This is a genomic window from Microbacterium sp. Y832 (assembly GCF_057669765.1).
Genome location: NZ_JBYHFM010000002.1, coordinates 568,045 through 614,261 on the forward strand (window position 1 = coordinate 568,045; position 46,217 = coordinate 614,261).

The window sequence follows — 46,217 nt, forward strand, 5'->3', positions numbered from 1 at the left end:
CTGATCGCCGTACACCTCGGGGTCGGTCAGTGGGTTCTCGACGCCGATCACCTCACCCGGGCGCGTGGGCGACGGCACGCGTCGCCGGACGACGTCGCGGAACCCGGTCTCGGCCGGCAGCCACGGCTCGTGTACGCCGCATCCGGTATCGAAGAACGCGATGACGGGGCGTCGCCCGCCCCGGGCGAGCGACGCGGTGCGCACAGGACCCGGGCCGATGTAGTCGACGACCTCGAGGCCGCCCGAACCCGGGTAGGCGTACCCGTCGGTGCCCGACGGGTTCGTCTTGCCATGCGGATTGGTCTTGCCGTGCGGGTTCGTCTTGCCGTGCGGATTCGTCTTGCCGTGCGGATTGAGCCCGATCGGAGCGACCGACAGCACGTGGTCCAAGCCCGTGCGTCGCAGTGCCTCGTCGCCCGCGATGGCGTCGCGCTCGGACTCCGCGGTCCGATCGCGCACCGGCCGGTCGAGGGACCGCGATGCCGCGAGCGAGATACGGCGCCTCGCGTCGGCCAGCTTCTCTCCCTCGCGGCGCCCTCTCTTCTTGGCGCGCGGCTCGAGCGAGCGCCGACGCGCATGCTGCAACAGCCGCCATGCGTCGACCGGCGGCACGGGCTCGTCGTCACGCTGAGGCCTCGGCGCCTCGACGATGCGCGCGCGGGTGAGTTGCTCACCGCTCGTGCGGATCGGCTCGAGCTCGACGTCCCAGCCGAGCTCGGCGCCCGCATCGCGCAGCGTCGCGTACGCGTCGTCGGGTTCGCCCGAGATGATCAGGTGGCCTGCTGCGTACACCGTGCCGAACGCCGGAATCCCGGGAACCGGGTCGCGCCGTGGATCCAGCGCGACGCCGCGAGCCAGTGCGGCCGCTTCGCGCTCCCGCCAGGACCGGAAGCCGGAGTCGTCCGCCATGAACACGCCTTTCGTCGGGGTCAGACCTCGAACTGCGGGGTCTGGAAGTCGCGGAACTCGCCTGCGGCGTCTTTCACCGCGAGCCGCAGCCGCCAGAGACCGGCGGCGACGTCGGCGAAGGCGAACCGTCCGTGCTCGGTCGCCTGCGTCGTCTGCACGTGTCCATCCTGGACCAGACTCACCGCCAGCGCAGGGGCATCGACCCACCCATCGACGCGACGGCTGTCCCTGGCCGCTCTCGTCACGTGCAGCAGCACGGTCGTCGTGCCGTCGCTGAATTGCAGCGTCGATGTGTCGCTCTCGGTGCGCACGGCCGAGCGCTCGGACGATTCGACGAGGGTCAGCAAGGAGTACTCGCGCGAGAGGTCAGCGACGGCGACCGCCGCGACCATCCGGTCGACGAGGTCAGCCGGTGCGGGATCCACGGCATCCCACACACCACGCAGTCGTGCGAACAATGCCGCGTCCGCAGCGAAATCCTCAGTTGCCATGAGCACCCTCATCCCATCCGTCACTCTCAAGCTTCTTGCGGAGCTTGCCGAGGCACCGCTGCCGGGTCGGACCGATCGATCCGACCGGCATCGCGAGGTCTTCGGCGATGCGGGCGTAGTCGGGGCGTTCCTCGAATGCCACGACCCGCAGCAGTCGACGGCAACGCTCGTCGAGCGAGCGCACGCCTGCCCAGAGCCGGCGGGTCTCGTCGTCGCGCACGGCCGTCCGCTCAGCGGATTCGCCCGTCGGCAGATGCGGTTCGAGCGCGTCGGCGTCGGTGGCGTCCACGCGCCTGTGCAGTTTGCTGACCTTCCACGCTTCACGGCGGGCGCACATCGTGAGCCACCCGGCCACCGCGCGTGGCTGCGAGATCGACGCGTGCGCCCGCACGAGGGTCAGCCAGGTCGTCTGCACGACGTCTTCGGCGAGCGTGCGTTCGAGTCCGTAGCCGCGCACGACGTGCCACAGCACGGGTGTCATGAGACGCACGAGTTCGTCCATGGCGCGGCTGTCGCCGTCTCGCCAGTGCTCGAAGAGGTCGGCGGCTCGTTCCCAGCGGCTCGGCTCGGTCGCAGGGGCGGATGCCTCAGACCCGGTGTGCGTCATGACGCCCATTGTGTCCACACGGATACAGAGCACGGAAGACCTGCTCCGATACATCGGATATCCCGTCGACGTGACCGTCTCGCGACTGCGAGCGGCTCGACCTAGACTCGCGCCATGACGAACGCCCCGTTGCTCTATCTCTGCGTACGACCGCAGCGCGAGACCGCCGAGGCCGAATACGAGTCGTTTCGGGCGGGCATGCGACTTGACGTCGACGGCATCTCGCAGCACGACCTCGTCGAGGCGCCCCTGCCCGAAGACGCCCTCGACCGCTACAGCGGATTCGTCGTCGGCGGCAGCCCTTTCAGCGTGACCGACCCCGAGTCGACCAAGCCCGACACCCAGCTACGCGTCGAGCGCGAACTCGCCGAGCTCGCCCAGGCCACGCTCGAAGGCCGCACGGCGGCACTGTTCACGTGCTACGGGATCGGCATCGTGACGCGACTCCTCGGCGGTGAGGTCAGCCGCGCACACCCCGAAGGAACCGGCCCAACGGTCATCGAGCTCACCGACGCCGGCACGAGCGATCCCCTCTTCGGAGGGCTCGCGCACCGGTTCACCGCGCTGACAGCGCACAAGGAAGGCGCCGCGGTCGCTCCTCCCGGCGCGGTCCTGCTTGCGACGAACGAGGCCTGTCCCGTGCAGGCGTACCGCGTCGGCGACAACCTCTATGCGACGCAGTTCCACCCCGAGCTCACGCCGCGCGCACTGGTCGATCGGATGGCCGTGTACCGCGACGACGGCTACTTCGACACCGACGACTACGACATCGTCGCGGGGCGCGTGCTGGCGGCCTCCGTCACCGAGCCGCCGCGCCTCTTGCGTGCGTTCGCGAAGCGGTTCGGCCCCGCCTGACTCACGCCGAGGCGTTGCGAGCGCCGCTGAGGCGGCTCGCGAGCATCGCGAGCACCGGCACAAGGATGACGAGGACGCCCACGATGATCGCCGTCACACCGATCGCGGTGTCGCGCGGTTCGAGCGCCAGCCGGTTGTATGCGAGCCAGCCCAAGCCCCACGCGAGGGCGAGGCCGGGGGACACGTGCCAGCCCGATCGCCATGCGACGGCGAGCCCGATCACTCCGACGGCGATGACGACGGCGACGCCGAGCGGCGTCCCGTAATCAGCCCACTCGGCGGGCCCCTCTTCGGTGAGCCAGGAGGACACGTTGGCCGCCGTCGCCAGCGAGACCCACCCCAGGTGCAGCCCCACGCCCAGATCGGTCACGAACGAATCGAGGAAGGTCTCGGCGGGGTAGGCGACCGTGCGCTGGAAGGCGACGCACAGCACGATGAGCAGCGCGACGATGCCGATGACGCTCACGAGCAGCGTCGCGTATAGGGCGAGGAGGATCCAGACTCCGTTGAGCACGGCCGACAGCGCGATCCACCAGCCGACGGCGCGCTGGCGCTCACGCGTCCGCTGCGACGGCAGCGCCTGCCAAATGGCGTACCAGATCATCAGCGCATAGATGGCGCTCCAGATCGCGAACGCCGTCGAGGCGGGGGTGAGCAGGGTCGCCTCTGATCCGAGCGCACCGCCCTGCGCGTCAGCAACCGCGGTGCCGCCGATCAGTCCCTGGCCCACGAGCGAGGCGATGACCATGAAGACGGTGGCCGAGATCACGGCGATCTGGCGGGTGAGGTCCTTCGATGACGCGGCCATTCTGCGAGCGTACGGAAACCCTCGCGCCCCGTCAGGGGCTTGACACGTGGGCGGACTCAGGCTTCAGGTGTGCCCTCGAGCAGCAGTGCGACGCGGTCATCGAGGTATCCCTGCAGCGGCGCATAGCCGCCCGAGGCGCTCCATTTCACGCTCGGCACACCGTCGATGAGCGTGAGGGGGCCGGATGCCGCCCCGGCATCGACGGCGTCGGGATCCAGCATCCGCCATCCGAGGTGCACGGTCGCCCCCTCGGCGAATCCTCCGCGGCGGGCGGCCGCGGCCAGGGCCGCCCGGCGTCGCTGCGCCTCGGCCGTGAAACCGCGGCGCACCTCTTGGCGTGACCGAAGGATGTCGCCCACGGCATATACCGCGTCCTCGGACAGCAGCAGCACGCCCACGCGCCATGCCGACCCGCGCGGCACGATCCGCGGCGCCCGAGCGACCCCGAGGATGCGGCGCGGCTGGACCAGTTCGCCGAGCCCTTCGCGCGGAACCCCCGCGAGCCGTCGACGCGCGTCGCCGAGGATCGCCGCGACGCTCACGCTGGCGCCTCGACTGTAGCGACCGCCGCCACGGACGGCGCGCGACGCAGCGCCATGGCAACGAGGGGGAAGACGAGCACCGAGAGCATGCCCGCGCCGACGAGCACCGAGGCAGCGGCTGACGTGAGCACACCCTCGGCGACCCCGATCGCCGTGACCGCCACGATGATCGGCAGGCCCGTCGCCCCGAGGAGCCCGACGGCGACGCGGTCGCGCCGAGACGACCCGCGGGGAGCGGCGAACATCGATGGGATGCCGCGGACCACCAGGAGCACGAGCGCGGTGGCCGGCACGGCGGCCATGAGCAGGGGCTGGGCGAGCAGGGCGTCGAGGTCGAAAGTGACGCCGGTGTAGATGAAGAAGATCGGGATGAGGAATCCGAAGGCGACGCCCTCGACCTTGCTCTCGACCGCCTCGCGGTCGGCGGGCTCGGCATCGCGCATCATGAGGCGCCACACGATGCCCGCGGCGAAGGCGCCGAGGAGCATGTCGAGGTCGAGCGCGATGCTCAGAACCACGAGGGCTGCGAGCACGAGGAAGACGAGGCGGATCGCGAACTGCCCCGAGGTGTGCAGGGTGGCGTTGACGGCACGGTGCATCGCGCCGACGGGCACACGGAATGCGAGCCAGATCGCCGCGCCGGCCACGACGGCGAAAAGCGCGAGGATCACGGTGGAAAGCCCCGGGTCGCGTCCTCCGAGGAAGATCGAGATGGCGATGAGGGGCCCGAACTCGCCGACCGCTCCGACGGCTCCGACGGCGCGGCCGAACGGCGTCCGCAGCTCGCCAGCGTCGCGCAGGATCGGCAGGATCGTGCCGAGGGCGGTGGAGCACAGGGCCACTCCGATAATGACGGCGGCTTCACCCGGGGCGATGAGCCAGCCGAGCGCGACCCCGGCCGTGAGGCTCACGAGCCAGCCGACACCGGCGGTGCGGCCTCCGCGGCCCCGGAACGAGGCGACATCGATCTCGGTCCCCGCGACGAAGAACAGCATCGCGACACCGAACTGCGCGAGGGTGTCGACGAGCTCCGAAGGCTGGGCCCAGCCGAGCAGGCTCGGACCGACCGCGATGCCGAGGAGAAGCTCGAACACGACGATCGGGATACTCACCCAGCGGTGCAGGCCCCGCGCGAGGATCGGCGCCAGCACCGCGAGTAGGGGGATAACCAGCAGCGTCGCCTCGAGGTCGTTCACGGCATCACATTAGCGATGCCCCGGGCGCTCCGACGAGGGGAAGCGATCGCGGCGACGAAGCTGCGCGTACGCGTCACGCCGGCGGGGCCTGCGGGCAGGGGCCACGGAGCGTCAGTCCGGGTCGAGTCCATCGTGCGCAGCGGCGGCATTCTTCGCCGCCGCGCGGGCCCGTTCGGCAGCGGCGGCGTGCTCGGCGTCGCGCTGGCGCAGCTGTTCGCCGGCGGCCTCGGCGTCGGCTTCGAGCCGTTGCAGATCGGTGCGCAGATCCTCGATGCGCTCGGCCAGGTGGCCCACGCGCTCCTGTGCTTTCTCGCGCTGCGCGTCGGCGCGGCGGAGCTCTCGCTCGGCCTCACTCGCGAGCCGATCGGCCTCGCGCGCGGCCTTCGCCGCGGCCTTGCGGGCTCGGCGCTCGGCGAGGTCGTCGCGGGGCGCCGGTTGCGGGATGCCCGCGAGGGAGCCGCCGACGGCTTCGGCGAGGTCGTCGATCGCCCCGGCCTCGAGCGGCTTCACGAGTCGTCCGGTCAGAACAGCCGAGGCGGCGCCCGCATCCATGATCGCGGCGTTGATGGTCTTCTGGACGTCCTCGCGCGCGGCGGCGCTGATGTCGGCCCCGGTCTGCTCGGCGAGCCGGGCGGCTTCATCGGTGAGGGCGGCCACGAGCGCGCGGCGCTGACGGCCGAGTTTCGCGAGCTCCGCAGCGTCGAGGTCCTCCTGCGCGTCGCGCAGCGCCGTGGACAGCTCGACGGCCTCGGCGAGTCGGCCGTCGCGTACGAGCAGATTGACCGCCCATGCGGCAACGGTGGGTTTGCGCAGTGCTTTGACCGCGCCCGCGTGCGGCCCGGTCGCGCGCGCGTTGCGCGCCGCCGTGAACTCCCCCGGTGGCAGCACGTACAGCTCCGCCGCGATGTCGTCGACGCCGTCGGATGCCACGATGCCATTGTGCCGCCCGTTCACTGAAGCGGCGACGTGGTTCACGGACCGGGTGGCCGAGGCACGGACGACAGCACGGAGGCCGCCTGCCGTGCGGCTCCCAGGGCGACATACTCGCCCGGCGGGGGCACCTCGACGGGCAGCCCGAACACGAGCGGCGCGATGCGGCGCACGGCCTCTGACTGCGCCCCTCCCCCCGTGAGCAGGGCGCGCTCGAGCGGAACGCCCAGCCCGCGCAGTGCATCCAGTCCCGCGGCGAGTCCGCCGAGCATGCCCTCGACGCCCGCACGAGCGAGGTTCTCGCGCGTCGTCGAGGCGAGCGTCATCCCGGTCAGCGACGCCGTCGCATCGGGCAGGTTCGGGGTTCGCTCGCCCTCGAAGTACGGTGCGAGGGCGAGCCCGCCCGCACCGGCCGGGGCCGCCAGAGCAAGCCGTGACAGTTCGGCGTGGTCGACACCGAGGAGTCGGCCGATCACGTCGAGCACCCGCGCGGCGTTGAGGGTCGCCACGAGCGGCAGGAACCGCCCCGTCGCATCCGCGAACCCTGCCACCGTGCCCGTCGGATCGACCGTGCGCCGATCACTCACGGCGAAGACAGTCCCCGACGTGCCGATCGAAACGACGACGTCGCCGGGGCCGGCCCCGAGGCCGAGGGCCGCACCGGCGTTGTCTCCCGCGCCGGGGCCGACACGGCGTCCGGCCTCGTCGAGGACCCATTCGTCAGGGCCGAGGATGCGGGGCAGCACGGCATCGTGGCCGAGCGCCGCGACGAGCAGTTCGCGGTCGTAGTCGCCCGTCTCGGGGTTCCAGTAGCCCGTGCCCGAGGCGTCGGAGCGGTCGGTCACGAGCTCGCCGAAGTCGGGGTCGTGCGGGCCGAACCCGCGCAGGCGCCAGGTGAGCCAGTCGTGCGGAAGCGCAACGGCGGCGACCCGCGCCGCGTGGGCGGGCTCGTGGTCCCGCAACCATCGGAGCTTCGTGATCGTGAAGGATGCCACCGGCACGAGTCCCGTCCGCCGGGCGAGGGCCTCGGCGCCGAACTCGGCGATGAGCTCGGCGGCGGCACCCGCCGACCGGGTGTCGTTCCACAGCAGCGCGTCGCGGATCACCCGACCGTCAGCGTCTAGCGCCACCATGCCGTGCTGCTGCCCGCCGATCGCCCACGCCGCGACCTCGTCCATCCCTCCCGCCTCGGCGATCGCCGCCTGCAGGGCGGTCCACCATGCCTCGGGATCGACCGACGTGCCGTCCGGATGCGCCGCACGGCCCTGCGCCGCCGGCTGCCGGGTCGCGGCATCCATCATCGTGACCTTGCACGACTGCGTCGACGAGTCGACGCCCATCACGACCGCCATCGGCGGGTCAGGGGCGAGCGCCCAGAAGGTGCTCGGTCGCCAGCTGCTGCAGCCGCACGAACCCGAAGCCCCGCCCGCCGAAATAGGCAGCCGTGTCGAACTCCTCATAGGCCGAGCGATCGGCGAGGAGGTCGTCGTAGGTCTCGCCCTCGCCGAGCGTCGGCACCGCGAGCTCGGGCACGCGCGAGGCTGCGAGCGCCTCTTGCACGTCGGGGTCGGCGCGGAACGCGGCGGCGCGCTCTTTCAGCAGAAGGTACGTGCGCATGTTCGCCGCGGCCGACTCCCACACACCGGTCTCATCTTCGGTGCGTGAGGGCTTGTAGTCGAAGTGGCGCGGGCCGTCGTAGGCGGGCCCGCCGCCGGGACCGCCGTTCTCGAGCAGGTCCACGAGGGCGAACGCGTTGTGCAGGTCGCCGTGGCCGAAGACGAGGTCCTGGTCGTACTTGATGCCGCGCTGGCCGTTCAGATCGATGTGGAAGAGCTTGCCGTGGTACAGCGCCTGGGCGATGCCCGCGGCGAAGTTGAGCCCCGCCATCTGCTCGTGGCCCACTTCGGGATTGACGCCGAACAGCTCGGGGCGATCGAGCGAATCGATGAACGCCAGGGCGTGCCCCAGCGTGGGCAGCAGAATGTCACCGCGCGGCTCGTTCGGCTTCGGTTCGATCGCGAAGCGGATGTCGTATCCCTTGTCGACGACGTACTGGCCGAGCAGGTTGACGGCCTCGCGATAGCGCTCGAGCGCGGCGCGGACGTCCTTCGACGAGTCGTACTCGGCGCCCTCGCGCCCGCCCCACATGACGAACGTCTTCGCGCCCAGCTCGGCGCCGAGGTCGAGCTGGCGCAGGACCTTGCGCAGGGCATACCGCCGCACGCCCCGATCGTTCGAGGTGAACCCGCCGTCCTTGAACACCGGCGGCGAGAAGAGATTCGTCGTCACCATCGGCACGATCAGGCCCGTGTCGGCCAGAGCGCGGGCGAGACGGTCGATCTGCACCTGACGCTCGGCATCGGTCGAGCCGAAGGCGAAGAGGTCGTCGTCGTGGAAGGTCAGCCCGTAGGCGCCGAGTTCGGCGAGCTTCTCGACGACGTGCACGACGTCGAGGGCGGGGCGGGTCGGTCCGCCGAAGGGATCGGAGCCGTTGTATCCCACGGTCCACAGGCCGAAGGAGAACTTGTCATCGCGAGTAGGGGTGGTCATGGTTCTCCTGCGTCGGTGAAGGAATTGTTGCCCCTGGCAACCTATAGCACCTCGGATGCCGCGTCCAGGGGTCGGAGGCAGGTTTTCTCGACCGCGCTTCCGAGAGTTTCGACGCTACGATCGACGCATGTCCAGCACCCGCCGCGTGACGCTCGCCGCGATCGCCGCCGAGGCCGGCGTCTCTCTCGCGACGATGTCAAAGGTGCTCAACGGGCGGTCCGATGTGGCTCCAGAGACGCGCGCCCGTCTCGAGGATCACCTCGCGCGGCACGGCTACACCCGACGGGGCACGCGCCGGCACAACGACGTCGTCGAACTCGTCTTCCACGAGCTCGAGCCGAGCTGGTCCATGGAGGTCATCGAGGGCGTCGAGGGCGTCGCGCACGCCGCGGGACTGTCCGTCGTCCTCACCGTCAGCGGCGACCGACACACGCCCGGCGCGGCCTGGATCGACGGAGTGCTGCGCCGGCGCCCGGTCGGGGTCGTTCTGGTGTTCTCGGACATCCAGCCCGAGCATCGCGACAAGCTGCGCTCGCGTGGCATCCCGTTCGTCATCGTCGACCCCGCCGGCGATCCCTCACCCGACGTGCCGTCGGTGGGCTCGGCGAACTGGTCGGGCGGGCTCATGGCGACGCGCCACCTCATCGAGCTCGGACATCGACGTATCGCCGCGATCACCGGGCCCGAAGACATGATGTGCTCACTCGCGCGCGTGGACGGCTACCGTTCGGCGATGAACGCCGCCGGGCTGCCCATCGACCCGGGACTCATCCGCTACGGCGACTTCCACCCCGCGGGCGGCGAACGCCGCGCGCGGGAGCTCCTCGCCCTGCCCGATCCCCCGACGGCGATCTTCGCCGGCAGCGACCTGCAGGCGCTGGGGGCAATCGCCGCCGGCTCGGCCGCCGGACTGCGGGTGCCCGAGGATCTCTCGGTCGTCGGCTACGATGACATCGCGCTCGCGCGGTGGATGAGCCCCCAGCTGACGACCGTGCATCAGCCTCTCAAGCGCATGGGCGAGGAGGCCACGCGACTCGCGCTGCGCCTGGCCGACGGCGCGACGCCCGAGACGCTGCGCATGGACCTCGCGACCCACCTCGTCGTGCGCGGCAGCACGGCTCCGCCGCGCTGACTCAGGCGGACGCCACCGAGACCGCCGCGTGCAGGGCGCGCGTGTGGTCCACGACCCTCGACTCGCCCGTGATGCGCGCCGTTCGCGTCGCGACGATGTCGGCGCTCGATCGCCCGAACCCGAGCACGATCTCTCCCGGCTCGACGATCCGACGCCCGTCGACGCCCGTGAACGAGGCGAGGTCTGCGGGCACATCGAATGTCACGCGCGCGTGCTCACCCGGCCCGAGCTCGACGCGCGCGTACGAGATGAGCCGCTGCACGGGTCGCACGACCGAGGCGACGGGATCATGCAGGTACAGCTGCACGACGTCCGCCGCGGTGCACTCGCCGTCGTTGGACACCTCGATCTCGGCTCGAACCGTTCCGTCCGCGCGGATCTCGGTGGGCGGCGCCTCGAGCGCCGTCCAGGTGAGCTGCGAGAAGCCCAGCCCGTGTCCGAATGCGTATGCCGGCGAGGGGTCGATGTTCGACACCTCGGTGGCGCGGGCGAGCGTCGAGGCGAGGTAGGTCGAGGGCTGCGCACCCGGATTCTTCGGCACACTCACCGGCAAGCGCCCGGACGGGTTCACCCGGCCACTGAGCACTCCGGCCACCGCGCCGGTCCCCTCCTCCCCCGCGAAGAACGTCTGCACGATCGCCGCCGCCCGTTCGGGCGCCGAGCCCAGGGCATACGGACGCCCCGCGAGGAGCACGACGACCGTCGGCACGCCCGTGTCGAGCACGGCCTCCAGCAACTGTGCCTGGGCCCCCGGCAGATTGAGGTCGGCCGCGTCGCACCCCTCGCCGCTCGTGCCGCGGCCGAACAGGCCCGCACGGTCGCCCAGGGCGACCACGACGACGTCCGCGCCGGCGGCCGCTTCGAGGGCGGCGGCGAACCCGTCGGTCTCGCCCCCGTCGATCGTCGTCGCCGCGACGTGCGTGATCTCCGCGTCGGCGAACTCCGAGCCGAGCGATTCGCGCAGCGTCGGCAGCGTGATGCCGACGGGGTGCTCCGGATGCCGCACCCCGACGTGCGCCGGGAACGAATAGCAGCCGAGCACGGCGTAGGGGTCGTCGGCGACGGGACCCACCACCGCGATCCGTCGCGGCGCGGCAAGCGGCAGCGCCCCGTCGTTGCGCAGCAGCACGACGGCCCGTTCGGCGATCCGGCGCGCCAGGTCACGGTTGGCGGGCGGGTCGAGGTCGATACTTCCGCGCACTCGCGCGACGGCCTCGGTATCGGCGGATGCGGCGGCGTCGAGCTCGCTGGCGAGCGCCGGCGGCACGGGCGACCAGTCGGGATCCAGCAGGCCGAGCTCGATCTTCTGGCGCAGCACGCGGCGCAATGCGCGGTCAATGAGCTCCTGCGCGACCGCGCCCGACTCGACGGCGCGCACGAGATCGGCTCCGAAGGTCTTCACGGTGGGCAGCTCGACATCGATCCCCGCGGCGAGCGCGAGGGCCGCGGCATCCGTCCAGGTCTCAGCGACGCCGTGCAGCTGGCGCAGGAACGCGATCGAGAAGTAGTCGGCGACGAGCGTGCCCTCGAATCCCCAGGTGTCGCGCAGGAGTCCCGTGAGCAGGCCCGCATCGGCCGCCGTGGCGACGCCGTCGAGGTCGGTGTAGGAGTTCATGACCGAGCGCACGCCCGATTCGCGCAGCGCCATCTCGAACGGCGGCAGCAGCACGTCGCAGAGCTCACGCGCGCCGACGGACACCGGCGCGAGATTGCGACCGCCCTTGGAGGCGGAGTACCCCACGAAGTGCTTGAGGGTCGCGACGACACCGGCCGACTCCACCCCCTGCACGTACGCGGTCGCGATCGTCCCGACGAGGTACGGGTCTTCGCCGATCGTCTCTTCGACGCGACCCCAGCGCGCGTCGCGCACGACATCGAGCACGGGGGCGAGGCCCTGGTGCACGCCGACCGAGCGCATGTCCCGGCCGATGCGCTGCCCCATCTCGCGCACGAGGTCGGGATCGAAGGTCGCACCCCAGCTGAGCGGCACGGGGTACGCCGTCGCCCCCCACGTCGCGAAGCCGGCGAGGCACTCCTCGTGGGCGAGGGCGGGAAGACCGAACCTGTTGGCCGCCGCAATGCGCTGCTGCGCGCGGGCCAGCGACAGCGCGCCGGTCGCGGCGTCCACCGGCGCGGTCCCGAACGGCCGCGTGAGCTGACCGAGGCCCGACGGCAGCAAGTCATCGAGATCGACACGGTCGTCCATGTCGTGCTGGTGGGGTGCCACGTCTTCGCCATCGGCAGAGGCCCCCACCCACACGCCGTACAGCTGGGCGACCTTCTCGGCGACGGTCATGCGCTCGACGAGGGACTCGACGCGCTTGTGGGTCGAGAGTGTCGCGTCGCGCCAGGGCGCGGTATCGGTCATCTGCTGATCGGACACGGTCATCCCTTCACGGCTCCCGTCAGGCCGCCCACGATGCGCTTCTGCGCGAGGAGGAAGAACACCAGAGCGGGCACCATGGCGAGCGACGTGTAGGCCAGCACGGCACCGGTGTCGGTCGAGTACTGCGTCGAGAACTGCGTGAGGCCCAGCGGCAGGGGCCACAGTTCTTGCGGCAGGCTCCCCGTCGAGATGACCAGAAGAGGCAGCAGATAGCCGTTCCAGCTCGCGACGAAGGCGAGGATGCCCACCGTGATGAGACCCGGCTTGGCCAGCGGCAGCAGGATGCGCCAGAAGAACCCCAGCCGGGATGCCCCGTCGATCATGGCGGCCTCTTCGAGCTCATCCGGAATCGCGCGCAGGAACGGCACGAGGATGATGATCGTCGTCGGCAACGCGAACGCGATCCCCGGGATGATGACGCCGAGGTACGTTCCGTGCAGGCCGAGCGTGCGCAGCAGCAGGGTGAGCGGCAGGGCGGCGACGGTCAGGGGGAACATCAGTCCTGCGGCGAAGAACGTGTACAGCCCCTGACGGCCGCGGAAGTCGTAGCGCGCGATCACGAAGGCCGCCATGATGCCGGCGATCACGACGCCCACCGTCGTCGCGACGGCGAGCACCGTGCTGGCGAAGACGTTTCCCCAGAATCGGCCCGAGCCGAGCACCGCGATCCAGTTCTGCAGTGTGAACGGGTCGGGCAGTCCCGCCGGATCCGCGTTGAGGTCGGCGGTCGTGCGGAAGCCGCCGATGAAGACGTAGAGGACAGGGCCGATCGCGATCGCCGCGACGACGAGGGCGACGAGATAGACGAACGGCTGCCCGAAATCGAACTTGCGGCCCGCGGGGGCGGACGGCGCTGCGTCACCCGTGACGATCGTGCTCGTGGCGGTCATCCGCGCACTCCTCTTGTGACGGCGCCGGCGAGGTCACGACGCAACGCGAACCGCTGATAGACGAGGGCGATGACCAGCGAGATGACGAACAGGATCACCGCGATGGCGCTTCCGTAACCGGGCTGGCCGCCGAACTGGCCCTGCTGCACCATGTAGGTCGCCATCGTCTCGGTCGCAATGCGACGCACGGCGGGGGCGACGGTGACCCACACCATGTCGAAGACCTGTAGCGAGCCGATGATCGACAGGAACGCCCAGATCCGGATGGTGGGGCCCAGCAGCGGCAGCGTGATGTGCCGTTGGATCTGCCACCAGCTCGCTCCGTCGATCTGGGCGGCTTCGGCGAGCTCGTCGGGGATGCCCTGGAGCCCGGCGAGGAAGAGCAGGATCGCGAACCCGATGTACTTCCAGGTGAGGATGAGGAAGATCGTCCACAGCGCGATCTCGGGGTCGGCCAGCCAGTTGCGAGAGAGGTCGCCGAGGCCCATCGACTCGAGTGAGGCGTTGACGGCGCCACTGGGCTGCAGCAGCAGCTTGAACGAGAGCCCCGCGATGACCTCGGCCAGGACATAGGGCACGAAGATCAGCAGGCGGAAGACCGTGCGCCCGCGCAGCCGACGATTGAGCAGCAGAGCGATGCCGATCGCGAGGGGCCCCTGCACGAGGAGTGACATCGCGACGATGAAGAACGTGTTGCCGATGGCCCGCTGGAACTCGGGCGTCGTGAGCGCACGGATGTAGTTGTCCAGGCCGATGAAACGGTCCGGGTCCGCCAGATGCTCCCAGCGGAATGCGGCCGGCAGGTTGTACAGGCTGTAGACCGCCGCGAGGACGACGGGAAGGATGACGAAGCCCACGAACAGCACGAGCGCGGGGGCCACGAAGAGCATGACCTCGAGGCGCGTGCGCCCCGAGCGGCGGCGACGAACGGGTCGCACCGGTGCGGGGCCCGGGCCCGCGGTGACCACGGGCCCGGGTGTCGTGAGTGTCGCCATGGTCTAGCGGGTCGCCGCGGCGTCCTGCATGCGGGTGACGATGTCCTCCGCCGACCCGGCGCCGGCGAAGAGATTGACGATCCCCTCGTTCATGGCATTGCCGACGGTTGTGCCCATCGCCGTGTCGAGCCAGATCTGCACGAAGGATGCATCGGCGAGGCCGGCCGCGACACGCGTGAGGTTCTCGTCTTCGAGCGAGGCCTGGGCCGCGGAGATCGTCGGGATGCCCGAGCCGCTCTCGGCGAAGCGCTGCTGCACGTCTTCGCTCATGATGTAGGCCAGCAGGTCGGCGCACTCCGGCGGAGCATCTTTCGAGCAGCCGAAGCCGTCGCCGCCGCCGAGTGCGGCCGTGGGGTCGCCCGGCGCGCCGGCGATGCCGGGAACGGGGAACCACCCCAGGAACGCCGGCACCTGCTTGTCGGGGGTGAGCCCGCCGATCTCGCCCGAGTTCCAGTGACCCATGAGCTCCATCGCGGCTTGACCGTTCGCCACGAGACCGGCGGAACTGCCCGCGCCCTGCTGGGCGGGCGTGCCGAGGAAGCCGTCCTGGAACGGCTCGATCGCGATGAAGTCCTGCAGCTGCTCGCCCGCCTCGACCCAGCACGGGTCGCTGAAGTCGAACTCCTCGACGCCGGCGTTCAGCGTCTCGGGCGAGCAGGACTTCAGCGCGAACTGGTACCACCAGTGCGCTGCCGGCCAGCCGTCGCCCGCGCCGACGGCGATCGGCGTGACGCCCGATTCGCGCAGGTCCGCCACGGCGTCGACGAGGTCATCGAACGTCTCGGGAACCTCGACACCCGCCTCGTCGAACATGTCCGTGTTGTACCAGAAGCCTTCGATGCCGAAGGTGAACGGAAGCCCGTAGGTCGTGCCGCCCACCTGCCAGGGGTTCGCGGTCGCTCCGACCGCGGTGATCGTTTCGGGGATGAGGTCGTCGAGCGGCATGAGGTATCCGTTCTCGACCTGGTCCCGCAGCTCACCGCCGGGCCACACCTGAAAGAGGTCGGGCGGGTCGCCCGCTGCGAGGGCGTTGGGGATCAGCGTGCGCTGCAGCTCTTCGTTCTGGTATCCGGTCTGCTCGACCTTCACGCCGGGGTTTGCGTCCTCGAACTCCGCCGCGACGGCCTCCCACACCGCTGGCAGAGGACCGGAGGTCGCGTTGTGCCACCACGTGATGGTGACATCTTCTGCGTCGCCGCCGTCCGCTTCGCCGCCGTCGCCGCCGCCGCATCCCGCGAGCGCGGCTGCGAGGCCGACGGCGGTCATTCCGGCGAGAACGCGCATTGACCTGCGTGTGTTCATCATCGAACCTCTCGAAAGTTTCGACAGCTATGTCGAAAGTGATCTTGTGAGGCCAGATTACGACCGGAGGGATTTGAGGTCAAGAGCAACAAATAGAACTTCCTCCCCTCCCGCGGCCCCTACAGTGAGGGAGTGAGCGATCCCTCCTCGGCCGGTGAAGGTGTGCGCCAGCGCAATCTCGCGCGCGTGCTGCGCCTCGTGCACATCGAGGGCCCGCTCTCGCGCGCGGCGCTCACCGAGGCCACGGGCCTGAACCGATCCACCATCGCCGACCTCGTGGGCGAATTGACGCGTGGTGCCCTCGTCGACGAGCGGGCACCCGACCCGTCACGTCGTGTAGGGCGCCCGTCGCCGGTCGTCGCCGCCGACCCCCGGGTCGTCGCGATCGCCGTCAACCCCGAGGTCGACGCCCTCACGATCGGCGTCGTGGGCCTGGACCGAGGCATGCGGCTGCGCGAGCGCATCGAGATCGACCATCTACTCACCCCCGCCGAGACGGCCCGGCTCGTGGCCGAACGGATCACCGGCTGGCGCGGGACCGCGCTCTCGCAGGCACGAATCGCGGGCATCGGTCTCGCCGTGCCGGGGCTCGTCCGCGCCGCCGACGGGCTCGTGCGCAACGCCCCCCACCTGGGCTGGACCGATGAACCCCTCGGCAGCATCGTCGCCGAGGCGACGGGACTGCCGACCGTCGTCGGCAACGACGCCAGCCTCGGCGTGCTCGCCGAGCACCTGTTCGGCGCCGCGCGCGGTGTGGACGACGTCGTCTATCTCAACGGCGGGGCGAGCGGAATCGGCGGCGGCCTCATCATCGGCGGGATGCCGGTGCCCGGCGCAGGCGGCTACGCCGGCGAGTTCGGGCAGAACCGCCCCGGGATCGGTGCCGACGCCGACCGCAGAGCACGAGACGGCGTGCTCGAAGACGAAGTCAGCCAGACCCTGCTGCGCGAAGCGCTCGGCCTCGCGTCGGCCGACGACACGACGCTGGCGGCCGCACTCGCGGCATCGGTCGCTCCCGCCGTGGCGACCGAGGCTGCACGGCAGCGACGCATCCTCGCGACGGCCCTGGCGAACGCCGTGAACGTGCTAAATCCCTCGGTCGTGGTGCTCGGCGGCTTCCTCGCGGCCCTCGCCGAGCTCGATCTCGACGGGCTCCGCGACGCCGTCGCCGCCCAGGCACTGCCGGCGACGATGGAAGATCTCGACCTGCGCGTCGCCGCCCTGGCGGAAGACCGCCTGCTGACCGGCGCGGCCGAGCTCGCCTTCGCCGATCTGCTGCGCGCCCCCGTCTCGCGCTGACCCGCCCCTCCCGCAAGACGGCCCCGGCGGCAGACACACCGGCGGACGACACGCGGGAACCGGACGGATCGACGCTGACCTGCCGAAGGCGCGGGAGTATCGTCGGAGCCACCCGACGGAAGGCCCGCTCATGTCGACGACGACCGAACGCCACGCCCGCACCGAAGCAGAACTGCAGCAGATGGCCAAGGACCACCTGTGGATGCACTTCGCCCGACAGTCCGTCATGACGGATGGCCCGGGCGTGCCCATCATCGTCAAGGGCGAGGGCCACCACATCTGGGATTCCCGGGGCAAGCGGTACATCGACGGGCTCGCGGGCCTGTTCGTCGTCAACGCCGGGCATGGTCGCAAGCGCATCGCGGCCGCCGCAGCGAAGCAGGCCGAAGAGCTCGCCTTCTTCCCCCTCTGGTCCTACGCCCATCCCGCCGCGATCGAGCTCGCCGACCGCATCGCCGATCACGCTCCCGGAGACCTGAACCACGTCTTCTTCTCGACGGGCGGCGGCGAGGCCGTCGAGACGGCCTTCAAGCTCGCGAAGTACTACTGGAAGATCCAGGGCAAGCCCGCCAAGCACAAGGTCATCTCACGCTCGGTCGCCTATCACGGCACGCCGCAGGGCGCCCTCGCGATCACCGGCATCCCCGCCATGAAAGAGATGTTCGAACCGGTCACCCCCGGCGGCTTCCGCGTGCCGAACACGAACTTCTACCGCGCCGCCGACATGGGCGCCCCGACCGGCAGCCTCGAGGAGTTCGGCGTCTGGGCTGCCGACCGGATCGAGGAGATGATCCAGTTCGAAGGGCCCGACACCGTGGCGGCGGTCTTCCTCGAGCCGGTGCAGAACTCGGGCGGATGCTTCCCCCCGCCGCCCGGCTACTTCCAGCGGGTCCGCGAGATCTGCGATCGCTACGACGTCCTGCTCGTCTCAGACGAGGTCATCTGCGCCTTCGGCCGCATCGGCCACATGTTCGCGTGCGACGCCTACGGGTACCAGCCCGACATGATCACCTTCGCGAAGGGGGTCACGAGCGGATACTCGCCGCTCGGCGGCACCGTCGTGAGCGACCGCATCTACGAGCCGTTCGCGCACGGCGACCGCGCGTTCTACCACGGGTACACGTTCGGCGGGCACCCTGTCTCCGCCGCCGTCGCGCTCGAGAACCTCGACGTGTTCGACGAGGAAGGACTCCTCGAGCGCGTGCGGGAGTACTCCCCCGTGTTCCGCTCGACCCTCGAGAAGCTCACCGATCTGCCGATCGTGGGCGACGTGCGCGGGGACGGATACTTCTTCGGCATCGAACTCGTGAAGGACAAGCAGACGAAGCAGACCTTCGACGAAGACGAGTCCGAGCGGCTGCTGCGCGGATTCCTGTCGAAGGCCCTCTTCGATGCCGGGCTCTATTGCCGCGCCGACGACCGCGGCGACCCCGTCATCCAGCTCGCCCCGCCGCTCACGGTCGGGCCACCCGAGTTCGACGAGATCGAGCAGATCCTGCGCAGTGTGCTCTCCGAGGCGTGGACGCGCCTGTGACGTGACGGCGTCGACCGCGTCGGATCAGACCAGGTCTAGCGCCCCATCGAGATCGGCGATCAGGTCGTCGATCGACTCGATGCCCACCGACAGGCGCACGAGGTCCTCCGGCACGGCGAGCTCGGTGCCGCGCACCGAGGCGTGAGTCATGGCGTCGGGGTAGTTCATGAGCGACTCGACGCCGCCGAGCGATTCGGCGAGCGTGAACAGGCGCGTCGACTCGGCGAAGCGGCGAGCGGTCGCCGCTTCGCCGAGCTGCAGCGACACGATGCCGCCGAAACCGGACATCTGACGCGCGGCGATGTCGTGCCCGGGGTGCGAAGCGAGGCCGGGGTAGTGCACACGGGCGACCTTGGGGTGCGCGGCGAGGTGCTCGGCGATCGCCTGGGCGTTCTCGCCGTGGCGCTGCATCCGGACGGCGAGGGTCTTGATGCCGCGCGTCGTGAGCCAGGCATCCATCGGCCCCGACACCGCACCGGCGGCGAACTGCACGAACTGCACCTCGTCGGCGACGGCCTGATCAGCGAAGACGAGTGCCCCGCCGACGACGTCGGAGTGCCCGCCGATGTACTTCGTCGTCGAGTGCACGACGACATCGGCACCGAGGTACAGGGGCTGCTGCAGCGCGGGCGAAGCGAAGGTGTTGTCGACCACGACGAGGGCGCCCGCCGCGTGCCCGAGCCGAGCCAGCTCGCTGACGTCGCTGATCTTCAGCAGCGGGTTGCTCGGCGTCTCGACCCACAGGATGCGCGCGGGCCGCTCGGCGAGCGCCGCTTCGACGGCAGCCAGGTCACTCATCTCGACGACGCGCACGCCGACGCCCCATGCGCCGAAGATACGGGCGATCAGGCGGTAGGTGCCGCCGTAGACGTCGTTACCGAGGAGCACCTCGTCGCCGGGCTTGAGGATGGCGCGCAGCAGGGCGTCTTCGGCGGCGAGACCCGACGCGAACGACAGAGCGCGCGGCCCGCCCTCGAGCGCAGCGAGCTGCGTCTCGAGCGCCGTGCGGGTGGGATTGGCGGCGCGACCGTATTCGTAGCCGCCGCGCAGCCCGCCGATGCCGTCCTGGGCGTACGTCGTCGAGAAGTGCAGCGGGGGGATGACCGCGCCCGTGGCCTCGTCGAACGCCTGACCGGCGTGCACGGCACGCGTCGCGAACCCGGGGTTGTCGGTGTGGTCGGTCATGCGGATTCTCCTTCGGAGGGTGAAGCGTCGGTGGGGGTCGAGGCGGTCACAACGAAACCGCGCTCGCGCATCCAGTCGTCGTCGAAGACCTTGCTGAGGTAGCCGCGCCCATGGTCGGGAAGCAGCACCACCACGACGGCGTCGGCGGGCAGGTCGCGCGCGACGCGCAGCGCGCCGACGACCGCCATGCCGCTTGAGCCGCCGACGAACAGGCCTTCTTCGCGCACGAGGCGGCGGGTCATCGCGAACGCCTCGGCGTCGTCGACGCGCTCGATCTCGTGCGCGACGGTCGTGTCGTAGGTTTCCGGCCAGAAGTCCTCGCCGACGCCCTCGATGAGGTAGCCGTGCAGCGGTCCACCCGAGTAGATCGACCCCGCGGGGTCGACTCCGACGATGCGCACGGCGTCATCGGAGACATCGCGCAGGTAACGCCCCGTGCCCGAGATCGTGCCGCCTGTTCCGATGCCGGCGACGAAATGCGTCACCCGCCGTTCGGTGTCGCGCCAGATCTCGGGACCCGTCGTCTCGTAGTGGCCGCGCGGGCCGTTCTGGTTGGCGAACTGGTTGGGCTTGAAGGCGCCGGGGATCTCACGCGCGAGCCGGTCCGAGACGCTGTAGTACGAGCGGGGGTCCTCGGGCGGCACGTTCGTCTCGGTCACGACGACTTCGGCCCCGTATGCGCGAAGCACGGCGACCTTCTCACCGTCGAACTTGTCGGGCACGACGAAGACCATGCGGTACCCGCGTTCGAGGGCGACGAGTGCGAGACCGACGCCGGTGTTGCCGCTCGTCGGCTCGACGATGGTTCCGCCGGGGCGAAGGTGCCCGTCTCGCTCGGCCGCGTCGATGATGTTGCGGGCGATGCGGTCTTTGGCCGAACCGCCGGGGTTGAAGTACTCGACCTTGGCGAGCACGGTCGCGGCGATCCCGTCGGTGACACGGGAGAGCTGAACGAGGGGGGTGTTGCCGACGAGGTCGGCGACGCTGCGGGCGTATCGCACGGGTGTGTTCCTCGGTTGAGCGCGGGATGCGCGGCTGATGGGGTCGACTGAGGCGAGCGCGAAGCGCTCAGCGACAACAGCGACAGGTCAGCACGCCACCCACGGTACCCCACTCCGAGGCTCGGGTGCCGAGTATGTCGGACAAGCACGGCGCGGCTCGTTTCGGAATGGGCTTGCCAGCGGCATCCGCCTCGCGATAGTCACGAAGGACGCGTAAAGAAGGAGAAGGATGCCTCACATCGATCACCTCTCGACCCTCGCCCACGAGAAGGGGCTCACGATCGCTGTCGCCGAATCGCTCACAAGCGGCAAGCTCGCGAGCACGGTCGGGGCGGGCGAGAACGCCTCGGAGTGGTTCACGGGAGGGGTCGTGGCGTACTTCACCTCGGTCAAAGAGTCCGTGCTCGGCCTCGAACCGGGCACCGATCCGTGCTCGGACGCGTGCGCCGAGCAGCTGGCGCGCGGGGTGCGCGATCTCATGGATGCCGACATCGGCGTGTCGACGACGGGGGTGGGTGGTCCCGACCCCGACGGGGGGCATCCTCCCGGAACCGTGCACATCGGCTGGGCCACGCGCGAGAGCGTCGGCAGCATCGAGCTGCGGTTCGAGGGCGACCCGCCCGCCGTGCTCGCGGCGACGGTCGACCGCGCGGTCGAGGCGCTCACACGGCTCGCCGCCGGTGAGCGCCCCTGACCGTCACAGCGGTTTGCCGCCCGTCACGGGCAGGACGGCGCCCGAGACGAACGACGCCTCCTCGGATGCGAGATACACGTACGCGCCCGCGAGTTCGGCGGGCTGACCCGCGCGCCCGAGGGGCGTGTCCTGCCCGAACGACGCGAGCCGGTCGGCATCCCACCCGGTCGCCGGGATGAGCGGCGTCCAGATCGGTCCCGGCGCGACGGCGTTGACCCGCACGCCCTTCGGCCCGAGTTCCTCGGCGAGCGCTTTGACGAAGGCCACCTGCGCCGCCTTCGTCATGGCGTAGTCGATGAGCGACGGCGACGGCGAGAACGCCTGAATCGACGACGTCACGATGATCGAGGCTCCCGGCGCGAGGTGCGGCACCGCCGCGCGGGCGGTGAACATCATGCCGTAGAGGTTGGTTCGGAAGACCCGGTCGAGCTCTGCCGTCTCCAGCGACGCGAGGCTCTCGCGGTCCTTCTGGTACCCCGCGTTGAGCACAAGGATGTCGAGGCCTCCGAGGGCGCCGATCGTGTCGTCGACGAGGGATGTCGCGAACGCCTCGTCGCGGATATCGCCGGCGAGGCTCGTGCCGGTCCGCCCCTCGGCGGTGATCAGCCGGACGGTCTCGTCGCCGTCCTTCTGCTCTTCCGGAAGGTGCGACACCGCGACGTCGGCCCCTTCACGGGCGAACGCGATCGCGACGGCGCGGCCGATTCCGGAGTCACCACCGGTGATGAGCGCACGCCGCCCCTGCAGGCGACCCGATCCGCGGTAGGACCTCTCACCGTGGTCCGGCTCGGGGGTCGTCTCGTCGGTCAGACCCGGCTGCTCTTGCTCTTGATCGGGAAAGCCGTCGGCGCGGTGCTTGTCGCGGGGGTCGTTCATGGATGCCATGGGATCTCCTTTCGCGGAGTCCTCAGGCTAGATGCGGCCTTCAGGGGACAGCATCCCCTTGACAGGCCTACTCCTCTGTGGCGAGGGGCTCTTCTTCGGCGGGTTCGGGCATGATGCTCAGCCCGTTGGGACCGCTCGCCGACTTCATCAGCTCCTCGACCCAGTGCCGGTTGATGCGCGGCTGGCGCGTTCCGTAGAACTGGATCTGCAGCGGGACCGACGGATGGATCCAGAAGCTGCGTCGACCGGTGCCGTCGTTGAGTTCGACATCGAACATGAACGGCTCCGACCGGCGGAGCTTGTTCATGATGACGATCCGGAGATGCGCAAGCGTGCGGTCCTCGAGTTCGATCGAGTTGCCCGCTGTATCGTAAATGAACCTGCCCACGTCGGACAGCCTACCCCGCGTGGGGTCAGCGGTAGTCCGACAGGCGCCGCTCGATATCGGCGACCGCTTCAGCGACCCCGTCGAGCCCCGCAGGCATCACATCCGGGGCGTCGATCACGACGAGATGCGTGCTCGGCCCGAGGACCACGGCAGCCGTCGCTGCGCGCCCTTCGACGAGGGCGGGAAAGCGGACGGTGTCGGAACGGTGGAATTCATTCAGCACCGTCATGTATTCCAGGGCGGCATCGGCGACTGCATCCGTCGTCAAGAAGCGCGTGCCGTTGATCAGCAGGTCTTTCATGCGCGCTCACCTCGGTGGTCTCACATTGCGGATCCGTGTGACCCGGAATCGGTCAGAACAGCGTGACATCGCAGCAGGTGTGGCGCACCCCGTTGACGCAATCCAGGGGGTTTGGTACTTGAGGCGAGCCCCGCGTGCGCCCGCCCGGTACGCTGAAGTCGTGGGCACGATCTATTACGGCGGTTCTGAGCCGATTGACATCGAAGACCGTGCGCTGTCGCACTTGAAAATCGTCATCGCGACGAAGCTGCGGCGCGGCGAGAGCTTCACCCTGTCGTGGAAGCATCCCGACGACCAGCCCGGTGGGCGTTCGACTCTCTGGCTGCACCCGTCGATCCCGTTGCGATTCACGTTCGACGAAGCCGAGGCGCCTGAACTCAGCCGCGAGTGGCTCGAAGAGCTCGCCAGCTCGGCCCACTCGTCGGGCGGCATCATGCTCGTTGCGGAGCACTTCGACACCGCCGCCGTCGAGATCCCCGAGACGGCGCAGTAGGCGCCAGAGCCCCAGCAGCTGCACCGTCGCGGCGACGGCGATCTCGGCGTCCGCTCCCGCCGGGACGGTCGGCTAGTGTGGCTCCGGCCGCCGTCCCCTGGAGTCCCCCGTGCCTGATCGCCCCTCGATGTCGGCCGTCGTCTATGACGCCACCGCCACGCTCCCCCGCGTCGCGACCGTCGCCCGACCCACCTGTCCACCCGACGGCGTGCTCGTGCGGGTCGGTGCCACCGGAGTGTGCCGATCGGACTGGCATGCCTGGCAAGGTCACGACCCGGTGGCGCTGCCGCACATCCCCGGTCACGAGTTCGCGGGCACGCTCGCCGAAGTGGGAGCGGACGTACGCCATTGGCGCGTCGGAGACCGGGTCACCGCGCCGTTCGTGTGCGGATGCGGGGAGTGCGAAACCTGCCGCAGCGGTGACGCGCACGTCTGCCCCGCACAGACTCAGCCAGGGTTCACCCACGCGGGGTCCCACGCCGAGTACGTGGTGGTCCACGCCGCCGACACGAATCTCGTCGGCCTGCCCGACTCGGTCGATTTCGCCACGGCGGCCGCTCTCGGCTGCCGCTTCGCGACGGCGTTCCGTGCCGCGACGACACACGGCCAGGTCGCTGCGGGCGACGAAGTGGTGATCTTCGGCTGCGGCGGAGTCGGGCTCTCTGCGGTCATGATCTGCGCGGCGCTCGGGGCTCGTGTCACCGCGGTCGATGTGTCCGAGGCCGCTCTCACGCACGCTGCCGAACTCGGCGCGACGACGACGATCCGCTCCTCGGACCCGGTCGAGCAGGTGCTCCAGGCCACGCGCGGGGGCGCGCACGTCACGATCGACGCGCTCGGGTCGCCCGCGACCTCGACGGCGGCCGTTCTGTCATTGCGGCGTCGCGGACGACACGTGCAGATCGGCCTCATGCTGGGCGACGACGCGCGGGCATCTCTGCCCTGGGACCGCGTCATCGCCTGGGAGCTCTCGGTCTTCGGCTCGCACGGCATGCCCGCGGCGGACTATCCGGCGATGATCGAGATGGTCGCCGATGGGCGACTGCGGCCCGACCTGCTGATCGGCACCCGCACCGACCTCGCGGGAGCGGGCGCGGCGCTCGTCGCGATGAACGGCCCCGGCACCGGCTCGGGCATCGTCGTCGCCATCCCGTGACACCGGCGGGGCCGGACGTCCCCTGCGCGAGGCGTCGACCTCAGCTCTCGGGCCGCAGCGTCACCACGGCACGCGCCGGGTAGACGAGGTCGGCTGTGCCGTCTTCACCGACGGTGAGCGTGTAGTCACCGATGCGCACGACGCCGTGGCGACGCGCCTCCGGATTCGGCTCGAGCAGACTCTCGCCGCCGAAGAGGTCGCGCAGTTCGATCGTCGTCTGGGGGTTGCGCCGCCGCGGCACCTGCGAGCGCTTGCCCACGAGGTAGTGCAGGCGCGGATCGTCGCGCATGTCGAAGCGGGACCGATTGACGCGTCTCGACTTGCCCTCGCGCGCGGTCAGAGTGCTCTCGCTGCCCGTGACCCGCCATGCGCCGACGATCGTGTCGACGGCGACCGAGACGAGCACGCGTACTCGATCGGCCTTCGCGCGCTCCATCGCCCACGCGGTGCCGGCGGCATCCAGCCGCCAGACCTCCTCGGGCTGCGGCTGCTGCTCGCTGTGCGCCCGAGACGGCCAGACGAACAACACGAGGTCGGTCGGGTGGAAGAAGTCCTGCTTGAACATGTGGATGCTCCTCGCACGGCGGCACGATCGCCTCGCACACGCATTTCGGTCGCGAAGGACACGTCCGGCTCCGATCCGCCGGGCGGGAGATCGATTGTGTCGGTCGCGTCGGTGGATCGGACGGCGAAGACCACGGTCGGTGGCACGGCGCGAGTCACGATGTCGGCGATGATGCCCCACCTGCGGTGATCGCGCAACGGTTCGCGGGCGCGGCGTGCGCGTGCGGTATCTCCGCACCGCGCCCGGGGACCGCGACGGACGGCTCCGCCCGGGGCGCGGGCATCGTCGCCGCCGTGCCGTGACGTGCGCGCGGGCGGGATCACCGCGACGTGCGTCAGACGACGAGGAAGTACACCGCGACGACACCGATCACGATGATGAGAGTGCGCAACAGCCAGGCGGGCAGGCGACGACCGATCGCGGCGCCGATGGCGGCGCCGGCCAGCGAGCCGACCGCGAGCGTCGCGATCGCCACCCAGGGCAGCGGCGCGGCGAAGACGAAGACGACCGTCGCGACGCCACCGGCGAGTGTCTGAAGCACGTTCTTGATCGCGTTGATGCGCTGGATGTCCAGCGTCATCGTCATCTCGAGCACGCCCACGATCAGCACGCCCTGGGCAGCTCCGAAGTACCCGCCGTAGATGCCCGTCCCCGCGGTGAGCGGAAAACGCAGCCAGGCCGGCGCCGAGCTGCGCCCGGGCGCGCGTGACGTGCGCCGGCGCAGCAGCGGCTGGATGCCGACGAGCACGCAGCCGATGATGACGAGCACGGGGGCGATGATGCGGAAGACGTCGGGCGGCAGCACGAGAAGGGCGAACGCCCCGATGAGTGCGCCGATCGCCGTGAGAACCGCAAGCGGCAGGATCGCCGCGAACAGGCCCTTGAGCTCACGGCGGTAGCCGATCACCCCGCCGATGTTGCCGATCGCGAGACCGACCGTGTTGGCCATGTTCGCCGTGACGGGTGGCACCCCCAGGGCGAGCAGCGCGGGAAACGTGATGAGCGTCCCCGAACCGACGACGGTGTTGATGATGCCGGCCCCGATGGCGGCGAGCGCGAGGAGGCCGAGGCCCAGGGGGCTCATGAGGTCCATGCCTGCTCGCTCTCAACGTGTATGAATGGCCGAAATACGGACTGGTTTGGTGGTCGGACCAATTCTGTTACTGTACAACGCATGTCGACCGATGGATGGGCCTCGCTCGGCGCCGTACCGCGCCGGGCCACGTCGAGCGCGATCGCCGCTCGCATCCTCGATCTCGCCGAACGCGGCGAGATCGGACCGGGCACGGCCCTCCCCCCCGAGCGCGATCTCGCGACGCAGCTCGGCGTCTCGCGCACCACGATCCGCGAGGCCATCCACGAGCTGACGCTCAAGGGCGTCGTGCGGCGCCGCCAGGGGTCGGGCACCGTGCTTCTAGAGACCTCGAGCGCTGCGGTGTCCCTACTTCGCGACATGTCGGCGTCCGAGCGGGATGCCACCGAAGTCATCGACTTCCGCACGACCTTCGAACCGCAGATCGCGGGTCTCGCCGCGGGACGGCGCACCGAGAGCGACCTGCTCTTGCTCGCGAGTCACTGCGACTTCGACCCCGCCACGGTGTCCGCCGAGGAATCGTTCGACCACGATCAGCGCTTCCACGAGGCCATCGCGGCCGCAACGCAGAACCACCTCATCGTCTCCCTCAGCAGGGCGACGTCGGAATGGGTCAGCGACTTCCGTCGCATCTCCCACGCGAGTCCCACCGGACGAGCCACTTCGCTGACCGGTCACCGCGCCATCCTCGCGGCGATCGACAACGGCGATTCCGACGAAGCCGCTCGCCACATGCGCGAGCACGTGACCATCGTCGGCCGCATCTGACGCGGCCGGCTCACCCTTCAGAAAGCACTCACATGAAATCTCTTCGCCCCCTGCTCGCCGTCGGCATCCTCACCGCGGCGACGGTCGCTCTCACCGCGTGCGGCGGCGGATCGACAAACACCGATGGCGACAGCGCGCCCAGCAACACGGCCGATGTCAACTATCACGTCGCCTCGGGCGAGCCGATCGCCGACCTCGTCGCGCAGCTTCCGGACTCGATCGTCGAAAGCGGCAAGCTCGTCATCGCCACGGATGCCACGATCGGCGAGCCGTTCGGATCGTACGACGCCGACGGCGCCACCATGGTGGGCATCGCGCCCGATCTGGCCTTCGCGTTCGGCGACGCGCTCGGCCTCGACGTCGAGCTGCGCCAGGTCGTCTTCGCGAACCTGATCCCGGGCCTGGCGGCAGACCGCTACGACTTCTCGCTCGCCCCGATGCTCGACACCGAGGAGCGTCAGCAGCAGGTCGACTTCATCGACTTCCTGCGCGGCGGCTCGCAGTTCATCGTCGCGCGCGACAACGCGAACGCCCCCGAGAACCTGTCGCCCGAGACGGCGTGCGGCCTCGCGATCGGCGTCGCGGCCGGATCGGTCGAAGAGATCTCGCTGACCGAGCAGAACGAGACGTGCGCCGAGCCGATCGAGATCATGGCGTTCAAGACGAACAACGAAGGTGTCCTGGCCCTCACGAGCGGCCGTATCGCCGCGTACGGCACGGCTGCCGCTCAGGCCGGCTACATCGCGCAGACCGACGACGAGCAGCTGACCCTCAGCGGTGAGCCCTTCCGCGGCGGACTGTCGGGCATGGCATTCCCCAAGGACAGCGAACTGCTCCCCGTGATCCAGGCCGTGTTCCAGGCCTTCATCGATGACGGCACGTACGAAGAGATGCTCTCGGTCTACGGTCTGCAGCAGCTGGCAGTGCCGATGGCCGGAAAGAACAACGAGGCCGCTGAATGACCAGCCGCGGAGACCAGACGGGGGCGCCACCCGCGCTCGCCGCGGTGAGCGACTACCGCATCATCGGCCGTCCGCGGCCGATGATGTGGGTCGCGACCGCCGTCGTGATCGCGGTCGCGGGACTCGTGGCGTACTCGATCGTGACGAACCCCCGGTTCGAGTGGGGCGTCGTCGGCGAGTACTTCTTCTCGACCTCAGTGCTCAACGGCCTGTGGAAGACGATCGAGCTCACGGTCGTCTCGATGGTGATCGGCATCGTCATCGGTCTCGTGATCGCGCTCATGCGCATCTCTGAGAACCGCGTGCTCAATGCCGTCGCCGGCGCCTACGTCTGGTTCTTCCGCGGTACCCCGCTGCTCGTGCAGCTGGTCATCCTCTACAACATCTCGGCGCTCTACCCCTCGATCTCGCTCGGCATCCCGTTCGGGCCGACGTTCTTCGAGGGAAGCATCAATGAGATCGTCACGCCGTACGTCGTCGCCGTCGCGGCGCTCGCGCTCAACGAAGCGGCCTACATGGCCGAGATCATCCGCGGCGGACTGCTGTCGGTCGACAGCGGTCAGCTCGAGGCATCGCGGGCACTGGGCATGAGCGGGCGCCGCGCCATGCGCCGCATCGTCATCCCGCAGGCGATGCGCTTCATCATCCCGCCGACGGGGAACGAGGTGCTGTCGCTGCTCAAATCGACATCGCTCGTGTCGGTGATCGCCCTCCCCGAACTCCTCTACTCCGTGCAGGTCGTCTACAGCCGCACGTTCGAGACCATCCCGCTGCTCATGGTCGCGACGATCTGGTATCTCGTCGTGACGTCGATCCTCATGGTGGGCCAGCAGTCTCTCGAGCGCTTCTACTCGCGGGGAAGCACGCGCTCGGGCGGGCGCGGAACGGGGTCGCTGCAGCGGCTCACCGGCATCCGATTCCGCCGCCGGGCGACCGCGGCGACCGTGACGGGAGGAAACCGATGAGCTTCGTCAGCGTGCGCGACGTGCACAAGAGCTTCGGCGGCGTCGAGGTGCTCAAGGGCGTCTCTCTCGAGATGGATCGCGGACAGGTCGTCTGCGTCATCGGTCCCAGCGGCTCGGGCAAGAGCACGTTCCTGCGGTGCATCAACCGACTCGAGACGATCGACGAGGGACTCATCGCGATCGACGGCGACCCGATCGGCGCCCTCGTGCGCGGCGGTCGCCTGCACGAGGCGCCCGAGCGCATCGTGCGCGCACAGCGCGAGCAGATCGGCATGGTCTTCCAGTCGTTCAACCTCTTCCCGCACATGAGCGTGCTCGAGAACATCATCGAAGCTCCCGTCGGCGTGAAGAAGGAGAAGCGCTCCACCGCCATCGCGTACGCGCTCGAACTGCTCGAGCGCGTGGGTCTCGCGCAGAAGCGCGACGCGTATCCGAAGCAGCTCTCCGGCGGTCAGCAGCAGCGCGTCGCGATCGCCCGTGCGCTCGCGATGCGGCCGAAGTTGCTGCTGTTCGACGAGCCGACGAGCGCCCTCGACCCCGAGATGGTCGGCGAGGTCCTCGCCGTCATGCGCAGCCTTGCGACCGAGCACACCACGATGATCGTCGTCACGCACGAGATGGGGTTCGCGCGCGAAGTCGCCGACCGCCTCATCTTCATGGACGACGGGAAGGTCGTCGAAGAGGGCGACCCGAAGCAGATCATGGCAGCGCCGCAGCACCCGCGCACCAAGGCATTCCTCGACAGCGTCCTGTGACGGGAGACACCTTCATGACCGACATCCGCGACATCATCGGCGACATCTGGCTGAGCGACGAGCTCGCCGGCGACCTCACCGCGATCTGCGACACCGGCGGCCGCGTCGCCGGCACCGCGAGCGAGGCGGCGGCGCAGTCGCTGCTCCAGCGCCGAGCCCGAGAGCTCGGCGGCCAGTACAGCGAGCAGACGTTCACCGTGACGGGGCTGCGCAGCGAAGGGCACTCCGTGCGCCTCGTCGAGAGCGGCCGTGAGCTCGAGAGCTACCCCTTGCTCAACTGCGCAGCAGTGGACGACACCTTCCCCGTGATCGACCTCGGGCGCGGCACCCCGGCCGACTTCGAGGGCGCGCGCGACCTGATCGCCGGCCGCGCGGTGCTCGTGCGGCACGAGTTCCCCTTCTCGACGAACCACGTGCACCGCAGCGTCAAGCTCGCACTCGCCCGCGAGTACGGTGCGACGGCGTTCCTCATCGGCAACAACCAGCCCGGTGCCGGGGCCGTGAGCGGATCCGGCGGGGCCGGTGAGCCGGGCGAGATCCCCGCGTTCGGCCTGAGCCACGACGCGACGAGCGAACTCGCCACCGCGCTCGCGTTCGGTCCGGCCCACGTGCACCTGGTAAACGAGGCCTCAGCGGGTGAGTGGACCGGCCGCAACATCTTCGTCCGCTTTCCCGGTCGCACCGACGAAATGGTCGTGCTGAGCGCGCACATCGACGGCCATGGCCTCGCCGAGAGCGCGATGGACAACGGCGCGGGCCTGGCGACGGTGCTCGAAGTCGCCCGGCGCCTCGGCCCCCGCGCCGCCGACAGCGAGCGCGGGCTGCTGCTCGCCCTCTTCACGTTCGAGGAATGGGCGCTCACGGGATCCGCCGAGTACGTCGCCTCGCTCGACGAGACCGAGCGCAGCCGCATCCACTGCAACGTCAACGTGGACACCCCCGTCGGCTACCCGCGCCTCTACGGGCTCACCGCCGGCAACCCGGTGATCCTCGATCTGCTGCAGCGCGCGAGCCGGATCGGCGGCACCCCGGTGCATCCGATCTACGCCCACACCACGAACTCGGATCATGCGAACTTCCTCGCCGCGGGCATCCCCGCCGTCCGGCTCATCGGCGGCTACAACGACGAATCCGCGGGCAGCCGCCTGCTGCTCACGGCGGCCGACACCCGTCACCGCGTCGAGCCGCTCGACCTCAAGCACGGCGCGATCGTCACGGCGCTCGTGACGCTGTCGGCGATGGGGCTCTGAGCGTCCCGACGGAAGTGTGAAAGGGCCGGGCATCGCATGATGCCCGGCCCTTTCCCGATCCTCAGGCGAACGCGCGCGCGAGGATCGGCCGCGTCACGCGAGTGCTGAGCCACATGATGGCGAAGCCCACGGCGATGACCGTCGCGATCGTGAGCAGCGAGACCGGAGCCGTGATCAGCGCCATGCCGAGCAGCGGGAAGATCATCGCACCGGCGCACAGTGCCGAGCCGACCGCGGTGAGCAGCAGGGGGCGCATGATCGAGCTGCGGCGCGCGCGCTCCACCGTCTCCATCGGCATGCCGAGGCGGTGCAGACTCACGTGCAGGTCTTGGCGGTCGAGGATCTCGGCGGCCTGATTCACGCCGACCGAGGCGGCGACCATGAGGAACGATGCGACCAGGGTGATCACGACGCCCGTGCGGATGTCCACGGCGAGCTGGATGTCCTCGACCGAACCGTTGCCCATGACATCGAGCAGGGCGACACCCGTTCCGGCGAACACGGCGATGAAGCTCGCCATCGCGATGCCGCTCACCTGACGCCACGCCGCCTTGGGCGCCTCGAGCACGGTGCGGGCCGAGAGCAGCTCATCCGCGCGCGTCGCCCGGCGCAGCCGCCGACGCGCCTGCAAGCGGATCACCCAGGGGCCGATGACGTTGAGCACGGCGAAGGCGATGGCGAAGACGACGGAGAGAACGATGATGGTCGGCAGGATCTCGGCAGCGCTCGGGACGGCCGAGATGAGCAGGTAGGCCGCCACGAGGGCGACGAGCGTGATGACGGCGCGGATCCAGTGCGAGGTCCCCGCGGCTGCCCGGGTGCGAACGCCGAGGGGCGAGATCACGACCTTGCGCAGTCCGATGGCGGCACTCGTGGCGGCCAGCAGCACGATCGCGGCGATGATCCCCAGCACCGCCCACGCGGGCAGCAGCACGGAGCCCGCTCCGAGGGACTCGCCGCGGAACGGGATGAGCCCCACGACGGGCACGAGCACAAGGTAGAGGAAGAACCCGATGACGGCGCCCACCGCGGCGACCAGGGCCGACTCGACGACCGTCGCCCCGACGACGCCCGCGGGAGAGACCCCGAGCAGTCGCAGCGTCGAGAGCCGCTCGTCGCGGCGGCGTGCAGAAAGCCGTGCCGCCGCTCCGCCCAGCGTGACGAGGGGGACGACCAGCAGCACGAGGGCGATCGCGGCGAGCGCGTGGTAGATCGGCGCCTCGGGGTCCTGCCATGCCCAGAATGACTGGGCGCCGCCCACGACCGTCAGAACGAGAGTGCTCACGACCGCGAACGCGAAGACGGGCAGAGCCAGAACGTCGTACTGCCCGGGCGCCGGGCGCATCAGCAGCAGGAAGACCCGGGAGTTCATGCCGAGACTCCTTCGGACAGCAGTCGGCCGTCGCGCACAGAGAGTGTGCGCGAGCAGCGGGCGGCGACGTCGGCATCGTGCGTCACCACGACGAGCGTGCGCCCCTGCTGGGTCGTCGCCCACAGAAGCGCATCCATGACCTCGACCGACGTGCGCGAATCCAGCGCGCCTGTCGGCTCGTCGGCGAACACCACCTCGGCCCCGGTGACCTGCGCGCGGGCGATCGCGACGCGCTGGGCCTGACCACCCGAGAGCTCCCCGATCCGGCGCTCCTCCATGCCGGCCAGCCCGAGGGCTGTGAGCCAGGATGCCGCGCGCTCCATCGACTCGTCGCGCCCGCATCCGGTGATCATGAGGGCAATGGCGACGTTCTCGACCGCCGTCAGCTCGGGGATGAGCAGCCCTTGCTGGAAGACGAACCCGAAGCTGTCTCGGCGCAGCTTCGAGCGCCGCGTCTCGCTGAGGTCCGTGACCTGCACGGCGGGGCCTGCGGCCGGCGCGAACGTCACGACTCCCTGATCGGGGGCGGTGATGCCGGCGAGGACATGCATGAGCGTGGTCTTGCCCGACCCCGAGGGCCCCATGACGGCAACGGACTCACCCCGGCGGATCGAGAGGTCGACGCCGGCGAGGGCCGTGGTCGACCCGTATGTCTTGACGAGTCCGTGGGCATGCAGCACTGGAGTGTTCATGCTTCCAGCCTCGTCGCCGACGAGGTCCGTGCCATCGGCCGCGAGAGTGAGTGGCATCACCCGTGCGATGTATCCCCGCACCGAGGAATACCCGCCGGCGGTGTGCGTTATCCTCCACGCATACCCACAGGGGGTATCCACGAAGGAGAATCATGGCGACGATCGAATACCGCGTGACCGGAATGACCTGCGGACACTGCGAGACGTCGGTGCGCGAAGAGGTCGGTGAGATCGCGGGCGTCGACGACGTGCAGGTCAGCGCCCAGACCGGCACGCTCCTGGTCACCGCGGCGGGGCCCCTGGACGACGCCGCTGTCCTGGCCGCCGTCGGCGAAGCCGGCTACAGCGCGGTGCGCGTCTGATGAACACCGCGGGGCGACTCAGCCTCTACGCCGCCGGACTGGCGGTCGCGTTCGGCGCCTCGTACGGCATCGCTGCGCTGGTCGTCCCCGACAGCGTCGTCACCGACTGGAACAAGCGTGCCGAGATCGACGGCACCCCCACCCCCACCCACATCCAAGAAGAACCCGATGAGCACCGCTGATCCCCGCGCGACGACCGATCCCCAGGTGGAGCTCGCCATCGGCGGGATGACCTGCGCGTCGTGCGCGAACCGCATCGAGCGCAAGCTGAACAAGCTCGACGGCGTCGCTGCCACCGTCAACTACGCCACCGAGAAGGCGCGCGTCACCGTCCCTCCCGGCTACGACCCCGCGCAGCTGATCGCCGAGGTCGAGAAGACCGGCTACACCGCCGCACTTCCCACCCCGAAGACCCCGGCACCGGATGCCGCCGAGCCGGCCGATCCCGAGCTGACCTCGCTGCGCACCCGGCTCATCATCTCGGCCGCCCTCACCATTCCCGTCGTCCTGATGGCGATGATCCCCGCACTGCAGTTCACGTACTGGCAGTGGGCGTCGCTGACGCTCGCCGCACCCGTCATCGTGTGGGGCGCTTGGCCCTTCCACAAGGCCGCGTGGGTCAACCTGCGCCACGGTGCGGCGACCATGGACACCCTCATCTCGATGGGCACCCTCGCCGCGTTCTTCTGGTCGCTCTACGCCCTGTTCCTCGGCACCGCCGGCATGCCCGGCATGACTCACGCGTTCGAGCTCACGATCGCGCCGTCAGACGGTGCCGGGAACATCTATCTCGAAGTCGGCGCCGGGGTGACCACCTTCATCCTTCTCGGCCGGTACTTCGAGAAGCGATCCAAGCGGCAGGCGGGCGCTGCGCTGCGCGCGCTGCTCGAGATGGGCGCGAAGGATGTGTCCGTGCTGCGCAATGGTGTCGAGACGAAGATCCCGACCGATCAGCTGCGGGTCGGCGACGAGTTCGTCGTGCGCCCGGGCGAGAAGATCGCCACCGACGGCGTCGTCGTCTCGGGCACGTCGGCGGTCGACGCCTCGATGCTCACGGGAGAGTCCGCGCCGGTCGAGGTCGCGGAAGGCGACCCCGTCACCGGCGCCACCGTCAACGCCGGCGGACGCCTCGTCGTGCGCGCCACCCGCGTCGGGTCGGACACGCAGCTCGCGCAGATGGCGCAGCTCGTCGAGGATGCCCAGACCGGCAAGGCCCAGGTGCAGCGGCTCGCCGACCGGATTTCGGGTGTCTTCGTGCCGATCGCAATCCTCATCGCGGTCATCACCCTCGGGGCGTGGCTGGGCGCCGGGTTCCCGGCATCCGCGGCTTTCACCGCCGCGGTCGCCGTGCTCGTCATCGCGTGCCCGTGCGCGCTGGGCCTGGCGACCCCGACGGCGCTCCTGGTCGGCACGGGGCGCGGAGCACAGCTGGGCATCCTCATCAGAGGACCCGAGGTGCTGGAGTCCACGCGCAAGGTCGACACGATCGTGCTCGACAAGACCGGAACCGTCACGACGGGCAAGATGACGCTCATCGACGTGATCGCCGAGCCCGGCACCGACCCCGACGAGATGCTGCGTGTCGCCGGATCGCTCGAGGACGCTTCGGAGCATCCGATCGCGCAAGCCATCGCGAAGGATGCCGCCGAGCGAACCGGCACGCTGCTCCCGGTCGAGGGATTCACGAATATCGAGGGCAAGGGCGTCCAGGGCGTCGTCGACGGGCGCGCCGTCATCGTCGGTCGCGAGTCGCTGCTGGCCGACTGGTCGCAACAGCTCAGCCCCGGGATCGCCCGGGCCAAGGCCCACGCGGAAGACGAGGGCAAGACCGTCGTCGCCGTCGGCTGGGACGGCGCCGCCCGTGGCGTGCTCGTCGTGGCCGACACCGTCAAGCCCACGAGCGCCGAAGCGGTCGCGCAGATGAAGGCGCTCGGGCTGACACCGATCCTGCTGACCGGCGACAACGAGGCCGTCGCCCGCCGCATCGCCGCCGACGTCGGGATCGAGCACGTCACGGCCGACGTGCTGCCGAAGGACAAGGCCGACATCGTCGCCGCGCTGCAGCGCGAGGGCAAGGTCGTCGCGATGGTCGGCGACGGCGTCAACGACGCGCCCGCCCTCGCGCAGGCCGACCTCGGAATCGCGATGGGCACCGGTACGGATGTCGCGATCGAGGCATCCGACATCACGCTGGTCCGCGGTGACCTGCGCAGCGCCGTCGATGCGATCCGCCTCTCACGTCGCACGCTCGGCACGATCAGGTCGAACCTGTTCTGGGCCTTCGCCTACAACGTCGCGGCCATCCCGGTCGCCGCTCTGGGCGTGCTCAACCCCATGCTCGCCGGAGCCGCCATGGCCCTGTCCAGCGTTTTCGTCGTGGGCAACAGCCTGCGCCTGCGCGGCTTCACCAGCACCGCGACCCGGCAGTACGACCCGAAGGAACCCGCATGACCACCGTCGACGCTCCCCACACGCACGGCTACATCACCGACAAAGACCGGTATCTGAACCGTCTCAGGCGCATCGAAGGTCAGGCGCGCGGCATCTCGAGGATGGTCGAAGACGAGAAGTACTGCATCGACATCCTCACGCAGATCAGCGCCCTCAAGAGTGCGCTCGACGCCGTCGCGGTCGGTCTGCTCGACGACCACCTCACGCACTGCGTCCTCGACGCGGCCCGGCAGGACGATGATCAGGCGACCGCGAAGATCAAGGAAGCCAGCGACGCCATCGCCCGGCTCGTGCGCTCCTGACCTGACCGGCATCCGCATGCCGCAAGACCCGTCACGAGGGCAGTCGACGGTCCGCGGGCACCGAGGTGGACTCGCGCACGACGAGCGAGGTGGACAGATCGATGCGCGTGGGGCCTGTCGACGAGCCGTCGCGCATCTTCAGCACCAGCCGCGCCGCTTCTTCTGCCATCTTGCGCAGCGGCCGGTGAACCGTCGTCAAGGGCGGTGATGTCAGGCGCGCGAGAGGCGAGTCGTTGTAGCCCACGACCGACAGGTCGCGCGGGACGTTCAGCCCGCGCAGGGCCGCTGCCCGCATCACGCCCAACGCCTGCAGGTCGTCGCCGGCGAAGATCGCGGTCGGACGTGGCTCTGCGCCGAGCAGCTGGGCACCGTGCTGCCTACCCGTCTCCTCGCGGAAATCGCCGTGACGGATCCAGTCCGACCGAATGGCCACACCGGCGACGCGCAGGGCCGTGCGGAACCCGTCCAGACGGGCAAGGGCGGCGAACGCGTCCGCGGGTCCGGCGATCGCGGCGATCGCCCGATGTCCTCGCTCCACCAGATGGCGGGTGGCCGCCACTCCCCCCTGCCAGTCGGTCGATCCGACGGCCGCGATCCCCGCCACGGGTTCCCCGTCCGGCGCCAGGGCGACGACGGGGATGCCGCGGGCGTGGAGCTTTCGCCGGCCCTCTGGTTCGATACCTGCAAACGCCAGCACCACTCCGGCGGGCCGACGTCGCAGCACCTCGGTCATCCACTCGGGCGGCGACGAACGCCGATCCCCGCCCACCGACAGCGACACGGCCAGTCCGACCTCGGCGGCGACATCGCGTACGCCTTCGAGCACCTCGATGGACCAGTTGGCATCCAGCTCGGGCAGCACGATCTCGAGGAAATCACTCCGGCTGGCTCCCGGCCGGGAGTAGCCGCGCTTGTGCAGCTGCGCCTCGACCCGGGCGCGCGTGGTCGAGGAGACATCGCCGCGACCGTTCAGCACCTTCGAGATCGTGGCGATGGACACCCCCGTCTCATCCGCGATGCTCGCCAGAGTCACCCGCTTCGTGCCGCCCATGACTGATCCGCCGCGACGCGATCAGTGATCCGTGGACCGACGGAGCACCGCAGCCAAGGGCTCTCTGACGATGCAGTTCTCGAAAGCGAACGCGTCGGCGAGGCGTTCCGCGTCAGCCGGCCCCACCCCCGCGAACGACCGCGCGAAGTCGCCGACCATCGCCTCGGCGAACATGACGTGCCGCACATGGCCGTGTATCCACCGCCGCGCTCCCCACGGATAGGGCTGGAAGTGCGGGAACTCCTCACGGAAGAGAGCCTCGATGGGCTCGAGGATGTGCCGGACCCCCTCATCCGTCGACCCCCACGAGTCCACACCCAGCCGTGCCTTCTTCTCGAGGAACGAAGCGATGCGGGACATGTACTCGGAGTTCGGATCGACCGTGACAACGCCCTGCAGTCCGATGTCCTTGTAGGTCCACAGCGCCCAACTGGCCTCATGCCGTCGATAGATGTCCAGCTGGTCCTCGAGCAGACGCAACCGCTCGCCATCCCGCTGCGGGTCGCCGGTGTAGACAGGCCCGAACTCGCCGACCCAGATGGGCGTGCCGCTGTCGCGCATGTACGCCGTGCGGGTGAGGAAGGTCTCTTCGATCCGGTCGCGGTCCACGTACTCGCCGCGGCTGACACCGGGGTACGGCCCGCCGTCGACGAAGCCGGGCACGGCGTAGTCGTGCGCGGTGTAGACGCAGTTCGGCAGCGGGTCTCCCAGCTGGTCGAACTGCGTGGAGTAGCGGTTGCCGTCGAGGAACAGGATGTGGTCGGGGTCGACCGCGCGGATCGCCGCCTCGAGACGGCGATAGAACGGCGCGAGGGTCGACCCCTCGGCATCCGCCGGCTCGTTGATCGGGTTGTACCCGGCCACCCAGGGGTTGCCGCGGTAGTGCTCCGCGATGTGCTCCCACAGGTTCACCACGCGATCCTGGAACTGCTTCTGTTCCCAGAAATGCGCCCACTGCGTGGGGTTGTCGCTGTGCCAGTGCTGGTTCTGGGCGCCGGGGAGGGCGTGAAGGTCCAGGATCACGTAGAGGCCGTTGCGCGCGCAGGCCTCGACGACCGTGTCGAGCAGCCGGAACCCGTCCTCGCGGATGACGAAGGGGGCATCGTCGCTTTCGAAGTGCCGGTAGGTGAACGGGATGCGGACGGAGTTCAGGCCGAGCTCCCTCACGTACGCGGCGTCGCGATCGGTGAAGAACACCGGGAGGAACCGTGCGAAGAACCGCTCGCACCCCTCTTCTCCGAGCACGCGCCTCAACGCCCGACGCATCTGCGACTCCGTGCCGGCGTACCCGGTGATGAAGTTCTCCATGTTCATCCAGCCGCCCAGCCCGAACCCGCGCAAGAACACGGGCTCGGTCCCTTGGAGGATGCGGGGACCGTCGACCCGGAGGACCTCGCTCATCCGGTGACCCGAGCGATCGTGAGCGCTGTCCACGACACCGGCGGCAGGGAAACGGTGACGGTGCCGTCCGACAGCCGCGCCGTCTCGTTCGGCCGCGGGCGCACCCGGTCGGGATCCGCCAGCACATTGGCGACGTGGATGTCGTCGTCGAAGAGGGAGTCGGCGCTGCGCAGCTCCACGTCTCCCAGCAACCGGACGTCGACGTCGATCGTCACCGTGTCGGTCACGCTCCGATTCACCAGGAAGACCGAAGTGTCCCCCGTGTCGGGATCGCGCGTGGCGACCGCGTCGACCACGGGCACCTCGCCGTAGCGCTCCGTCTCGTACGTGGGGCAGTCCAGCTTCAGCTCGAGGGTCACCCCCCGGGCGAGGTTCGAGGTGATCGCGAACGGGTAGAAGGTGGTCTGCCGCCACGCGGGTCCTCCCGGCTCGGTCATGATGGGGGCGATGACGTTCACCAGCTGCGCCAGGCTCGCCGCCGTCACCCGGTCGGCGTGGCGGATGAGCGAGATGAGCAGGTTCCCGAAGACGACGGCATCCAGCACCGAATAGGAGTCCTCCAGCAGCCGCGGGGCGATCGGCCACTCGTCCGCCGCTGTGATCCGGTCGACCTCGTGGTAGCGCGACTGATACCAGACGTTCCACTCGTCGAACGAGATGTTGATGGTCTTGTCGCTGCCGCGGACGGCCTTCACATGATCGGCGGTGGCCACGACGGAGTCGATGAACCGATCCATGTCGACCGCGGAGGCGAGGAAGCTGCCGTAATCGTCGCCGACGGGTTCGTAGTAGGCGTGGCACGAGATGAAGTCGACGTCGTCATACGTCTCCTCCAGCACGATGCGCTCCCAGGTGCCGTAGGTCGGCATCTGGGCGCTGGAGCTGCCGCAGACCACGAGCTCGAGGTCGGGGTCGACCTGCCGCATCGCCCGCGCGGTCTTCGAGGCCAGCTCCGCGTAGTCACGCGCCGTCCCATGACCGAGCTGCCATGGCCCGTCCATCTCGTTGCCCAGGCACCAGACGCGGATGTCATGCGGCTCGGGCGTTCCGTGGGCGATGCGCTGGTCAGAGAGCGTCGTGCCGGATCGGATGTTGGCGTACTCCAGGACATCCAGCGCTTCCTGCACCCCGCGGGTGCCCAGGTTGACGGCGTACATCATCTCGCTGCCCACCTTGCGCAGCCAGACGGCGAACTCATCCAGACCGACTTCGTTGGTCTCGGTCGAATGCCAGGCGAGGTCGAGCCGACGCGGCCGCTCGGAGCGCGGCCCCACGCCGTCCTCCCAGCGGTAGCCCGAGACGAAGTTGCCGCCCGGATATCGGATGGTGGACACGCCGAGCTCGCGGACGAGCTCGATGACGTCTTGGCGGTAGCCGTTCTCATCCGCGGTGGGATGTCCCGGCTCGTAGATCCCCTCATACACGCAGCGCCCCAGGTGCTCGACGAAGGATCCGAAGAGCCGGCGGTTGATGGGCCCGACGATGAAGTGCGGGTCGATAGTGAGTCGTGCGGAGATCATGTTCCTCTTCTTGATGTCGTGCGGGTGGGGCTACTTGAGGCTTCCGATGGACAATCCGCCCTGCCAGTACCGCTGCAGCGTGAGGAACGCGATGATCAGCGGGATCACCGAGACCAGCGATCCGAGGACGATGATGCTCCACAGGCTCTGACCGCCCGCCGCACCGTAGGTCGATGCGGTGGACTGCCAGAGACCGATGCCGACGGTGACCGGGAACAGACGGTTGTCGGAGAGCATCGCCAGGGGCAGGAAGTAGTTGTTCCACGACGCGACGACCGACAGCAGCAGCACCGTCACGATCGCCGGCCGCAACAGCGGCAGGGCCACCTGGAAGAAGGTGCGGAACTCTCCCGCCCCGTCCACCCTCGCGGCATCCAGCAGTTCGTCGGGGACGGCATCTCGGGCATAGACGTTCATGAGGTACACGCCGAAGGGGTTGAGCAGCGTCGGGAGGATCACCGCCCAGATCGTGTTGGTCAGCCCCACCTGCGAGAACAGGATGAAGGTCGGGATGACGAGGGCCGTGGTGGGCACCATGACCGCCCCCAGGACGATGGCGAATCCGGCCCTGCGACCCCGGAAGCGGTACTTGGCGAATCCGTAGCCGGCGAGCACCGCGAGCACCGTCGCGCCGAGGCCGCCGACGAAGGCATAGAGGGCCGAGTTGCCCAGCCAGCGCGCGTAGATCCCGCCGCCGTAGGTGAACAGGTCGATGAAGTTCTGGACGTAGTTGATGTCATCGGCGAACCACAGGGCGCTTCCGCCGCCGAAGAGGCCCGACGAGCTCTTGGAGCTGTTGACGATCACCCACCAGAACGGGATGAGGAAATAGATCATCAGCACCGCGAGAACGATGTTGAGAGTGATCCTGCCGGGCGGCCGGGTGCGATGCTTCGCGGGCGACGAGCGCTTCGCCGGCGACGAGCGCTTCGCCTGCCCTCGAGTGCCGCTGCGCGCGATGTCTGTGACGCTCATGACAGGATGCTCCCCTTCTTGCGGGTGGCGAACAGGAAGATGTAGACGCAGATGAACACGACCGCGCCGAGGGCGAACGAGATCGCGGAGCCGTAGTTGTAGTTGGCGAGCGAGAACGCCTGCTGGTAGGCGTACATGTTCGGGGTGAAGTCATCGGGGATCGCCCCGGCGGCCAGCTGCTGGAGGATCTTCGGCTCGTTGAAGAACTGCAGCGTTCCGATGAGCGCGAAGACGAGGATGAGCAGCAGCGCCGGCGCGATCAGCGGGATCTTGATCCGAAAGATGATCTGCCACTGGGAGGCGCCGTCGATGCGTGCGGCCTCGTAGAGGGTGGGGTCGATTCCCTGCAGCGCGGCGTAGAGGATGATCATGTAATAGCCCGCCCACTGCCACGTGACGATGTTGAGCAGTCCGTAGAAGATCAGGCTCGTGCTGAGGAAGTCGGGGGCGGTCTGGCCGATGGCGCCGAAGATGTCGGCGAGCGGTCCGAAGTTCTTGCTGTAGAGGAACCCCCACATCAGGGCGCCGATGACGGTCGGGATGGCGTACGGCATGAAGATCATCAGCCGCGAGAATCGCGCGAAGCGGGTGACGAGGATGTCGAGGATCAGGGCGATGGCCAGGGAGACCGCCATCTGCAGCGGGATCAGCACGAGCGAGAAGCGGATGACGAACCACATGCCGTCGAGGAAGGACGGGTCGCTGAAGGCCTTCGCGTAGTTGCCGAGGAAGACGAACTTGGTCCCCCCGATGATGGCCTTCTGGAAGAGGCTGAGGTAAAGCGCGTAGCCGATCGGCAGCACCAGAAAGGCCAGGAAGACGAGCGCGAAGGGCCCGACGAACAGCCATCCGAAGAGGTTCTGTCGTCCGCCGGTCGCGCGGCGGCGCGGGGGTTCGGTGGTGGTGATGAGGTGGGCGGTCATGATGTCTCCGAGTTCAGGGGGGTGCGGCGGAGGGCCGGCCCGCGGTGAGGCAGACCGACCCTCCACACGGGGTCACTTGACGGTGAACCCTTGCTCCTCCGCGTAGGAGACGACGTCCTCCTGCAGGGCGTCGGCGGCCTCGGATCCGGTGGCGGACCCGTCGTTGATGCGCGCGATCTGCTTCGTCATCGCCGAGTAGAAGTACTGGCCGATCGGGGTGTAGACCATGCCGGTGTAGGCATCCGCCGCGGGGACGTACACCTCCTTGTTGGCCTGCTGCCCGTTGAAGAAGGCGATCTCCGCGTCGACGAACGCCGGGTCCTCGAGCACGTTGACGTTGAGCGGGAAGATGATCTGGTTCTCCCACCCGTCCGTGAGAGACGCTTCATCCGCGTAGACGCCGAACGCGACCTTGGCCGCGAGCTCGGGGTTCTCCGCCTGACTGCTCACGACGAAGGCCGAGCCACCCCAGTTGATCGCGGTCGGGTTCGCCGGGTCCCACTGCGGCATCGGGGCGGTCGCCCAGACACCGGCATCCGCTCCCTCACCGACGCCGGCGCCCTGGAGGTATCCGGGTGCCCACGCGGCCGAGAGGTAGGTGGCGTACTCGCCGCCGATGACACCCGCGATGTACTCGGGGGTGAATTGGTCCTGCGTTCCGACGAGCCCCTTCTCGACCATGGATGACCAGTAGTCGAGCACCTCTTTGACCTCGGGGGTGTTGAGGTTGATCGAGATCTCGCCCTCGTTGGTCGGGGTGTAGGTGAAGGGCTCTGCACCGTTCTGGTAGAGCAGGGCGGTCACGTAGGCGGGCTGGTTGGCGGGGAAGTCGCCGAAGAACGGTCCCCCGGCATCCTTGACCTTCTGCGCCGCCGCTTCGTACTCGACCCACGTCGTGGGCGGCGTGATCCCGTACTCGTCGAAGATGTCGGTGCGGTAGATCATGCCCATCGGGCCGCCGTCGACCGGGGCGCCGTAGATGCCGTCGCCGACCGAGACGTCCTTCCAGGCACCTTCACTGAAGGTGTCCTTGACCTCTTCGTAGCCGATGTCGGTGAGGTCCACGAGCGCATCCTGCACCTGGAAGGTGGGGATGCGGTCGGCCTCGACCATCATGACGTCCGGTGCTCCGGACCCGGCGGTGACCGCCGTCTGGAACTTGTCGTAGGCATCGCCGCCGGCGCCGGCGTTGGTCCAGCACACCTGGACTTCGTCGTTGGCCTCGTTGAAGTTGTCGACGACCAGCTCCATGTTCGGATACCACGCCCACATCGTCACGACGGGCAGGTCGGTCTTGGGGATCGTGTTGGTGCAGTTCGCCGCTTCGCCGCCTCCGCCACCGCCGTCGCCGTCGCTGGTGGAGTCGCCGCCTGCAGAACAGGACACGAGCGCGCCGGCGAGCGCGAGGGCTGCTGCACCGGCGAGGACACTCTTGGTCTTCACTGTGATTCCTTTCGGATGCTGGACATCGTTGTCTTCGCGTCCGCGACCTCTCCTTGCGCACCATCGAGGGCGTGAGAGGACGTCCTGTGGGCGACAGGTCCTGCTGATCGCGTTTGCAACGTTGTACTTCCAACGTTGCAAACCGACTATCCTCGCTGCATGGGCGAGTGTCAAGACCCTCCCGAAAAGTTCCCGTCCGCCAGCCGAAAACACAGCGCAGGACGTCACGCCGCTGCCCCCGTGCCGGGTCAGCCGGCGGGGCGCTCGGCGCGGGCGATCTCTGACGGCGAGCGCTCGCACACGCCCACCAGACCCCTCCGCAGGCCGCGCCGGGTGAGCCCCGTGGATTCCGAGTGCGCCAGCCCACCGGCGATCAGCTCGATGAGGCGGCCACAGGCGTCGTCGACCCCGAGTCCGGGCCGGATCATGCCGGGCCCGCGCAGCGAACGGCCGACCTGCGACATCGTGTCATCATGGTACCCAGCGACCAGTCGCGCCTCGGCGCGGGTCGAGGAGGGGGGCCATCGTGCGCGCAACGATGCACGACGTCGCTCGGGTCGCCGGGGTTTCCATCAAGACGGTCTCGAACGTCATCAACGAGTACCCCCACGTCCGCGCGACCACCCGCGACCGCGTCATGGTCGCGATCAAAGAGCTGGGCTACCAGCCGAACCTGTCGGCCCGGGGCCTGCGCTCTGGAAAGACCGGGGTCATCGGACTCGCCCTTCCCTCCGTCCGAGAGCCGTACTTCGCCGAGCTCGCCGACGCCGTGATCGCCGCCGCCGAAGGGCGCGGGCTCGGAGTGGTGGTCGATCAGACCAACCAGGTGCGTGAGCACGAGCTCGACGTGATCGCGGGGCGCCGCCTGCGCCTGACGGACGGCATCCTGTTCAGCCCCGTCAACATCGGAGAGGCCGACGCCGACCTGCTGAACGTCCCCTTTCCGCTGGTCATCCTCGGCGAGAGCATCTTCGGAGGGCCCACCGACCACGTCTCCATGCACAACGTCTCTTCCGCACGGGCGGCGACGGAGCATCTCATCAGCATCGGTCGGCGGCGCATCGCGGTCATCGGTGCCGACGACAACGAAGAGGCGAATGCGTTCGGATCCGCCACGTTGCGCGTGCGCGGGTATCACCAGGCGCTGCAGGCGGCGGGGGTCCCCGCCGATCCGGCACTGGTCGTGCCCGTCGGGCTGTGGCATCTCGAGACCGGCGCTGCGGCGGCCCGCACGCTCCTGGCCTCGGGCGTACCGTTCGACGGCCTGTTCGCCCTCAACGACACGATGGCCATCGGCGCACTGCGCGCCCTGACGGAGGCGGGTATCGCCGTGCCCGAAGACGTGGCGATCATCGGCTTCGACAACATCAACGCCACGAAGTTCTCGATCCCGTCGCTGTCCACCGTGGACGCCGGCCGCAACGAGATCGCGGAGCTCGCCGTCGACATGCTCGTCGAGCGGATCACCGAGAAGGGCGACCGCATGCCTCCGCGACGGATCAAGCCGGACTTCCGCGTGGTCGCGCGCGAGTCCACGGGCTTTCCGTACGAGGTCGAACTAGCCGACTGAGCCTTTCACGCAGACCCGGCCGCGCCGACGGGCACCGAGGCATGCGGCGTGGTGAAGGTGAGCGCGTGCCCTTCCGTCGCCGGCTGCGCCTGCTACGCGTCGCGCTCGAGACGGCCCGCCGCGTGCGCTTCGGCGACCATCGCCTCGACGCGACGGCGCGAACGCCGACGCCCGACGAAGAGCGCGACGAACATGAGGACGAGGCCGACCAGCACGATGAGCTGCGGCACGGGCACGGTCCACACCCCGAACTCCTCGACGAACCCCTCGGCGGCCTGCGGCTCCCCCTCCGGCGTGACGACCATCGGCTCGAGCCCCACCTGCACACCGGTGAAGAACAGCGGCCACACGCCGTTGATCTGAGCAGTCAGCTCGCGGGTGTCACCCGGCAGCAGCTCGACCTGGCCGTCCTCGTCGTCCGACGACGCCGACCGGCCCTGCGCCTGCACGTCCGGCGTGGCCTGCAGACGCACGTTGCCGTCGTTCACGAGGCGGTACACCGCCGTGACCCGGCCCGGCTCGAACGGATTCCACGACATCGCATACGACAGATCCACCGCTTCGACGCGCATCGACGGCTGCACCTCTCCGGTGACCCGCGTCATGATGGGGAACCCGACCCTGCTCTCGATCGCGACCGCGTTCCCATCGGGCCCAGACCCGACGGACTGCACCGTGGCGGCGATCCCTGCGGGGTGATCGCCCGGTGTGGCGTTGTCGGGGACAGCGATCGCGAACGGCACGATCTCGGTCTGCCCCGAGGCGACCTCGACGGTTGCAGGACTCACCACCCATGTGCCCGCACCGACGGATTCCTTGTCGGCGGGCAACATGTTGAAACGTCCCGTGGGGGTGAGGTAGCCATCGGCGGCCTTGATCGCGAAGGTCACCGTGCTCTTGCTGAGATTGCGCAGCGCGAGGTGCTCGGTGACGCTCTCCCCCGGGTCGAGCGTGAGCTCGATCCAGGAACGACCGTCGGGTCCTTTCGTGTCCGCCGGCTGCACGGACCAGGTGACGGCGTCGTCGTCGGCTTGCGCGGCTATCGGCACGGATGCCGCCGCCCCGACGAGGGCGATCGTACATGCGGTCAGAAGGGCGGACAGGCGGCGGGATCGGCTCATTGGGCGGTCTTTCGCGAGGGGGCGGGTACGGGTGTGGGGCGGGGGCCACCGTCGGTGGTGACCCCCGCCCCGTAACGGTGGTGTGGCTGTCAGCCGGTGAACTCGAACAGCGACAGGGTCAGTGTGGCGGTGTAGGCGCCGGGGTCG

The 46,217-nt window shown here is 69.4% G+C and carries 47 protein-coding genes (1 of these 47 running past the window's edge); 17 read left to right on the top strand and 30 right to left on the bottom strand.

Annotation, left to right across the window (positions count from 1 at the left end):
* The 3 genes in view from AC25YV_RS05465 to AC25YV_RS05475 are tightly spaced (at most 20 nt apart) and all read right to left on the bottom strand, a layout consistent with a single transcriptional unit that may run on beyond the window.
* Nucleotides 1-909 carry the 5' portion of a S8 family peptidase gene (locus tag AC25YV_RS05465; RefSeq protein WP_488122816.1) on the bottom strand. It extends 783 nt beyond the left edge of the window, so 909 of the gene's 1,692 nt are visible here — the first part of the coding sequence; the start codon lies at nt 907-909; its stop codon lies off the left edge, out of view.
* A 20-nt stretch (nt 910-929) separates the two neighbouring features.
* Nucleotides 930-1,400, bottom strand: a complete 471-nt coding sequence (locus AC25YV_RS05470) for a hypothetical protein (protein WP_488122817.1) — start codon at nt 1,398-1,400, stop codon at nt 930-932.
* Nucleotides 1,390-2,007: an RNA polymerase sigma factor gene (locus AC25YV_RS05475; RefSeq protein WP_488122818.1), complete on the bottom strand. Its 618-nt coding sequence runs from the start codon at nt 2,005-2,007 to the stop codon at nt 1,390-1,392. The genes AC25YV_RS05470 and AC25YV_RS05475 overlap by 11 nt, the downstream gene beginning before the upstream one ends.
* 114 nt (nt 2,008-2,121) lie before the next feature.
* Between AC25YV_RS05475 and AC25YV_RS05480 the strand changes: the two genes are divergently transcribed.
* Nucleotides 2,122-2,862 (top strand): glutamine amidotransferase-related protein, encoded by a 741-nt coding sequence (locus AC25YV_RS05480; protein WP_488122819.1) that lies wholly within the window; start codon nt 2,122-2,124, stop codon nt 2,860-2,862.
* A gap of 1 nt (nt 2,863) precedes the next feature.
* On the opposite strand, the gene AC25YV_RS05485 is transcribed toward AC25YV_RS05480, so the two are convergent.
* The 6 genes from AC25YV_RS05485 to xylA form a co-directional block, all read right to left on the bottom strand.
* Nucleotides 2,864-3,670, bottom strand: coding sequence for a tryptophan-rich sensory protein (locus tag AC25YV_RS05485; protein ID WP_488122820.1), 807 nt, complete (start codon nt 3,668-3,670; stop codon nt 2,864-2,866).
* Nucleotides 3,671-3,726: 56 nt separating this feature from the next.
* Complete coding sequence (locus AC25YV_RS05490; RefSeq protein ID WP_488122821.1) at nt 3,727-4,212, bottom strand: glutaminase; 486 nt, start codon at nt 4,210-4,212, stop codon at nt 3,727-3,729.
* Entirely contained in the window at nt 4,209-5,408 is a 1,200-nt protein-coding gene (locus AC25YV_RS05495) for a cation:proton antiporter (RefSeq protein ID WP_488122822.1), read from the bottom strand. Before AC25YV_RS05495 ends, AC25YV_RS05490 begins: the two co-directional genes overlap by 4 nt.
* Nucleotides 5,409-5,519: 111 nt before the next feature.
* Nucleotides 5,520-6,338 carry a transposase gene (locus AC25YV_RS05500; protein ID WP_488122823.1) on the bottom strand — a complete coding sequence of 273 codons (819 nt, stop codon included), beginning with the start codon at nt 6,336-6,338 and terminating at the stop codon, nt 5,520-5,522.
* 41 nt (nt 6,339-6,379) lie between these two features.
* Nucleotides 6,380-7,690, bottom strand: a complete 1,311-nt coding sequence (locus tag AC25YV_RS05505; RefSeq protein ID WP_488122824.1) for a xylulokinase — start codon at nt 7,688-7,690, stop codon at nt 6,380-6,382.
* 7 nt (nt 7,691-7,697) lie between these two features.
* Entirely contained in the window at nt 7,698-8,888 is a 1,191-nt protein-coding gene (xylA, locus tag AC25YV_RS05510; protein ID WP_488122825.1) for a xylose isomerase, read from the bottom strand.
* A 127-nt stretch (nt 8,889-9,015) separates the two neighbouring features.
* Between xylA and AC25YV_RS05515 the strand changes: the two genes are divergently transcribed.
* A complete protein-coding gene (locus AC25YV_RS05515; protein ID WP_488122826.1) occupies nt 9,016-10,020 on the top strand; it encodes a LacI family DNA-binding transcriptional regulator in 1,005 nt (334 codons plus the stop codon).
* Nucleotide 10,021: 1 nt separating this feature from the next.
* On the opposite strand, the gene AC25YV_RS05520 is transcribed toward AC25YV_RS05515, so the two are convergent.
* The 4 genes from AC25YV_RS05520 to AC25YV_RS05535 are packed head-to-tail and all read right to left on the bottom strand — an operon-like array spanning nt 10,022 to nt 15,575.
* Nucleotides 10,022-12,409: a beta-xylosidase/alpha-l-arabinosidase gene (locus AC25YV_RS05520; RefSeq protein WP_488122827.1), complete on the bottom strand. Its 2,388-nt coding sequence runs from the start codon at nt 12,407-12,409 to the stop codon at nt 10,022-10,024.
* Nucleotides 12,406-13,296 (bottom strand): carbohydrate ABC transporter permease, encoded by an 891-nt coding sequence (locus AC25YV_RS05525; protein WP_488122828.1) that lies wholly within the window; start codon nt 13,294-13,296, stop codon nt 12,406-12,408. The genes AC25YV_RS05520 and AC25YV_RS05525 overlap by 4 nt, the downstream gene beginning before the upstream one ends.
* A complete protein-coding gene (locus tag AC25YV_RS05530; RefSeq protein ID WP_488122829.1) occupies nt 13,293-14,291 on the bottom strand; it encodes a carbohydrate ABC transporter permease in 999 nt (332 codons plus the stop codon). Before AC25YV_RS05530 ends, AC25YV_RS05525 begins: the two co-directional genes overlap by 4 nt.
* Nucleotides 14,292-14,294: 3 nt before the next feature.
* Nucleotides 14,295-15,575, bottom strand: coding sequence for an ABC transporter substrate-binding protein (locus AC25YV_RS05535; protein WP_488122830.1), 1,281 nt, complete (start codon nt 15,573-15,575; stop codon nt 14,295-14,297).
* 150 nt (nt 15,576-15,725) lie between these two features.
* On the opposite strand from AC25YV_RS05535, the gene AC25YV_RS05540 reads away from it, so the two are divergent.
* Nucleotides 15,726-16,892: an ROK family protein gene (locus AC25YV_RS05540; protein ID WP_488122831.1), complete on the top strand. Its 1,167-nt coding sequence runs from the start codon at nt 15,726-15,728 to the stop codon at nt 16,890-16,892.
* Nucleotides 16,893-17,022: 130 nt separating this feature from the next.
* Nucleotides 17,023-18,426: an aspartate aminotransferase family protein gene (locus tag AC25YV_RS05545; RefSeq protein ID WP_488122832.1), complete on the top strand. Its 1,404-nt coding sequence runs from the start codon at nt 17,023-17,025 to the stop codon at nt 18,424-18,426.
* 24 nt (nt 18,427-18,450) lie between these two features.
* Here the strand turns inward: AC25YV_RS05545 and AC25YV_RS05550 are convergent, their stop codons facing one another.
* Both AC25YV_RS05550 and AC25YV_RS05555 read right to left on the bottom strand, forming a co-directional pair.
* Nucleotides 18,451-19,611, bottom strand: a complete 1,161-nt coding sequence (locus AC25YV_RS05550; RefSeq protein WP_488122833.1) for a cystathionine gamma-synthase — start codon at nt 19,609-19,611, stop codon at nt 18,451-18,453.
* Nucleotides 19,608-20,612, bottom strand: a complete 1,005-nt coding sequence (locus tag AC25YV_RS05555) for a PLP-dependent cysteine synthase family protein (protein WP_488122834.1) — start codon at nt 20,610-20,612, stop codon at nt 19,608-19,610. Before AC25YV_RS05555 ends, AC25YV_RS05550 begins: the two co-directional genes overlap by 4 nt.
* A gap of 229 nt (nt 20,613-20,841) precedes the next feature.
* Between AC25YV_RS05555 and AC25YV_RS05560 the strand changes: the two genes are divergently transcribed.
* On the top strand, nt 20,842-21,306 hold the full coding sequence (locus AC25YV_RS05560; RefSeq protein WP_488122835.1) for a CinA family protein: 465 nt from the start codon (nt 20,842-20,844) through the stop codon (nt 21,304-21,306).
* 3 nt (nt 21,307-21,309) lie between these two features.
* Here the strand turns inward: AC25YV_RS05560 and AC25YV_RS05565 are convergent, their stop codons facing one another.
* The 3 genes from AC25YV_RS05565 to AC25YV_RS05575 form a co-directional block, all read right to left on the bottom strand.
* Nucleotides 21,310-22,191: an SDR family oxidoreductase gene (locus tag AC25YV_RS05565; RefSeq protein ID WP_488122836.1), complete on the bottom strand. Its 882-nt coding sequence runs from the start codon at nt 22,189-22,191 to the stop codon at nt 21,310-21,312.
* Nucleotides 22,192-22,258: 67 nt separating this feature from the next.
* Complete coding sequence (locus AC25YV_RS05570; protein WP_488122837.1) at nt 22,259-22,579, bottom strand: DUF7882 family protein; 321 nt, start codon at nt 22,577-22,579, stop codon at nt 22,259-22,261.
* Nucleotides 22,580-22,604: 25 nt separating this feature from the next.
* Nucleotides 22,605-22,880 (bottom strand): hypothetical protein, encoded by a 276-nt coding sequence (locus AC25YV_RS05575; protein ID WP_488122838.1) that lies wholly within the window; start codon nt 22,878-22,880, stop codon nt 22,605-22,607.
* Between the two features lie 160 nt (nt 22,881-23,040).
* Between AC25YV_RS05575 and AC25YV_RS05580 the strand changes: the two genes are divergently transcribed.
* Complete coding sequence (locus tag AC25YV_RS05580) at nt 23,041-23,373, top strand: DUF7882 family protein (RefSeq protein WP_488122839.1); 333 nt, start codon at nt 23,041-23,043, stop codon at nt 23,371-23,373.
* A 109-nt stretch (nt 23,374-23,482) separates the two neighbouring features.
* Entirely contained in the window at nt 23,483-24,529 is a 1,047-nt protein-coding gene (locus AC25YV_RS05585; RefSeq protein ID WP_488122840.1) for a zinc-dependent alcohol dehydrogenase family protein, read from the top strand.
* A 40-nt stretch (nt 24,530-24,569) separates the two neighbouring features.
* Here AC25YV_RS05585 and AC25YV_RS05590 read toward each other — a convergent pair whose 3' ends face one another.
* Nucleotides 24,570-25,094 (bottom strand): hypothetical protein, encoded by a 525-nt coding sequence (locus AC25YV_RS05590; protein ID WP_488122841.1) that lies wholly within the window; start codon nt 25,092-25,094, stop codon nt 24,570-24,572.
* 334 nt (nt 25,095-25,428) lie between these two features.
* Nucleotides 25,429-26,187 carry a sulfite exporter TauE/SafE family protein gene (locus AC25YV_RS05595; protein WP_488122842.1) on the bottom strand — a complete coding sequence of 253 codons (759 nt, stop codon included), beginning with the start codon at nt 26,185-26,187 and terminating at the stop codon, nt 25,429-25,431.
* A gap of 81 nt (nt 26,188-26,268) precedes the next feature.
* Between AC25YV_RS05595 and AC25YV_RS05600 the strand changes: the two genes are divergently transcribed.
* From AC25YV_RS05600 to AC25YV_RS05620, 5 genes are read left to right on the top strand one after another with little or no spacing between them, the layout of a single operon-like run.
* On the top strand, nt 26,269-26,955 hold the full coding sequence (locus AC25YV_RS05600; RefSeq protein WP_488122843.1) for a FadR/GntR family transcriptional regulator: 687 nt from the start codon (nt 26,269-26,271) through the stop codon (nt 26,953-26,955).
* Between the two features lie 32 nt (nt 26,956-26,987).
* A complete protein-coding gene (locus AC25YV_RS05605) occupies nt 26,988-27,917 on the top strand; it encodes a transporter substrate-binding domain-containing protein (protein WP_488122844.1) in 930 nt (309 codons plus the stop codon).
* The gene (locus AC25YV_RS05610) at nt 27,914-28,882 is read left to right on the top strand and encodes an amino acid ABC transporter permease (RefSeq protein WP_488122845.1); all 969 of its coding nucleotides are present in this window, start codon (nt 27,914-27,916) and stop codon (nt 28,880-28,882) included. Before AC25YV_RS05605 ends, AC25YV_RS05610 begins: the two co-directional genes overlap by 4 nt.
* On the top strand, nt 28,879-29,637 hold the full coding sequence (locus AC25YV_RS05615; protein WP_488122846.1) for an amino acid ABC transporter ATP-binding protein: 759 nt from the start codon (nt 28,879-28,881) through the stop codon (nt 29,635-29,637). The genes AC25YV_RS05610 and AC25YV_RS05615 overlap by 4 nt, the downstream gene beginning before the upstream one ends.
* 14 nt (nt 29,638-29,651) lie before the next feature.
* Complete coding sequence (locus tag AC25YV_RS05620) at nt 29,652-30,887, top strand: M28 family peptidase (RefSeq protein ID WP_488122847.1); 1,236 nt, start codon at nt 29,652-29,654, stop codon at nt 30,885-30,887.
* Nucleotides 30,888-30,948: 61 nt separating this feature from the next.
* On the opposite strand, the gene AC25YV_RS05625 is transcribed toward AC25YV_RS05620, so the two are convergent.
* Together AC25YV_RS05625 and AC25YV_RS05630 are read right to left on the bottom strand one after the other, a co-directional pair.
* A complete protein-coding gene (locus tag AC25YV_RS05625; protein WP_488122848.1) occupies nt 30,949-32,259 on the bottom strand; it encodes an FtsX-like permease family protein in 1,311 nt (436 codons plus the stop codon).
* Nucleotides 32,256-32,951, bottom strand: a complete 696-nt coding sequence (locus AC25YV_RS05630) for an ABC transporter ATP-binding protein (protein ID WP_488122849.1) — start codon at nt 32,949-32,951, stop codon at nt 32,256-32,258. The genes AC25YV_RS05625 and AC25YV_RS05630 overlap by 4 nt, the downstream gene beginning before the upstream one ends.
* Before the next feature lie 152 nt (nt 32,952-33,103).
* Here AC25YV_RS05630 and AC25YV_RS05635 point away from each other — a divergent pair, with 152 nt between their 5' ends.
* Genes AC25YV_RS05635 through AC25YV_RS05650 form a run of 4 tightly spaced genes read left to right on the top strand, consistent with a single transcriptional unit; the run spans nt 33,104 to nt 36,066 of the window.
* A complete protein-coding gene (locus AC25YV_RS05635) occupies nt 33,104-33,313 on the top strand; it encodes a heavy-metal-associated domain-containing protein (RefSeq protein WP_488122850.1) in 210 nt (69 codons plus the stop codon).
* Nucleotides 33,313-33,495, top strand: coding sequence for a hypothetical protein (locus AC25YV_RS05640; RefSeq protein ID WP_488122851.1), 183 nt, complete (start codon nt 33,313-33,315; stop codon nt 33,493-33,495). The genes AC25YV_RS05635 and AC25YV_RS05640 overlap by 1 nt, the downstream gene beginning before the upstream one ends.
* Nucleotides 33,482-35,764, top strand: coding sequence for a heavy metal translocating P-type ATPase (locus tag AC25YV_RS05645; protein ID WP_488122852.1), 2,283 nt, complete (start codon nt 33,482-33,484; stop codon nt 35,762-35,764). The genes AC25YV_RS05640 and AC25YV_RS05645 overlap by 14 nt, the downstream gene beginning before the upstream one ends.
* Nucleotides 35,761-36,066, top strand: coding sequence for a metal-sensitive transcriptional regulator (locus AC25YV_RS05650; protein ID WP_488122853.1), 306 nt, complete (start codon nt 35,761-35,763; stop codon nt 36,064-36,066). Before AC25YV_RS05645 ends, AC25YV_RS05650 begins: the two co-directional genes overlap by 4 nt.
* Before the next feature lie 31 nt (nt 36,067-36,097).
* Here AC25YV_RS05650 and AC25YV_RS05655 read toward each other — a convergent pair whose 3' ends face one another.
* The 7 genes from AC25YV_RS05655 to AC25YV_RS05685 form a co-directional block, all read right to left on the bottom strand.
* Nucleotides 36,098-37,117: a LacI family DNA-binding transcriptional regulator gene (locus AC25YV_RS05655; protein WP_488122854.1), complete on the bottom strand. Its 1,020-nt coding sequence runs from the start codon at nt 37,115-37,117 to the stop codon at nt 36,098-36,100.
* 21 nt (nt 37,118-37,138) lie between these two features.
* On the bottom strand, nt 37,139-38,518 hold the full coding sequence (locus AC25YV_RS05660; RefSeq protein WP_488122855.1) for a glycoside hydrolase family 5 protein: 1,380 nt from the start codon (nt 38,516-38,518) through the stop codon (nt 37,139-37,141).
* The gene (arfA, locus tag AC25YV_RS05665; RefSeq protein WP_488122856.1) at nt 38,515-40,038 is read right to left on the bottom strand and encodes an arabinosylfuranosidase ArfA; all 1,524 of its coding nucleotides are present in this window, start codon (nt 40,036-40,038) and stop codon (nt 38,515-38,517) included. Before arfA ends, AC25YV_RS05660 begins: the two co-directional genes overlap by 4 nt.
* A 30-nt stretch (nt 40,039-40,068) precedes the next feature.
* On the bottom strand, nt 40,069-41,013 hold the full coding sequence (locus tag AC25YV_RS05670) for a carbohydrate ABC transporter permease (RefSeq protein ID WP_488122857.1): 945 nt from the start codon (nt 41,011-41,013) through the stop codon (nt 40,069-40,071).
* Nucleotides 41,010-41,936, bottom strand: coding sequence for a carbohydrate ABC transporter permease (locus AC25YV_RS05675; protein WP_488122858.1), 927 nt, complete (start codon nt 41,934-41,936; stop codon nt 41,010-41,012). Before AC25YV_RS05675 ends, AC25YV_RS05670 begins: the two co-directional genes overlap by 4 nt.
* A gap of 72 nt (nt 41,937-42,008) precedes the next feature.
* Complete coding sequence (locus AC25YV_RS05680; RefSeq protein WP_488122859.1) at nt 42,009-43,379, bottom strand: ABC transporter substrate-binding protein; 1,371 nt, start codon at nt 43,377-43,379, stop codon at nt 42,009-42,011.
* Nucleotides 43,380-43,627: 248 nt separating this feature from the next.
* Nucleotides 43,628-43,843, bottom strand: a complete 216-nt coding sequence (locus tag AC25YV_RS05685; RefSeq protein WP_488122860.1) for a hypothetical protein — start codon at nt 43,841-43,843, stop codon at nt 43,628-43,630.
* Between the two features lie 62 nt (nt 43,844-43,905).
* On the opposite strand from AC25YV_RS05685, the gene AC25YV_RS05690 reads away from it, so the two are divergent.
* Entirely contained in the window at nt 43,906-44,949 is a 1,044-nt protein-coding gene (locus AC25YV_RS05690; protein WP_488122861.1) for a LacI family DNA-binding transcriptional regulator, read from the top strand.
* Between the two features lie 92 nt (nt 44,950-45,041).
* Here AC25YV_RS05690 and AC25YV_RS05695 read toward each other — a convergent pair whose 3' ends face one another.
* Nucleotides 45,042-46,070, bottom strand: a complete 1,029-nt coding sequence (locus tag AC25YV_RS05695; protein ID WP_488122862.1) for a hypothetical protein — start codon at nt 46,068-46,070, stop codon at nt 45,042-45,044.
* Nucleotides 46,071-46,217: the final 147 nt, after the last annotated feature.

Coding starts and splice junctions, on each gene's coding strand:
- AC25YV_RS05470 (WP_488122817.1), bottom strand. CDS start 1,400: ATGGCAACTGAGGATTTCGCTGCGGACGCGGCATTGTTCGCACGACTG.
- AC25YV_RS05475 (WP_488122818.1), bottom strand. CDS start 2,007: ATGACGCACACCGGGTCTGAGGCATCCGCCCCTGCGACCGAGCCGAGC.
- AC25YV_RS05480 (WP_488122819.1), top strand. CDS start 2,122: ATGACGAACGCCCCGTTGCTCTATCTCTGCGTACGACCGCAGCGCGAG.
- AC25YV_RS05485 (WP_488122820.1), bottom strand. CDS start 3,670: ATGGCCGCGTCATCGAAGGACCTCACCCGCCAGATCGCCGTGATCTCG.
- AC25YV_RS05505 (WP_488122824.1), bottom strand. CDS start 7,690: ATGGCGGTCGTGATGGGCGTCGACTCGTCGACGCAGTCGTGCAAGGTC.
- xylA (WP_488122825.1), bottom strand. CDS start 8,888: ATGACCACCCCTACTCGCGATGACAAGTTCTCCTTCGGCCTGTGGACC.
- AC25YV_RS05515 (WP_488122826.1), top strand. CDS start 9,016: ATGTCCAGCACCCGCCGCGTGACGCTCGCCGCGATCGCCGCCGAGGCC.
- AC25YV_RS05520 (WP_488122827.1), bottom strand. CDS start 12,409: ATGACCGTGTCCGATCAGCAGATGACCGATACCGCGCCCTGGCGCGAC.
- AC25YV_RS05525 (WP_488122828.1), bottom strand. CDS start 13,296: ATGACCGCCACGAGCACGATCGTCACGGGTGACGCAGCGCCGTCCGCC.
- AC25YV_RS05530 (WP_488122829.1), bottom strand. CDS start 14,291: ATGGCGACACTCACGACACCCGGGCCCGTGGTCACCGCGGGCCCGGGC.
- AC25YV_RS05535 (WP_488122830.1), bottom strand. CDS start 15,575: ATGCGCGTTCTCGCCGGAATGACCGCCGTCGGCCTCGCAGCCGCGCTC.
- AC25YV_RS05545 (WP_488122832.1), top strand. CDS start 17,023: ATGTCGACGACGACCGAACGCCACGCCCGCACCGAAGCAGAACTGCAG.
- AC25YV_RS05550 (WP_488122833.1), bottom strand. CDS start 19,611: ATGACCGACCACACCGACAACCCCGGGTTCGCGACGCGTGCCGTGCAC.
- AC25YV_RS05560 (WP_488122835.1), top strand. CDS start 20,842: ATGCCTCACATCGATCACCTCTCGACCCTCGCCCACGAGAAGGGGCTC.
- AC25YV_RS05565 (WP_488122836.1), bottom strand. CDS start 22,191: ATGGCATCCATGAACGACCCCCGCGACAAGCACCGCGCCGACGGCTTT.
- AC25YV_RS05575 (WP_488122838.1), bottom strand. CDS start 22,880: ATGAAAGACCTGCTGATCAACGGCACGCGCTTCTTGACGACGGATGCA.
- AC25YV_RS05590 (WP_488122841.1), bottom strand. CDS start 25,094: ATGTTCAAGCAGGACTTCTTCCACCCGACCGACCTCGTGTTGTTCGTC.
- AC25YV_RS05595 (WP_488122842.1), bottom strand. CDS start 26,187: ATGGACCTCATGAGCCCCCTGGGCCTCGGCCTCCTCGCGCTCGCCGCC.
- AC25YV_RS05600 (WP_488122843.1), top strand. CDS start 26,269: ATGTCGACCGATGGATGGGCCTCGCTCGGCGCCGTACCGCGCCGGGCC.
- AC25YV_RS05605 (WP_488122844.1), top strand. CDS start 26,988: ATGAAATCTCTTCGCCCCCTGCTCGCCGTCGGCATCCTCACCGCGGCG.
- AC25YV_RS05610 (WP_488122845.1), top strand. CDS start 27,914: ATGACCAGCCGCGGAGACCAGACGGGGGCGCCACCCGCGCTCGCCGCG.
- AC25YV_RS05615 (WP_488122846.1), top strand. CDS start 28,879: ATGAGCTTCGTCAGCGTGCGCGACGTGCACAAGAGCTTCGGCGGCGTC.
- AC25YV_RS05620 (WP_488122847.1), top strand. CDS start 29,652: ATGACCGACATCCGCGACATCATCGGCGACATCTGGCTGAGCGACGAG.
- AC25YV_RS05625 (WP_488122848.1), bottom strand. CDS start 32,259: ATGAACTCCCGGGTCTTCCTGCTGCTGATGCGCCCGGCGCCCGGGCAG.
- AC25YV_RS05630 (WP_488122849.1), bottom strand. CDS start 32,951: ATGAACACTCCAGTGCTGCATGCCCACGGACTCGTCAAGACATACGGG.
- AC25YV_RS05635 (WP_488122850.1), top strand. CDS start 33,104: ATGGCGACGATCGAATACCGCGTGACCGGAATGACCTGCGGACACTGC.
- AC25YV_RS05640 (WP_488122851.1), top strand. CDS start 33,313: ATGAACACCGCGGGGCGACTCAGCCTCTACGCCGCCGGACTGGCGGTC.
- AC25YV_RS05645 (WP_488122852.1), top strand. CDS start 33,482: ATGAGCACCGCTGATCCCCGCGCGACGACCGATCCCCAGGTGGAGCTC.
- AC25YV_RS05650 (WP_488122853.1), top strand. CDS start 35,761: ATGACCACCGTCGACGCTCCCCACACGCACGGCTACATCACCGACAAA.
- AC25YV_RS05655 (WP_488122854.1), bottom strand. CDS start 37,117: ATGGGCGGCACGAAGCGGGTGACTCTGGCGAGCATCGCGGATGAGACG.
- AC25YV_RS05660 (WP_488122855.1), bottom strand. CDS start 38,518: ATGAGCGAGGTCCTCCGGGTCGACGGTCCCCGCATCCTCCAAGGGACC.
- arfA (WP_488122856.1), bottom strand. CDS start 40,038: ATGATCTCCGCACGACTCACTATCGACCCGCACTTCATCGTCGGGCCC.
- AC25YV_RS05670 (WP_488122857.1), bottom strand. CDS start 41,013: ATGAGCGTCACAGACATCGCGCGCAGCGGCACTCGAGGGCAGGCGAAG.
- AC25YV_RS05675 (WP_488122858.1), bottom strand. CDS start 41,936: ATGACCGCCCACCTCATCACCACCACCGAACCCCCGCGCCGCCGCGCG.
- AC25YV_RS05685 (WP_488122860.1), bottom strand. CDS start 43,843: ATGTCGCAGGTCGGCCGTTCGCTGCGCGGGCCCGGCATGATCCGGCCC.
- AC25YV_RS05695 (WP_488122862.1), bottom strand. CDS start 46,070: ATGAGCCGATCCCGCCGCCTGTCCGCCCTTCTGACCGCATGTACGATC.